At 65.8% G+C, this 57,671-nt stretch carries 53 protein-coding genes (1 of these 53 running past the window's edge); 24 read left to right on the top strand and 29 right to left on the bottom strand.

Annotation, left to right across the window (positions count from 1 at the left end):
- Positions 1-1,417: the beginning of a Pls/PosA family non-ribosomal peptide synthetase gene (locus ABZX86_RS26445; protein WP_355127351.1), read on the bottom strand. The gene continues 2,474 nt to the left of window position 1, outside the view; 1,417 of the gene's 3,891 nt are visible here — the first part of the coding sequence; it begins with the start codon at positions 1,415-1,417; the stop codon falls past the left edge of the window.
- 355 nt (positions 1,418-1,772) lie between these two features.
- On the opposite strand from ABZX86_RS26445, the gene ABZX86_RS26440 reads away from it, so the two are divergent.
- Positions 1,773-2,699: a cyclase family protein gene (locus tag ABZX86_RS26440; protein WP_355127350.1), complete on the top strand. Its 927-nt coding sequence runs from the start codon at positions 1,773-1,775 to the stop codon at positions 2,697-2,699.
- Positions 2,700-2,705: 6 nt separating this feature from the next.
- Here ABZX86_RS26440 and ABZX86_RS26435 read toward each other — a convergent pair whose 3' ends face one another.
- Positions 2,706-3,527: a thioesterase family protein gene (locus ABZX86_RS26435; protein ID WP_355127349.1), complete on the bottom strand. Its 822-nt coding sequence runs from the start codon at positions 3,525-3,527 to the stop codon at positions 2,706-2,708.
- Between the two features lie 95 nt (positions 3,528-3,622).
- Positions 3,623-3,829 carry a hypothetical protein gene (locus ABZX86_RS26430; protein ID WP_355127348.1) on the bottom strand — a complete coding sequence of 69 codons (207 nt, stop codon included), beginning with the start codon at positions 3,827-3,829 and terminating at the stop codon, positions 3,623-3,625.
- 390 nt (positions 3,830-4,219) lie between these two features.
- On the opposite strand from ABZX86_RS26430, the gene ABZX86_RS26425 reads away from it, so the two are divergent.
- From ABZX86_RS26425 to ABZX86_RS26415, 3 genes are all read left to right on the top strand, one after another.
- Positions 4,220-5,113 carry a helix-turn-helix transcriptional regulator gene (locus tag ABZX86_RS26425; protein WP_355127347.1) on the top strand — a complete coding sequence of 298 codons (894 nt, stop codon included), beginning with the start codon at positions 4,220-4,222 and terminating at the stop codon, positions 5,111-5,113.
- Positions 5,110-5,319 carry a DUF397 domain-containing protein gene (locus ABZX86_RS26420; protein WP_355127346.1) on the top strand — a complete coding sequence of 70 codons (210 nt, stop codon included), beginning with the start codon at positions 5,110-5,112 and terminating at the stop codon, positions 5,317-5,319. The genes ABZX86_RS26425 and ABZX86_RS26420 overlap by 4 nt, the downstream gene beginning before the upstream one ends.
- A 316-nt stretch (positions 5,320-5,635) precedes the next feature.
- Complete coding sequence (locus ABZX86_RS26415) at positions 5,636-6,205, top strand: hypothetical protein (protein WP_355127345.1); 570 nt, start codon at positions 5,636-5,638, stop codon at positions 6,203-6,205.
- 717 nt (positions 6,206-6,922) lie between these two features.
- On the opposite strand, the gene ABZX86_RS26410 is transcribed toward ABZX86_RS26415, so the two are convergent.
- The 4 genes from ABZX86_RS26410 to ABZX86_RS26395 form a co-directional block, all read right to left on the bottom strand.
- The gene (locus ABZX86_RS26410) at positions 6,923-7,729 is read right to left on the bottom strand and encodes an SDR family oxidoreductase (protein ID WP_355127344.1); all 807 of its coding nucleotides are present in this window, start codon (positions 7,727-7,729) and stop codon (positions 6,923-6,925) included.
- Between the two features lie 20 nt (positions 7,730-7,749).
- Entirely contained in the window at positions 7,750-8,787 is a 1,038-nt protein-coding gene (locus tag ABZX86_RS26405; RefSeq protein ID WP_355127343.1) for an alpha/beta hydrolase, read from the bottom strand.
- 216 nt (positions 8,788-9,003) lie between these two features.
- Positions 9,004-10,227, bottom strand: a complete 1,224-nt coding sequence (locus ABZX86_RS26400; RefSeq protein WP_355127342.1) for a helix-turn-helix domain-containing protein — start codon at positions 10,225-10,227, stop codon at positions 9,004-9,006.
- Between the two features lie 88 nt (positions 10,228-10,315).
- Complete coding sequence (locus tag ABZX86_RS26395) at positions 10,316-11,650, bottom strand: lipase family protein (RefSeq protein WP_355127341.1); 1,335 nt, start codon at positions 11,648-11,650, stop codon at positions 10,316-10,318.
- Positions 11,651-11,847: 197 nt separating this feature from the next.
- Here ABZX86_RS26395 and ABZX86_RS26390 point away from each other — a divergent pair, with 197 nt between their 5' ends.
- Positions 11,848-12,861 carry an LLM class flavin-dependent oxidoreductase gene (locus tag ABZX86_RS26390; protein ID WP_355127340.1) on the top strand — a complete coding sequence of 338 codons (1,014 nt, stop codon included), beginning with the start codon at positions 11,848-11,850 and terminating at the stop codon, positions 12,859-12,861.
- Here ABZX86_RS26390 and ABZX86_RS26385 read toward each other — a convergent pair.
- Positions 12,858-13,160, bottom strand: coding sequence for a helix-turn-helix domain-containing protein (locus ABZX86_RS26385; RefSeq protein WP_327146254.1), 303 nt, complete (start codon positions 13,158-13,160; stop codon positions 12,858-12,860). The genes ABZX86_RS26390 and ABZX86_RS26385 overlap by 4 nt on opposite strands.
- A 306-nt stretch (positions 13,161-13,466) precedes the next feature.
- On the opposite strand from ABZX86_RS26385, the gene ABZX86_RS26380 reads away from it, so the two are divergent.
- From ABZX86_RS26380 to ABZX86_RS26370, 3 genes are read left to right on the top strand one after another with little or no spacing between them, the layout of a single operon-like run.
- The gene (locus tag ABZX86_RS26380) at positions 13,467-14,468 is read left to right on the top strand and encodes an AfsA-related hotdog domain-containing protein (RefSeq protein WP_355127339.1); all 1,002 of its coding nucleotides are present in this window, start codon (positions 13,467-13,469) and stop codon (positions 14,466-14,468) included.
- Complete coding sequence (locus ABZX86_RS26375; protein WP_355127338.1) at positions 14,465-15,130, top strand: HAD family phosphatase; 666 nt, start codon at positions 14,465-14,467, stop codon at positions 15,128-15,130. The genes ABZX86_RS26380 and ABZX86_RS26375 overlap by 4 nt, the downstream gene beginning before the upstream one ends.
- Positions 15,131-15,154: 24 nt before the next feature.
- Complete coding sequence (locus ABZX86_RS26370) at positions 15,155-16,372, top strand: cytochrome P450 (protein ID WP_355127337.1); 1,218 nt, start codon at positions 15,155-15,157, stop codon at positions 16,370-16,372.
- On the opposite strand, the gene ABZX86_RS26365 is transcribed toward ABZX86_RS26370, so the two are convergent.
- A complete protein-coding gene (locus ABZX86_RS26365) occupies positions 16,352-17,875 on the bottom strand; it encodes an FAD-dependent monooxygenase (protein WP_355127336.1) in 1,524 nt (507 codons plus the stop codon). The genes ABZX86_RS26370 and ABZX86_RS26365 overlap by 21 nt on opposite strands.
- Positions 17,872-19,416: an MFS transporter gene (locus ABZX86_RS26360; protein ID WP_355127335.1), complete on the bottom strand. Its 1,545-nt coding sequence runs from the start codon at positions 19,414-19,416 to the stop codon at positions 17,872-17,874. The genes ABZX86_RS26365 and ABZX86_RS26360 overlap by 4 nt, the downstream gene beginning before the upstream one ends.
- 139 nt (positions 19,417-19,555) lie before the next feature.
- On the opposite strand from ABZX86_RS26360, the gene ABZX86_RS26355 reads away from it, so the two are divergent.
- A complete protein-coding gene (locus ABZX86_RS26355) occupies positions 19,556-20,584 on the top strand; it encodes a GAF domain-containing protein (RefSeq protein WP_355127334.1) in 1,029 nt (342 codons plus the stop codon).
- Positions 20,585-20,595: 11 nt separating this feature from the next.
- Here ABZX86_RS26355 and ABZX86_RS26350 read toward each other — a convergent pair whose 3' ends face one another.
- From ABZX86_RS26350 to ABZX86_RS26340, 3 genes are all read right to left on the bottom strand, one after another.
- Positions 20,596-21,048, bottom strand: coding sequence for a flavodoxin domain-containing protein (locus ABZX86_RS26350; protein ID WP_355127333.1), 453 nt, complete (start codon positions 21,046-21,048; stop codon positions 20,596-20,598).
- A gap of 83 nt (positions 21,049-21,131) precedes the next feature.
- Positions 21,132-21,998 carry an LLM class flavin-dependent oxidoreductase gene (locus ABZX86_RS26345; RefSeq protein WP_355127332.1) on the bottom strand — a complete coding sequence of 289 codons (867 nt, stop codon included), beginning with the start codon at positions 21,996-21,998 and terminating at the stop codon, positions 21,132-21,134.
- Between the two features lie 15 nt (positions 21,999-22,013).
- Positions 22,014-23,033: an aldo/keto reductase gene (locus ABZX86_RS26340; RefSeq protein ID WP_355127331.1), complete on the bottom strand. Its 1,020-nt coding sequence runs from the start codon at positions 23,031-23,033 to the stop codon at positions 22,014-22,016.
- Positions 23,034-23,136: 103 nt separating this feature from the next.
- On the opposite strand from ABZX86_RS26340, the gene ABZX86_RS26335 reads away from it, so the two are divergent.
- Positions 23,137-23,724 carry a TetR/AcrR family transcriptional regulator gene (locus ABZX86_RS26335; RefSeq protein WP_355127330.1) on the top strand — a complete coding sequence of 196 codons (588 nt, stop codon included), beginning with the start codon at positions 23,137-23,139 and terminating at the stop codon, positions 23,722-23,724.
- A 76-nt stretch (positions 23,725-23,800) separates the two neighbouring features.
- On the opposite strand, the gene ABZX86_RS26330 is transcribed toward ABZX86_RS26335, so the two are convergent.
- Positions 23,801-24,004, bottom strand: a complete 204-nt coding sequence (locus tag ABZX86_RS26330) for a cold-shock protein (protein ID WP_355127329.1) — start codon at positions 24,002-24,004, stop codon at positions 23,801-23,803.
- A gap of 180 nt (positions 24,005-24,184) precedes the next feature.
- On the opposite strand from ABZX86_RS26330, the gene ABZX86_RS26325 reads away from it, so the two are divergent.
- From ABZX86_RS26325 to ABZX86_RS26315, 3 genes are read left to right on the top strand one after another with little or no spacing between them, the layout of a single operon-like run.
- The gene (locus tag ABZX86_RS26325) at positions 24,185-24,637 is read left to right on the top strand and encodes a hypothetical protein (RefSeq protein ID WP_355127328.1); all 453 of its coding nucleotides are present in this window, start codon (positions 24,185-24,187) and stop codon (positions 24,635-24,637) included.
- Between the two features lie 35 nt (positions 24,638-24,672).
- On the top strand, positions 24,673-25,698 hold the full coding sequence (locus ABZX86_RS26320) for an ADP-ribosylglycohydrolase family protein (protein ID WP_355127327.1): 1,026 nt from the start codon (positions 24,673-24,675) through the stop codon (positions 25,696-25,698).
- Positions 25,699-25,742: 44 nt separating this feature from the next.
- Positions 25,743-26,087 carry a VOC family protein gene (locus tag ABZX86_RS26315; RefSeq protein WP_355127326.1) on the top strand — a complete coding sequence of 115 codons (345 nt, stop codon included), beginning with the start codon at positions 25,743-25,745 and terminating at the stop codon, positions 26,085-26,087.
- A 162-nt stretch (positions 26,088-26,249) separates the two neighbouring features.
- Here ABZX86_RS26315 and ABZX86_RS26310 read toward each other — a convergent pair whose 3' ends face one another.
- The 6 genes from ABZX86_RS26310 to ABZX86_RS26285 form a co-directional block, all read right to left on the bottom strand.
- Complete coding sequence (locus tag ABZX86_RS26310; RefSeq protein WP_355127325.1) at positions 26,250-28,082, bottom strand: acyl-CoA dehydrogenase family protein; 1,833 nt, start codon at positions 28,080-28,082, stop codon at positions 26,250-26,252.
- Between the two features lie 163 nt (positions 28,083-28,245).
- Positions 28,246-29,628: a cytochrome P450 gene (locus ABZX86_RS26305; protein ID WP_355127324.1), complete on the bottom strand. Its 1,383-nt coding sequence runs from the start codon at positions 29,626-29,628 to the stop codon at positions 28,246-28,248.
- Positions 29,547-30,728: a cytochrome P450 gene (locus tag ABZX86_RS26300; protein WP_355127323.1), complete on the bottom strand. Its 1,182-nt coding sequence runs from the start codon at positions 30,726-30,728 to the stop codon at positions 29,547-29,549. Before ABZX86_RS26300 ends, ABZX86_RS26305 begins: the two co-directional genes overlap by 82 nt.
- A gap of 569 nt (positions 30,729-31,297) precedes the next feature.
- Complete coding sequence (locus ABZX86_RS26295) at positions 31,298-32,491, bottom strand: cytochrome P450 (protein ID WP_355127322.1); 1,194 nt, start codon at positions 32,489-32,491, stop codon at positions 31,298-31,300.
- Positions 32,488-33,774: an FAD-dependent oxidoreductase gene (locus tag ABZX86_RS26290; RefSeq protein ID WP_355127321.1), complete on the bottom strand. Its 1,287-nt coding sequence runs from the start codon at positions 33,772-33,774 to the stop codon at positions 32,488-32,490. The genes ABZX86_RS26295 and ABZX86_RS26290 overlap by 4 nt, the downstream gene beginning before the upstream one ends.
- A 74-nt stretch (positions 33,775-33,848) precedes the next feature.
- Positions 33,849-35,114, bottom strand: a complete 1,266-nt coding sequence (locus ABZX86_RS26285; protein WP_355127320.1) for a cytochrome P450 — start codon at positions 35,112-35,114, stop codon at positions 33,849-33,851.
- Positions 35,115-35,398: 284 nt separating this feature from the next.
- Between ABZX86_RS26285 and ABZX86_RS26280 the strand changes: the two genes are divergently transcribed.
- Genes ABZX86_RS26280 through ABZX86_RS26270 form a run of 3 tightly spaced genes read left to right on the top strand, consistent with a single transcriptional unit; the run spans position 35,399 to position 37,141 of the window.
- Positions 35,399-36,607, top strand: a complete 1,209-nt coding sequence (locus tag ABZX86_RS26280; protein ID WP_355127319.1) for an MFS transporter — start codon at positions 35,399-35,401, stop codon at positions 36,605-36,607.
- A 55-nt stretch (positions 36,608-36,662) separates the two neighbouring features.
- Positions 36,663-36,974 carry a GtrA family protein gene (locus ABZX86_RS26275; protein WP_355127318.1) on the top strand — a complete coding sequence of 104 codons (312 nt, stop codon included), beginning with the start codon at positions 36,663-36,665 and terminating at the stop codon, positions 36,972-36,974.
- The gene (locus ABZX86_RS26270; RefSeq protein ID WP_355127317.1) at positions 36,959-37,141 is read left to right on the top strand and encodes a hypothetical protein; all 183 of its coding nucleotides are present in this window, start codon (positions 36,959-36,961) and stop codon (positions 37,139-37,141) included. The genes ABZX86_RS26275 and ABZX86_RS26270 overlap by 16 nt, the downstream gene beginning before the upstream one ends.
- Here the strand turns inward: ABZX86_RS26270 and ABZX86_RS26265 are convergent, their stop codons facing one another.
- Positions 37,142-38,440, bottom strand: coding sequence for an alpha/beta hydrolase-fold protein (locus tag ABZX86_RS26265; RefSeq protein ID WP_355127692.1), 1,299 nt, complete (start codon positions 38,438-38,440; stop codon positions 37,142-37,144).
- 165 nt (positions 38,441-38,605) lie between these two features.
- On the bottom strand, positions 38,606-40,084 hold the full coding sequence (locus ABZX86_RS26260) for an SDR family oxidoreductase (RefSeq protein ID WP_355127316.1): 1,479 nt from the start codon (positions 40,082-40,084) through the stop codon (positions 38,606-38,608).
- Positions 40,085-40,490: 406 nt separating this feature from the next.
- Between ABZX86_RS26260 and ABZX86_RS26255 the strand changes: the two genes are divergently transcribed.
- A complete protein-coding gene (locus ABZX86_RS26255; protein WP_355127315.1) occupies positions 40,491-40,772 on the top strand; it encodes a hypothetical protein in 282 nt (93 codons plus the stop codon).
- Between the two features lie 59 nt (positions 40,773-40,831).
- Here the strand turns inward: ABZX86_RS26255 and ABZX86_RS26250 are convergent, their stop codons facing one another.
- The gene (locus ABZX86_RS26250) at positions 40,832-42,031 is read right to left on the bottom strand and encodes an amidohydrolase family protein (protein WP_355127314.1); all 1,200 of its coding nucleotides are present in this window, start codon (positions 42,029-42,031) and stop codon (positions 40,832-40,834) included.
- Between the two features lie 734 nt (positions 42,032-42,765).
- On the opposite strand from ABZX86_RS26250, the gene ABZX86_RS26245 reads away from it, so the two are divergent.
- The 3 genes from ABZX86_RS26245 (at position 42,766) to ABZX86_RS26235 (ending at position 46,723) form a co-directional block, all read left to right on the top strand.
- Positions 42,766-44,397, top strand: a complete 1,632-nt coding sequence (locus ABZX86_RS26245; protein ID WP_327146273.1) for an ABC-F family ATP-binding cassette domain-containing protein — start codon at positions 42,766-42,768, stop codon at positions 44,395-44,397.
- Between the two features lie 124 nt (positions 44,398-44,521).
- Positions 44,522-46,285: an AAA family ATPase gene (locus ABZX86_RS26240; protein ID WP_355127313.1), complete on the top strand. Its 1,764-nt coding sequence runs from the start codon at positions 44,522-44,524 to the stop codon at positions 46,283-46,285.
- Positions 46,286-46,468: 183 nt separating this feature from the next.
- The gene (locus tag ABZX86_RS26235; RefSeq protein WP_327146274.1) at positions 46,469-46,723 is read left to right on the top strand and encodes a helix-turn-helix domain-containing protein; all 255 of its coding nucleotides are present in this window, start codon (positions 46,469-46,471) and stop codon (positions 46,721-46,723) included.
- 114 nt (positions 46,724-46,837) lie between these two features.
- On the opposite strand, the gene ABZX86_RS26230 is transcribed toward ABZX86_RS26235, so the two are convergent.
- The 4 genes from ABZX86_RS26230 to ABZX86_RS26215 form a co-directional block, all read right to left on the bottom strand.
- Entirely contained in the window at positions 46,838-47,797 is a 960-nt protein-coding gene (locus tag ABZX86_RS26230) for a hypothetical protein (protein ID WP_327146275.1), read from the bottom strand.
- An 11-nt stretch (positions 47,798-47,808) separates the two neighbouring features.
- The gene (locus tag ABZX86_RS26225; RefSeq protein WP_327146276.1) at positions 47,809-48,171 is read right to left on the bottom strand and encodes a hypothetical protein; all 363 of its coding nucleotides are present in this window, start codon (positions 48,169-48,171) and stop codon (positions 47,809-47,811) included.
- A 269-nt stretch (positions 48,172-48,440) separates the two neighbouring features.
- Positions 48,441-48,857, bottom strand: coding sequence for an acyl-CoA thioesterase (locus ABZX86_RS26220; RefSeq protein ID WP_355127312.1), 417 nt, complete (start codon positions 48,855-48,857; stop codon positions 48,441-48,443).
- A gap of 130 nt (positions 48,858-48,987) precedes the next feature.
- A complete protein-coding gene (locus ABZX86_RS26215; RefSeq protein WP_355127311.1) occupies positions 48,988-49,485 on the bottom strand; it encodes a cupin domain-containing protein in 498 nt (165 codons plus the stop codon).
- Between the two features lie 72 nt (positions 49,486-49,557).
- On the opposite strand from ABZX86_RS26215, the gene ABZX86_RS26210 reads away from it, so the two are divergent.
- Positions 49,558-50,061 (top strand): MarR family transcriptional regulator, encoded by a 504-nt coding sequence (locus ABZX86_RS26210; RefSeq protein ID WP_355127310.1) that lies wholly within the window; start codon positions 49,558-49,560, stop codon positions 50,059-50,061.
- A 5-nt stretch (positions 50,062-50,066) separates the two neighbouring features.
- Here ABZX86_RS26210 and ABZX86_RS26205 read toward each other — a convergent pair whose 3' ends face one another.
- Both ABZX86_RS26205 and ABZX86_RS26200 read right to left on the bottom strand, forming a co-directional pair.
- Entirely contained in the window at positions 50,067-50,633 is a 567-nt protein-coding gene (locus ABZX86_RS26205) for a helix-turn-helix domain-containing protein (protein ID WP_355127309.1), read from the bottom strand.
- A gap of 183 nt (positions 50,634-50,816) precedes the next feature.
- Positions 50,817-53,633: an aconitate hydratase gene (locus ABZX86_RS26200; RefSeq protein WP_355127308.1), complete on the bottom strand. Its 2,817-nt coding sequence runs from the start codon at positions 53,631-53,633 to the stop codon at positions 50,817-50,819.
- A gap of 246 nt (positions 53,634-53,879) precedes the next feature.
- Here ABZX86_RS26200 and ABZX86_RS26195 point away from each other — a divergent pair, with 246 nt between their 5' ends.
- From ABZX86_RS26195 to ABZX86_RS26185, 3 genes are all read left to right on the top strand, one after another.
- The gene (locus ABZX86_RS26195; protein ID WP_355127307.1) at positions 53,880-54,434 is read left to right on the top strand and encodes a DUF6676 family protein; all 555 of its coding nucleotides are present in this window, start codon (positions 53,880-53,882) and stop codon (positions 54,432-54,434) included.
- Between the two features lie 444 nt (positions 54,435-54,878).
- On the top strand, positions 54,879-56,195 hold the full coding sequence (locus ABZX86_RS26190; RefSeq protein WP_355127306.1) for an NlpC/P60 family protein: 1,317 nt from the start codon (positions 54,879-54,881) through the stop codon (positions 56,193-56,195).
- Positions 56,196-56,370: 175 nt separating this feature from the next.
- Positions 56,371-57,671 (top strand): (Fe-S)-binding protein (locus tag ABZX86_RS26185; protein ID WP_355127305.1); only part of this gene is annotated, 1,301 nt, incomplete at its 3' end.

Below are 57,671 nucleotides of genomic sequence, written 5' to 3'. Positions count from 1 at the left end.
GGACCAGCGGGGCCGGGAGTTGTTCGCCGAGTTGGGCTCTGGCGGCCTTGATGTCGTAGTCCGCGCCCGGGCCGGTCAGATAGCCGACCAGGATCTTATTGCCCGCCTTGGTGGTTCGGATCGCGGCGGCCGCGCCCGTCACCCCCGGCAGGTGCTGCAGCGCATTGTCGATCTCGCCGAGTTCGATACGGCGTCCGCCGAGCTTGATCTGATCGTCGGCGCGACCGAGGAAGACCAATCCCTCACTGTCATTGCGGACCAGATCGCCACTGCGATAGGCGCGTTCCCAGCCGACCGACTCCAGCGGCGCGTACTTCTCCGCATCCTTGGCCGGGTCGAGATAGCGGGCCAGGCCGACACCGCCGATGACCAGCTCACCGGATTCGCCCTCGCCCACCGGGTTTCCGGCCGCATCGACCACCGTGAGATCCCAGCCGTCCAGGGGTAGTCCGATGCGCACCGGGAAGGATCCGTCGAGCAGTGCGGCGCAGGCGACCACGGTGGCCTCGGTGGGGCCGTAGGTATTCCAGACCTCGCGGTCCTCGGTGCCGGCCAGGCGTTCGGCGAGTTCCGGCGGGACCGCCTCACCGCCGAAGATGAGCAGTCGCACCGAATCCAGGGCCTCGGCGGGCCAGGTGGCGGCCAGCGTGGGCACCGTGGACACAATGCTGATCTCGCGCCGCACCAGCCACGGGCCCAGATCCGCGCCGGTGCGCACCAGCGCACGCGGTGCGGGCACCAGGCAGGCCCCGTGCCGCCAGGCCAGCCACATTTCCTCGCAGGAGGCGTCGAAGGCGACCGAAAGACCCGCGAGGACACGGTCTCCGGGGCCGATCGGCGCCTGCCGCAGGAACAGCCGGGCCTCGGCATCGACGAAGGCGGCGGCATTGAGATGGGTGACCGCAACACCTTTCGGGGTTCCGGTGGAGCCGGAGGTGAAGATGATCCAGGCGTCGTCGGCCGGGGTGGGCGGCGCAGTCGACGCGGTGGTCGATTCATGTGCCACAGCGGTGGTTTCGATACCGCCGGCGGTGGCCATGGCGGTCACCTTCGCCTCGCCGAAGACCAGCCGGGCGCGTTCGTCGGGATCGTCGGCGTCCACGGGCACATAGGCCGCGCCCGCATGCAGCACCGCCAGAATCGTCAGGTACAGCTCCGCGGTGCCCGACGGCATCCGCACCCCGACGCGGTCACCGGCGCGCACGCCGGCCGCGGCCAGCTTGCCGACGACGATCTCGATCTCCGCCAGTAGCTCGGCGTAGCTGAGCACTGTCTCGCCGTCGTCGATGGCGGGTGCGTCCGGGTGCTCCTGTGCGGTCGCGGCCAGGATATCGACCAGGGTGCGGGTGGGTGGTGCGAGTGCGGCCCGCAGCATCGGACTGACGCCCGTCGCGGTCTCGACCTCGTTCTGCACCATCAAGTCCTGCCCACCTCTCAGAGAACTGCCCGGTCAGCGAACTGTCCGGCGTTTCGATGTCCGTTGTTTCACATAAGGGTTACCAGTGGGCAAACACCCCGGTGACCAACAGTCCACGGTACCCGCGAACTGGTCGTCCGCTGTTCACCGAACCGGTGCGGTCGTGCAGGTCACAGTCCTACGCATTGTCGCAAGACCGGATTGAACTTAGAGTTTGCTCGTCACTTGCTAAGCCCGCGCTGCATCCTTTCGGTCGCAGCAGCGAAATAACTCGAACCTGGGATCCCGCCCCGGTTGCGCGATGAGGGCGCAGCCGGGGCGCGGTCGTGTTCGGCCGGTCTGTAGGTTCGGATGTATGGCGTTTCCAGCGGAATTTCTCGACCTCGCAAAGCGTGTGAACAATTGGGGCCGTTGGGGTTCCGACGATCAGATCGGCACGCTCAATCTTATTACCGATGAGGTGGTGCGCGCGGCGGCGGGGACAGTGCGCAGCGGCCGCCGAGTGGCGCTGGCACTGCCCCTGAGTCAGCAGGGTGTGCAGACCGGGATGATTCCGGGCCGGGTCAACGCGCTGCACAGCATGATCGCGATCAATTGGGAGTTGTTCGGCCCCGGCACCATTGCGACCAGTGATGACGTGGTGACGATGGGTCTGCAGGCCGGAACGCACTGGGATGCACTGACGCATATCTCGCATTCCGGGCGGATCTACAACGGCCGTCCCGCCGACACCATCACCGCGCACAAGGGTGCGGCCTTCAGCGGAATCGACAAGGTGCCGCACATCGTCTCGCGCGGCGTCCTGCTGGACGTGGCCCGAGCGCGCGGGGTGGACGGTCTGGCGAGCGATCACGCGGTCACACCGGAGGATCTGGACGCCGCCGAGGAATTCGGCCGAGTGAAGGTGCGTGCGGGCGATATCGTGCTCGTCCGCACCGGCCAGATGCGGCTGTTCCTGGCCGGGGACCGCCAGGGTTATGCCGTACCGGCGCCCGGCCTGTCCGTGCGCTGCCCCGAATGGTTCCATGCGCGCGATGTCGCGGCCGTAGCCAATGACACGCTCACCTTCGAGATCTTCCCGCCGGAAATCGACAATCTGATGCTGGCCGTGCACGCGCTGCATCTTGTGGAGATGGGCATGCTGCAGGGGCAGAACTGGAATCTGCAGGAGCTGTCGGAAGTCTGCGCGGAGGAGGGGCAGTACGAATTCCTGCTCTCCGCCATGCCCGAGCCGTTTGTCGGCGCGACCGGAACCCCCGTGGCCCCGGTCGCGATCCTCTGAGGGCCGTCAGTCCTTGAAATAGACCATCTGGTGACTCGTTGCCAGCAGTGTGCCGTTATTGGCCCACAGTTCGGCCGACTGGTCGAAGAAGCCGTTGCCGAAGTGCTGTGAGCGGGCGGTGGCGAGCACCGGAAGGTCGGATTGTGCGGTCAGCAGCTCAGTGTCGGCGTGGAAATACACGGTCAGCGAGACGGTGCCGGCGGGCACGACCCGGCCCAGGCGCAGCATGACCCGCGGAAAGAACACATCGCTGAGCGCGGTCAGGCCGGGATAGTCCAGCGGCCGCGCGGGCGTCTCCCGCACCCACAGCGTGGTGGTCGAACTGTGGTTCGGATCCGCGTCCTGAATCGCGATGGCGCCCTCGGCGAATCGCATCTCGTAATTGCGGACCCAGGCGATGAACTCCGGCAGCGCCTCGGGCTCGAGGCTGTCCGCGGGCGGCACCGCCGGTGCGGTGACCTCGGTGGAGGACCACGTCTGGCGGCGGTTGCCGAATACGGCTGTCGCAGTGGTGGTGACGGCACCGTCCTGGCTGAGGGTCAGCGTCCAGTGCTGCGTATTGCGGTTCGTGCGCACCGGAACCGCGGAGATGACGAAGGGCCCGTTGGCAATCGGCCCGGCGTAATTGACGGTGATCGAAAGCGGTTCACCAAGGCAATCCGGATGCTCCTGCGCCGCACGCAGCAGAGTCGCGGCGGTGATCCCGCCGAACGGGCCCACCATATTGGCGTAGTCCGGCGTGGTCTGCCCGCGATAGTTCCCGTCGCCGTCGTAGATCAGTTCGGTCGCGACGTCGAACGGATGCGGCGGGGTAACGGTGCGAGGCATCGATCGAGGCTACCGCGCGCGTGAATCGGGCTTGACGCGGCGGGTCGGCCACCGCGCGGGATCGGTGAGAGCTGGGCGCCGAGGCGAGGAAGTGGTCACCAGATGTTCCAGGCGCCCTTGCGGAGGCTGGAATCACAGGAGCTCTTGAACGGCTGCGCCTCCCGTTCCAGTCGGGGAACCCGGCGATCGAAATAGGCTTTGGCCAAACAACTTTCGGGGCAATCCGCGTGCTCCGATTGCCCGCGCTTCGCAACTTCCAGACTCATGACCGGATAGTCCGGCGGCATATGGCTGATCGGCATTGCTCATCCTCCCTGGAACGAGAAGTCTCGAGTGCTTCGGAAAACCACGCGATGGCACGCCGCCCGCGACAGGCCGACGGCTTCCAATAGCGTTGCCCTGCAAGGGTGGTCACCCCACATGACGCGGCATCGGTGGTCATGGGTCCCCCGATGGCCGGTACTTCCAGGCGTTGCTCCGATCGCCAGGGCACGTCGGTGGCGATCGGCCGGGGCCATGGTTTCTCGTCCACCGGGGGTGTAACTAGTAGACCTCCGATCCTGAGAAACTGGCATTCTCAGATGACCGATTCCGTATGGTTGATGCCAGACTTTCTGCACGGGTGCCGCCAATTGCATACAGCCACTTGACGGCTTCCAGAAACTGCGCCGCTCGATAGTGAGGCTAAAGACATGAGCCTTTCCGGGAGTACGCTCGCCCGCCGTGCTCTAGGGCGGGAACTTCGCCGTCTACGCACGCACAAGGGGATACAGCAGGCCGAAGCAGCAAGGGCCGCAGAGACTTCCCCGCAGTCCATCAGCCGGACCGAGGAAGGGGTGACCACCCGCCTGACCTCGTTCCAGATCAATGCACTGTGCGATCTGTTCGACGCGAGCGACGAAGAGCGGAAGAGGCTGCTGGCCCTCCAGCAGGAAGTCCGATCCGCACGTGAACGGGGTGGCGGCTGGTGGCGCGCCTACGCTGACGCCCAGCTGCCGAGCGGATTCGATCACTTCCTGTCTCTGGAAGAAGCCGCACACCAGTTCACCGCGTGGAAGACAGGCGTGCTTCCTGGCATGTTGCAAACTCCGGACTATCGGCGAGCGCTGGCTTGGGCCGAGATTCCGCAGCTGACACCGGATGCCGTGGAAACGCGGATAGAGCTGGCCACTCGGCGGCAGGTTCGCCTGGAGGATCCCAAGTTCCGCATGACGGCGCTGCTGTCCGAGGCTGTGCTGAGGGAACAGATAGGTGGCCGAGCCGTCATGGGCAGACAACTCGCGCACCTGGCGAAAATATCGGAGCTGCAGAATGTTTCGGTCCGAGTGGTTCCGTTCAGTGCAGCGCGGCACTTGGGGATTCTGGTGGGGCCATTCAGTCTCCTGGAGTTTCCGGTGCTTCCGCAGTCGAAGCTCACAGAGCCGCCGATCGTCTACGTCGAGGAGTATGCGGGGGATCTGTATCTGGAACGAGAGGCTGAAGTTCAGCGATATCGGGCTGCATTGCGGGAGATCGGGCAGGTAGCGTTGGACGAAGTTCAGTCCAGGCAAATGGTCCTGGCAGCAGCGGAGGAGTTCGGCGAGTGAATAGTGACCTGTCCGCCGCCCAGTGGTTCAAGTCAACCCGTAGCGGGTCGGGCAAGGATTGCGTGGAGGCTGCGCACCTGAGTGGGGGCTCCGTCTGGGTGCGAGACTCGAAGCTGGGTGAGTCCAGCCCGGTACTGAAGTTCCGCCCGGCCGAGTGGGATGCCTTCACTGCCGCCCTTCAGGCAGGCAAGTTCGACCAATCGTAGCTTTCTGTCGGCAAGGATCAGGGAGTTCGGGAATCGCTCAGGTTCCTCTGTCGGCCGGTTCGGTAAGCGCGGTCAGAGGTCTCGATCGGCCTGAGCGGTCACAAACCCCTCCTCAGCGGCAAAATTTGCCGCCCCACCGCGATCTTTGACCGCTCAGGCCGATTCTCCAGTCAATCCCATGTAGCCCACAGCTCTGGCCGATTCCTGAGCCCCGGCTCGATCGAATACGCGCGTCGCCCCACCGGTCTGGCAAGATCGTTTTGGAGCCGGAGCGAATATGTCTGTCCGGTGGGGAGATTCGATGGGTGGGAGTTCGATGAAGCGATTTGTTCTTGCGCTGGTCGCTGCGGCGGCTACGGTCGCCGCCGTGACCGGTTGCAGCACAACAACCTCGGGGACGGCCAGCCCTGCGCCCACGAGTGGCACAACCAGTGCGCCCACAACGACCGCTGATCGCGCAGCGGGCCTGGGTCCGGCATCCAAGACCGCCTGTTCGACGTTTTTGGCCGAAAGCCAGTCCGACAAAGAGGATCTGCTGCGTCAGATCGCCAGCGAGAACCCCGGCTGGCACGGCTCGAGCGTTGGCGAACTGGGCGTCACCTGGGCGGAAATGAACTGCAAGGACAAAGGAACCCAGGCAATCGGGGTCGCCTTGGATGTCAACCCCTCGACCGAAGTACATACCACCAACGTCGCCGACATGACCTGCCACGACTTCCTGGCCCAAGACACAGACGACGACACCGGCATCGCGCTCATGCAAGAGCTGTCGAAGGAAAAGCCTGGCATCGGCGCCGTCGGCCCGTTCGGCACACTGGTCGAGGTCCGCATCGAATGCAAAAAGCCCGGCGCGGACAGCAAGCCCTTGTCCGCAGTAGCCAAATAGACATCCAGTAGTCGCCGACACCGCGCGGAATAGGTGTAGTCGCGCCTTCGCGGTCACAACTGCATGTGAATTCGGATCGCGCACTGTCAGCGAAGTGGAGACGGCCGCAACGATCACTGCGCCATTGCCCTCCGGAAGACACTGCGCGCGAAATACGACACGTGCCACCGATGATTCACCAAAACCCATGCACTGGAAGGATATTCGTGAAGCCGTCGGCACGCTGGGCCCTGGTCGGTTTGGGAGCTCTGGTGCTGGTCGCGGTTGCCGTGGCGGTGAGTCTGCTCATCAGCGGGGTCCACGATCTGACGCGCACTGCTACGTGCGGCGGCGCTGTGATGGCTCCGATCGATGGATGCGAGGTGCTGCACGGTCACGTCCGCGGCGATCATGATGTGCACCTGTACTGGCCCGGCGGGCTGATGAAAGGGATGTCTGACAGCAGACCCGGGGACTTGCAGAGCCAAGCGCAGATGCAGAGCCATGCTCGCAGCGATGGGCGCTTCGAGGTGTTCACCGGGTCCGCAATACTCGTCGCCCTCGCTTATGCACCGGTTCGATGGACCATCCGTCGGTGGCGGTGGCCGCATGCAACGGGGAAGCGCGGTCGCTGATCGTGACGCGCTGGGCGGCCAGAGGTTCGAAGCCGACAACGTGGAGTCTTGGCCGGACTGGCCCGGGGGCTTCACTTGTCCGGCGACTGGTTTGAGGTCTCCGCTACAGCGAATCGGCCTTGCTGAGCCAGCCGACGACCGAACGGGTGATCCATGCCGGGCCGAGCCGGACCGCCAGGCCGGTGAGTTTGGTTTGCAGGCCGATGAGGACGTGCGGCCCGCGCAGGCGGTGTTGATGAGTGGCGGTGCGCCACAAGGCTTCTGCGATATCGTCGGGGGTCAGGTGGACGCCGAGGGTGGTTGCGGACTTCGAGCCGCGGGCTACCTCGTCCATCATTCCGGTGGCCACGAACAGGGGGAGTAGGTCGTGGACCGGGATGCCGTATTGCCGCCATTCCAGGTCGAGCGCCTCGGTGAGGTTGCGGACGGCGGCTTTGGTCGCGCCGTAGGTGGCCAGGCCGGGCTGGCCGTAGAAGGCCGAGGCGGAGGCCAGGTTGACGACCTGGCTGCCGGGGGTGCGGCGCAGGTGCGGGAGCGCGGTGTGGCAGCCGTTGAGGACGCCTTTGACATTCACGTCGACCAGGCGGTGCTGGCGTTCCAGTGAGATATCGCCGAAGGCTCCCGAATAGAGGATGCCCGCATTGTTGACCAGCAGGTCCAGGCGTCCGGTCGTGTCGGTGAACTCCTGCAGTGCCTGCTCCCAGCCTGCGGGATCGGTCACGTCGAAGGCCCCGGTGATGGTCCGGCCGCCGATCTCCTCGGCGGTGCGGCGCACCGCGTCGGCGTCAATGTCGTAGAGGCCGACCGTCCAGCCCGCAGCCGCGAAGCGGGCGGCAATCGCGCGCCCGATACCGGCGGCCGCGCCGGTGATGAGGACGGCGGGCTGGGACGTACTGACAGGCTGGGCCATTCGAGCCTCTCGTGGTCGATTCAGGCGGCGCTGCGGCCGGAGGCGGCCGAATCGATCATCGCACGGTGGAACTCGGCCGCATCGCAGGCGGCATCCCGGCCGTCGGCGAGCAGACCTGCCCCGAGGTGAATGAGGGTGTGCGGGGCGCTGGCCCGGATCTGCAGCCGCAGCGATACCTGCGCCTCCTCGCAGCGCCGGGCTACCGCGAGCGCGTCGGCGAGCAGCATTTCGCGGGAGCCGACCTGCAGCAGGATCGGCGGCAGCCCGGTGAAATCGTGATTGACCACCGACCAGCTGGGATCGAGCACCCCATCGATGGCGATCCCGCGCCGCACCACCATGCCGGGGCCCGCCGCCGGCAGCACCGCGTCGGCATTGGCATTGGCATGCGCCATGCGGGCCGTGGAATCGAAATCGGCCCATGGTGAGGTGACCGAAATGGCCGCGGGCAGTGGCAGACCCAGATCGCGCACCGTCAAAGCCAGGCGCAGCGCGAGACCGCCGCCCGCGGAATCTCCCGACATGATGATCTTTTCGGGCGCGAAGCCCTGATCGAGCAGGTAGTGGTACGCGGCGAGCGCATCGTCGAGGCTGTCATTGGGGTGCGCATCGGGCAGTTGCCGGTAGTCGACGGTGAACACCGGCAATTCGCTGATGCTGCCCAGTCGCGCGGTGTGGCGCCGGTAGCTGTTGAGACCACCCGCGATGAACGCGCCGCCGTGGAAGTAGAGGATGGCCGCATCCCGCTCGATCCGCGGATCGGGAATCGGTGCGGTCCAAAGCCATTCGGCCTGAAAATTGTCGAAGAACACTGGATGCCGGTGCACCCCGCGCGGCGCGCCCAGAATGCGGGCGGGCGCCTCCGAGAGCCGGGTGGCCCGGAAGATCAACTCCGCGGGAACCGGCCCGAAATCGGCCACCCAGGCGCCCGCGCGCAGAAATTGCTGCAGGGTGGTGCGCAGCACGGGATGCGCTATGCGGGTGCCGATCCGAGCCGGTGGGCTGGTTTCGACGATCACGGACGTGACGGATACCGAGGTCTGCGGCGACGTTGCCACGGGGTTCTCCTGTCCGCGCCGCGAGGGGCCGAAGCGCTGGAACTGTTCTTCGATATGGTTGATGTGTGGCCGGGGCCATTGATCATCTTGACCTGTCGGGGGCGAATTGTCATGCCCGAGAGGCAAATTCCGTCCGTACCGAGACCTACCTCCTCCTCGGTTCAACCTCGGATGTGGGGTCTTCTCTTCCCGAATCCGGTGGATTGCCGATCGCGGTCATCCAGTACGAGGCCGGTGTTCGCCGTCGTGCTGGAAGGACTTCGATTCCAGCCGGCGAGCCGTACGCGCTGCCATGAGCGTCGAGATGCCGGACGGGTGCAGCGGGTCGTAGCCGGTGAGGTCCGCGATGCGGGTCAGCCGATAGGTGACGGTATTGCGGTGGATGAAAAGTGCTCGGGCGACAGCATTGTGGTTGAACTGATTGTCGATGAAGGCATCGAGGGTCTGGCCCAGCATGGGCTGATCGTCGAGCGGATCGAGCAGGGCCGCCAGCGTGCGCCGGGTGGAACCGGTGGTGGCGATGGCGAATTCGAACATCATGTCCTGCTGGCGGCACACGATCTCCGGAAGTTGCAGACAGCGCGCCACCTCCGCCACGATCTGGGCCTCGGCGTACGCGGCGGGAATCGCCGCATGTGAGGGAGCCGGCGCCACGCCGATCCAGAACTGCGGATGCGGCCGAATATCGCGCAGCGCAAGCGCATCCACGAGCACCTGCTCCGGCTCACCGCCGTCCGTCGGCATGGGGACCAGCGCGGTCCAGCCCCCGCTGTCCCGGTGCAGCAGGGTGCCGGGCAGATGCGCGATGCGGCTGCGCAGGCGGGTCAGGGTGCCCGGGGTCGGTTCGCCGAGCCGGACCACGGCGATGAGAAAGGCCGGGGCGAGCGGTGATTCGGGATCCACCGCCCAGCTGCCGGGTTCGCGGCCGGACAGCAGCGCATCGGCGACCTCGTGCTGGCGTTCGAGGATGTCCCAGCGCGGCTGGCGGGCATCCTCGACCAGTGCGGTCGCTATGCGCGCCATGATCAGGCCCATGTACTCGGTGAGCCGCAGGCCGACCTCGGGGACGACCCCGTATTCGTCGCGATCCATCAGCGGTATCAGCTGCGACCAGAAGAACGCCGCGCCGACCCGGTAGTTGGTCAGCACCTCGGTCAGGCCCATGCCGTCGTGGACCAGCGTCACCGCCCGGTCGATGAGCGGCTGGGTGTCCTCCGCGGACGGTTCGATGTGCTCGATGACGTAGCGGAAGAACAGTTCGAGATTGAGCTTCGCGCTCGGTACGAAATCCGCGTCCCGCATCGAGTGCGGGAGGGTGTCGTAGGGCGCGACCTCACCACTGAACTCCCCGGCCAGCGTCGTGGCGCGGGCGCGCAAGAGTTCCAGTGTGGCGGCCGGTTCCGCGAGCAGGACCGGGTCCGCCACGATGTGGTTGTTCACTGCTGCCTCCCCGGATCTACCTGAACTGTGTGTCCGCACACAGTATGCGCTACACGCTGTCACAGATAGCCCCGGGGGAATTTTGGCGTCAGCTGCCCGGGAATCCCGGCGGGAGCGGCTGGAAATCGGCCTTGAACCGGGGCCCGGGCGGTAACCCGCGCAGCACGGCACTGGTCCACGCGACCGCCGGCGCCCAGCCGACCACGGCATTGGTGAGGTGCTCGGGAATCGGATCGGTGTAGAAACGCAGATCCGCGCCGCGATCCCAATAGGACTGGACCGTCGGCAGCACCGTGGACGGCGGAATCAGCTCGTCCCAATCGCCGTGCCACCACAGCAGCGGAGTATCCGGAATGTGCTTGCCGAGACTGTTGTCCTCGAGGACCTTCAGCACCTCAGGCGAGGAATTGATCGATTTCCCCGGCAGGAAGTACTCGCTGATCGGGCGATACACACCTTCGGCCGCGATGGTGGCGTAGCAGCGGTGCTGCATATCCGCCAGGAGCCCCTGCCCTTCGGGGGTCAAGAACTCCTCGGGCTTGAACACCTCCGGATATTCGCGCGCCAGCGAGGCGAAGCCCAGCCACATGGTGAAATTGCTGGTTCCCGTCACGCCCGGCTCGCGCGCGGAGCCGTAATTCGCGATCGCCACCAGGTCGCCGGGTGTGCCGCCGAAGGCCGTCCCGAGCAGTCGCACATCCGGTGCGTAGGTCTCCCGCAATTCGGCGGCGCGAATGGAACCGCTGCCGCCGCCGGAGAATCCGTAGAGCGCGATACCCGAATCGGCGAATCCCAGGGCCGGATCGTTCTTCATCGCCCGCAGGCTGTCGAGCACCATCTTGCCTTCGTCGAAGGTGTTGAAGGTATTGAACTTTCCGTCGAAGTCCGGGATGTTGATCGCGAAACCCTGTGCCAGCCAACCGGCGACCAGCGTCGATTCCTTCATGGTGCCGACCTGCAGGGTGTGCGAGGGATTGCACGCCGAATCGGTGGAGTCGATGGCCTCCTGGAAGGACACCACCGGCCGCGCGCTGCCCTGCCACGGAATGCCCGGCACGATCACGGTGGTCGCGGTGACGATCGGATTGTCGTGCACATCGTTCGACCGGAACAGCAACTGCTTGGTGTACACGGGGAACGGGATGCCCAGAATGCGGGTCTGGACCTCTCGCGACCGGACGATGTCACCCGGGTTGTAATCGGCGAGGTTCGGCGGATCGTTGTACCAGGCGTCCTGATCCGGCGACGGAATCGGCAGCATGTCGTAAATCTGCGGCTCCGAAGGCAATTGCGGGATCTGATTCTGATCCGACGGGAAATTCGGCGGATAGGCGGGCTGCGCCGACACCGCGCCCGTTCCCACCGTCACCAAACATGCGGACGTGGCCACAACCAGCAGCCGCCGCATCCGAGACCTGTTCACCGAGCCTCCAAAAACTCCATTGTTTCCACACAGCCGAATCACATACTCCGGCCCATGCGACCTAGCTCACACCACTGCGAACTCGCGCGCAATCGGCGGTACGCCGAGCATTGACCACTGCTTTTGTGCATTTGCACGGGTGGTCGCGGGCCTCGCGCGCGCGGAATCAACGCGCGCGGAGCGCGTTGATCAGGTATATGACCTCCGCATCGCAGGCGACCCGCTTCTCGATCCTCGACCGATCGCGCACCCGCCGCGGTCAGTCGCATCCGGAGGCGCTGCGGGAAACCGTCGAATTCGCGCGGCTCGCGGAAAGCTGGGGATACCACCGGTTCTGGGTGTCCGAACATCACAGCGTTCCCGGCGTCGCGGGCTCCGCGCCCACCGTGCTGGCGGCCGCGATTGCCGCCGCCACCGATCACATTCGCATCGGCACCGGCGGGGTCATGCTGCCGAACCACCAACCGCTCGTGGTGGCAGAACAATTCGGCACGCTCGAAGCGCTGTTCCCGGGCCGGATCGATATGGGTCTGGGCCGTTCGGTGGGATTCACCGACGGTGTGCGCCGGGCACTCGGTCATGGCCGCGATGATGCCGACGACTTCGATGCCCAGCTGACCGAACTGCTCGACTACTTCACCCGCGGCCGAAACGGTGTGCACGCCTGGCCCGCCGAAGGGCTGCGCGTTCCGGCGTATCTGCTCGCCACCGGTTCCGGCGCCGAACGCGCCGCCCGGTTCGGCTTGCCGCTGGTCATCGCCGCGGTCTCCGGCGAGGAGGCGATGGTCGAGGCAATCACGAACTACCGCAATGGTTTCCGTGTCACGGAGTGGGGTGCGGCGCCCTATGTGATCGTCTCCGCCTCGGTCGTGATCGCCGATACGGCCGAAGCAGCCCACCGCCTGCTGCTTCCCGAAGCGTGGTCCGCCGCCTACTCGCGCACCCGTGGTGAATTCCCGCCATTGCTGTCACCGGAGGACATCGAGCGCGAACCCATGACCGACCGCCAGCGCCGTCTCTTCGAAGAATCCCTTCGCGGGCATATCCACGGTCCCGAGTCGATTGTCCTGCCCGCCCTGGATCGCCTTATCGCGCACACCGGAGCCGATGAAATCCTCGTGCACACCAGCACCTACGACCGCGAGGCCCGCATGAATTCGCATCGGCGGCTGGCTGAAGCAGTGTCGGCGCGGCCTTCGGTGACGGTTTAGACGATGGAGCTGAGCAGCCCCGGGAAACGTGTTTCGAGATCGCCGCGCCGGAGCGTTGCCATTCGGGAATTGCCGCGGTCGACCTGACGGATCAGGCCGGCTTCGCGCAGCACTTTGAAATGGTGGCTGCGGGTCGATTTCGAGACCGGGAGGCCGAAGGACGTGCAGTGGCGTTCGACGCCGTCGGGTTCGGCGAGCAGATCGCGCACGACTTTCAGCCGCAGCGGATCGGCGAGAGCGGCGAAGACGTCGACGAGTTCGATCTCGTCGACTTCGGGGTGACCTTCGTGATCGGGCACGTAGTCAGTTTACCAGTGGTTCGTCTTTCATCGAACCAGGCCGTGGATGTGACCTGGTCTTCCTCGGGTTGCCGCGGGTCGGATGGTCTGTTTTACTTCAGTCGGACTCCCTCTCTCGGGACAGCACGGCGACCCTGATCGCTGTGCCCATCGTCCGGTGCAGGATTGCTCCTTCTCGGAGACTCCTTATGCCCGGCGCAGCGATGCGGCACAGCCCCCCCACCGCCGTCATTGCATCCATCACCGCGTCCGGCATGACGAATTCTCCTGCACCCGTTCGGTCCAGCGACGTTTTAGGAGATACGTGTGACCACATTTGTGGAACCCAGACTGTCCTATCGCAGTTCGATACCCCGCGAAGACGTACATCGCGCCGCCATCTGTGAAGTATTCCTCACCGATATCGTGTGCGATCGCTATCCGAAATTCCGTCTGGGAGCGCAGCTTCCGCGGGTGCACAGCTATTACAGCGATCACGATTGCGTGGAACAGCGGTACGACCCGCTGCTACTGCTCGAAACCTTCCGGCAGGCCTCGATTCTCATCGCGCACCGGTATGTCCAGGCGCCGCCGGACTCCGCGTTCATCTTCAATATCGGTGAACTCCGCATTGTTTCGCTGGACGCGCTGGCCATCGGACCGCGCCCTGCGGACGGCGTCCTCGATGCCGAGATCGTCGAGGAGAAGACCCGCGACGGCGTCATTGTCGGCATCACGCTGAAAATGACGCTCTCCCTGGACAATCGGCCCGCGGCGGAGATGGACATGGTGATCCAGTGGATGCCGCGAGCGGCCTGGGCGCGTTTGCGCACCAAAGGCCGGGCGGCGCTGGCGCTCGAACCGGTGCGGGCCTACGGTCTCGACACTCGCATCGATCCCCGGGAAGTCGCGCGGCGCCTGACCGGCAATGTGCTCATCGCGGGTTTCGAGGTGCACGACAATGCGATCTCGACGCGGATTCTCGTCGACGAGGACCATCCCGCACTGTTCGACCACCCTCTCGACCATGTGCCCGGTGTGCTGGTTTTCGAAGCGGTCCGCCAATCCGCGCTCGTCGCCGCGCACGAACTGTTCGGGCTCTCGCCGCATCGACTACTGCTGGTCGAGTGCTCCGTCCAGTTCGTCAGCATCGGCGAGCTCGAACTGCCGGTGGATTGCGAGGTGACGACGGAGATCACCGAATGCGGTAATCAGCTCGCCTTCGCCGCATCGCTGCATCAGGAGGGGCGGGTGATCGCCGCCGCCACCATTCTGCTGCAGCGGGTCGGCACGTCACCGCGGGTGCGCGCGATTCGGATCCCGGCATGAACGCGATTGCGCCGCGGGCGATCTGGTTCGACTTCGGGGGAGTGCTGTCGCCGCCGCTGTCCGAGCTCTTCGACGCGTACGAGCTGAAGACCGGGATCACGCCACGTGCGCTGCGGGCCGCGATGGACGCGGTGGGCGCCGATCTCGGGGCGCATCCACTCGCACCGATCGAACTCGCCTCGATCACCGAGTACGAGTGGGGATCTCGCCTGCGCACCCATCTCGCGGCCGCGAATCCCGCCTTGGATCTGTCGCGCGCCGAGCTAGAAATGTTCGGCGGCCAATGGTTCTCGGATATTCGCTGCAATTCCCTCATGGCCTCGACGGTCCGGTCGATGCGCGCCCAGGGTCACCTGGTGGGCGTGCTGTCCAACAATGTCGTGGAGTGGGAACCGCATTGGCATCGGATGATCGAGCCGGCGGGGGAGCTCGACGCCCTGATCGACTCGTGCTTCGTCGGCGTGCGCAAGCCGGATCCGCGGATCTTCCGCATTGCCGAGGAAGCGCTCGGCGTCGCGCCGTCCGAATGCCTGCTCATCGACGACCTCGCCGAGAACTGCGCGGCCGCCGAGGAATCGGGCTGGCAGGCCATCAGATTCACCTCCAACGAACAGACCCTGCGTGAGCTGTCGTACCGCACCGGAACCTACAGCGTCGTTTGACGACCGTCTCGAAGGAGCATGCTCATGACCCTCGCCGAGCTGCCGATCTTCGCATCGGCTCCCGTTCTACTGACCGACATTCCGAATCTCGACCCACCGCCCGCGTACACGCCCCTCGCTGCATCGAGTAGGGGGTCGCTGCCGCAGATTGTGCTGCCCAGCGGTCACACCGCTGTGCATCTGACCCGCTATCGGGATGTGCTGGCGGTGCTGGCCGACCCGACGTTCAGTCGCAGTGTCACCAATACCGATGACGGTGCGAGTTTTCTGCCCACCACCATGCCGCCGGAACTTCCGCTCAATCTGGATGTGCCCGACCATGCCCGCATGAAGGGGTATGTCACTTCCGATTACAGTGCGCGCGGTGTGGCTGCGCTCGAATCGGCCGCCACCCGAATACTGGATGACGCACTGTCGAATCTGCGGCGCTCGGAGCAGCCCGATCTCTTCGGCACCGTGCTGAACCGGATCCCGGTCGAGGTCAATATGGCGTTCCTCGGGTTGCCGATCAGCGATATCGACTACTTCCGGCCGTCATCGCGGGTGGTGCAGATGGCGCCCGAATCCGATGTTCCCGGGCTGCTGGAACATTTCTGGCTGGTGTACGACTACCTCACTGATCTGGTCACCGGTAAACGCGAAGTGCTCGAGGGTGGCCTGGTGGACCGCTTTATCGCCGGGCGCGACAGTGTGGAACCGCGACTGTCCGATGCCGAGCTGGTCGGACTGCTCATGGGCTCGTTGCTGGGCGCGGATCACAATGTGTTGTCGGTGCTCGCCAAGGCGGTCTACGTGCTGCTTTCGGCGCCGCCGCTGTGGGAGTGGGCGGTGCAGAACCCGGACCGCACACCGGAATTGGTCGAGGAACTGCTGCGGGTGCTGCCGTTGGGTACCATCTCGACCTTCCCCCGGGTGGCGACTCGTGATCTGCCCGTGGGCGACGGCGTCATCTATGAGGGGGACGTCGTCTACGCCGATGCCTTTGCCGCCAACCGTGATCCGAGCGAATACCCGGAACCGCACCGCATCGACCCGGAGCGAAAAGGGCCGCGGCACTTGCAGTTCGGCTACGGCATGCACCACTGCATGGGCGCTTCGCTCGCGCGGATGGAGCTCACCGTGGTCATTCGCAGGCTGACCGCCGAGTATCCGGGGCTGCGGCTGGCGGCGGATCCCGAATCGCTGCCCTGGGATTCGGGAGTCCTGCTCCGCCGGCCGACGCTACTGCCGGTGCGCTGGTAACGAGACAGGAGCGGCGGACAATGGCGTCCGCGGTTCCTGTGCCGCACCGAATGTTTCGGTCAGGCTGTCTCGCAGGTCGGCGCTGAGTTCGGCCGACGACCAGGCGACGAAACCGTCCGGGCGCAGCAGCACATCGTAATTCAGCGTGGGATACAGCACCGGGACGATGTCCACTCGGTCGTGCCACGGGCCCAGCTCGGCGCGTCGTTCTTCCGCGCGACTCACCGCGACCAGCAGGATCGCCTGTGTGCGCTCCGCCAGCAGTTCGATGACCGAGGTGACGCCCATGGTCGTCGTGAGCTGCCGGTTGGTCAGGAACGAACCCGCGGCGGATGTCTCGATCGGCATCGGCACGCCGTCCACCTGTGCGCTGATCTCATTGCCGAGAGCGCGGCTGCGCGCGGAATCGCCGAAGACATCGATGATTTCGGCCCGCAGGGCATCGGCCTCCGGACCGGACCGCATGCGGTCGGCCTGATCGGCGACATTCGCGATCACCCGCTCGGCGGCGGGGCGGCGCTCTGCCGAGAACGCGTCGAGCAGCCTCGCCGGTGCGCCGAACCGGGTGATCAGGCCGAGTCGCCAGCCGAGCTGGACGGCATCGGCGATGCCGAGATTCAGGCCCTGCCCGCCGAGCGGGAAGTGCACATGCGCGGCGTCGCCGATCACCAGCACCCGTCCGTGCCGGTAGCTGTCGACCAGGCGGGAGAAGTCGCTGAATCGGGACAGGTGGGTGACACCGTGCATCGGAACTGGTTGGCCGACAATATGTTCCACACTCTGCTGCAGTTCCGCCGGAGTCAGTGGGCGCCGGTGGTCGCGTTCGGGACCGGACATGTCGAACGTGATCACCCGGCTGTGGCCCAGCGACCGGTTGATCACCGTCCAGCCGCGCGGTGTGCGCACCCAGCCGTCCACCACCTGCGCCGGGTTGCCCAAACGTGCGAGGCCGAGCAGCGCGGCCGCGGTCGGCGGTACCTCGGTGACCGGAAAGCCCGCACTGCGCCGCACTGTGCTGCGCGCACCGTCGGCGCCGACCACCCAGTCGGCCGAGACCGACTCGTCGACTCCCGCCCGCCGGTAATGGACGTCTACTCCGTCACCGGAGTCGACCACGCCGGTCACGGTGGCCGGTCGCACCACCTCCACACCGAGGCGCGGAAGCAGTGCGCTCCAGGAACTTTCGAGCTGACTCTGGCCGATACCGGCGATCGCGGGGCCCTCGCCGCCTGGAACGGCGATCTCCAGCCCGGGCTGTCCCGCGTAGTGGAACACCGTCGACTGCGGCCCGAGGCCCGCGTTCGGCGCGTTGAAATAGCCGCGCCGAGTGAGCAATTGGATGCTCCGCGCGTGGACCGTGCCCGCCTTGGGTACCAGTGTTGTCGTCGGCGCGGCCTCGATCACCAGGACTCGAACACCCCAGCGGCCGAGCTCGGCCGCGAGCAGCGAACCGACCGGGCCCGAACCGACGACCACGACCTCATAGTGCGCGCTGGATGTCATGCCTTACGGCCGCCGCGCAGCAGGAGCGCAATGGCGCCCGACAGTGCGAGAACCACGACCGTCATGGTCACCAGCGTGGTGTGGAAGGCGCCGTTGTACGCATCCACCACCACCGAATGCACCTGGGCGCGAGCGGCTCCCGCGGAATCGAGGGCCTTGCCGAGATCGCCGGAGGCGGTCTTGGTGACCACGGCGTCGGGATCGGTGACCCCCGCGATGCCCGACAGGCCGTCCCGCGCTCGGCTCGCAGCGAGGCCCGACAGGATTGCCGCATACACCGCGACCGCGATCGCCTCGCTGCCGAGGCGCAGCGTATTCACCACGCCCGCAGCCATTCCCGCCTGTTCCTCCGGCACGAGAGCCAAGGCCTGCCCATCTACCAGACCGGCGGACAGGCCCATGCCGCATCCGGCGAGCAGCAGCGGCAGTGCCAGTACGGCGACCAGGGTGTGCGGTCCGGCAAGCAGCAGGCCGAGATCACCCAGGACCAGCGCGGCGAGGCTGAGCCAGATCACCACCAGTGGATTCACGCCCGCACTGACCGCCCGCCCGGCCGCCAGCGGTCCGACAACCACGGGGATTGTCAGCAGGACGATGGTCGCGCCCGCCTTCGCCGAGGAGTCACCGGCGACGAACTGCAGATACGTCGGAAAGTAGGTCAGCAGTGTCACGAAGCCGAACGAAGCCGCCACCGGCACCAGGCACAGGGCGAGAAAGCGTCGATGAACGAGCAGCGGCAGATCCAATAGCGGTGTGGCGAGCCGTGATTCGACAACCGTGAACGCGCCGAGCAGTAGCACCGCGAGCACGAACGCGATGATCACGCCGGGCGAGCCCCAACCCCAGGGCTGGCCCTGCACGATGCCGATCATCGCGGCGAGCAGTCCGAGCACCAGCAGGACACTGCCGGCGATATCGAAACGTCCGTCGACCTTGACCGCCGGAGCGCGCAGGCCGACCGCGGGTGACAGCACCAGCACGACCACCAGAACGGCGGCCTGGATAGCGAAGATCACTCGCCAGCCCGCCGAATCGGCAAGTGCGCCAGAGATTGTCGGCCCGAGTGCGACACCGATGCCCGCCGTGGTGCCGAAGAGTGCGAATGCGCGGTGGCGGGCAGGCCCGTCGAACGAGGAGGACAGGATGGCCGCTCCGCACGAAAAGATCGCCGCACCACCGAGTCCGGCGATGCCTCGGGCGATATCGAGCGTGCCGATTCCGGGTGCGAGCGCGCTCGCCGCGCTGCCGACCGCGAAGGTCGCCGCGCCCAGGGCGAAGAGCCTGCCGCGCCCGAAGCGGTCGGCGAGTGATCCCCAGACCAGCGTGAAGCAGGCGAAGGCCAGGTTGAACGCGTTCACCACCCATTGCAGGCCCGCGGTGCCGCCGCCGATATCCGCCGAGATGGCCGGCAGTGCCACCGCGGTGCCGGAGATCGACATCGGTACGACGAACACCGCCAGCAGGACGGTCCCCAGGACCAGCGATTTCGGCGGTGGTGCTTTCGCCCCGGTGTCGGTGTTCGTGGATAGATCAGTGCTCATGTGCGTCCTCCCGCGTAACGAGCGCCAGACATGCGACCAGAAGGTTCGGCTGTGATCGAACCTAGAGTCGCATGCCCGGAGGTTCGAGACAAGTCGAACCTTTGGCGGCGCACTATTTCGTTCATCACATTTCCAAGGAATGCCCCGCCCGCATCCGGGTGCGACGATGCGTACGACGTCGTCGAAGGGGGCCGTGTTGGAAGTACGGGACAGTCGTAACTGGTTACTGATCGAGACGCTTTCCGAGGTGCCGACCGTGATTGCCGAGGGCGATCGCCAGCGGCAATTGCGCCCGCTCGGAAACGTGCTGCGCGGCAAGATCTTCGAATCGGTCAGCGAGGTTGTCGCCCAGGTGCGCAGCTCTCGTGAACCGCTCGTCCGGGACCTGTCCAGCACCGAGGCCGACGCCTGCCCGCTCATCGCGCATCCGCTCATCGCGCCCTGCGGTGAGGTGTTCGGTGTGCACGTCCACCTGGGCGAACCCGATATCGCGGCGCCGCACCCGCCGCGCGCCGCGGCCTGGACATGGCGGACGAATTCCATTGGCGCGCCGATGCGCACGCCTTTCACCAGTGACTTCCGGGATCTTTACGGCATTCTCGACGATCGGCCCGAGGATGCCGAATTCGGTCTGGCAGATCTGTATCGACGCATCCCGCGCATGTCCGACGTCGCCGTCGTCATGAACGGCGTCGATTCCGCCGTGGCCGGGGACGTCCGGTCCGGTCACCTGATCGCGCGTCATGACAGCGGCCGCCGGCGGCTGATCCGATACGTCCGCCGCAGCGTCTCGGGCCCGGACGGTGTGGTGCTGCGCGGAATCGATCACGATGTCACCGCGCCCGGTCAGGAACCGCTGCTGGAGATCGAAACCGCCGACGCCGATATCGCGCATCGGATCGCGCGCAGTTCCGGCTCCTATACGGCCCTGGTCGAAGTGCGTTCGGGCTGGGTGATCCGCTGGATCTCCGAACCCATCCCCGGCCTCACCCCCGAAGCCAGAGGTGGTGCGGCGCCGCTGCTTCCGAATGCCCCGACGCCGTCCGGCGAGGCGACCACCGTCATGGTGGGAAGTCCGCTGCGCAGATACTGCGTGCAGGCGCTCGAATGGATCCGTTTCGGCTCCTCGCAGGCGGCGCTGATGACCTTCACCGCGCTCGGCGATTGATTCGCCGCGGCTCAACCGGTCATGAGCGCCGGAATCGGCAGTGTCCCAGCCCATTCGCGCGCCATATCCTTCGGCCGCACCTCGGTCGAGGAGTCGTGGCGGGCATGCTCGCCGACCTGGATCGCGCCACGGGCGATGAGCTTCTCGGCGGCGATCTCCCCGCCCCGGTTGTAGGTGTCACCGTAGATGGTGTCGCCCAGCCCGAAAACGGCGAACCGCAGTCCGGCCAGATCCGGTTGTGCGGCATCCAGCAGAGCGAAGAAAGGCTCTGCGCCCGTAGGCAATTCACCATCGCCGTAGGTGGAGCAGACCACAATGTGAAAGTCGTCCGCGTCGAGGTCGCCGGGATCGAAGTCGAACATATCGAAAACCGATACGTCATAGGCGGACAGTTCGTCGGCGAGCGCCTCCGCCACCATTTCGGCGGTACCCAGTTCAGATCCGAACAGAACGACGACGCGCACGCCCAACTCCCTTCGATATATGTAAGCCTATCCTAACTTACGGTCATCGATTCTGGGTCTGCACCATCGCGGGGACTACGAACTCAGGTCGAGGGGATGATGAGTTCGTCGGCGACCCACCGCGCGACCTCGGCGGGGTAGGGCGTCGACAGTCCGAGGACGATGTGCCGGAAGCCCGCGTCGATCGCTGTGGCGATCGCCGCCCTGGTCGTGCCGGGCTCGTCATAGGAGACCGGCAGGTGGATGGACCGGGTGATCGACGCGGAATCGCGGCCGATCTCGGTGCAGTAGCGGTCGAGCAGCGCGCTGCGCTCGATGACATCGTCGATATCGCCGCCGGGGATATTCCAGACATCGGCGTGTTCGGCGACCACGCGGAGGACCGCGGTCGAGCGGCCGCCGATGACTATCGGCGGGTGCGGTCGCTGCACGGGTTTGGGGTTGCCGAAGGCGCCGGTGAGATGGATATGGGCGCCCTCGAAATCGAAGGGTTCGGTCTCGGTCCACAACCGCCGGATGACCGTGCACGCTTCGGCCAGGCTTTCCACGGCATGTTTGGCATTGTGATACGGCAGGCCGTGGGCGTCGTACTCGCGCCTGGCGAGTGGATGGCTGGGCCGGGAACCCGCACCGATGCCGAAGTCGAGCCGCCCGCCGGAGACGATATCGACGGTGGTGGCGATCTTGGCCAGTAGTGCGGGCGGCCGGAAGCGATTGCTGGTCACCAGCAGTCCGATGCGCAGGCGCTCGGTCTGTGCGGCGAGCGCGGACAGCAGTGTCCAGCCTTCGAAGATCGGCCCGTCCGGGTCGCCGCCGATCGGCATGAGGTGATCGAAGAGCCACGCGTGCTCGATCTCCGGGATGGCGTCCGCCTCGCGCCAGACCCGCAGGATGTCCTGGTAGTCGACTTGCATCGGGGCGGTGATGATTCCGAAACTGGTGTGGGACATGGGGGTTGATCCTCGTCAGCGGCGGCGCAGGGCCGGATCGAGCAGGGCGGGTGGGGTGTCGGACTTCTCGTCGGCGGCGAGATCGACGCCGGGGGCGACAATGGCATCGATCGCGTCGAGCACGTCGGCGGACAGCACGGTGTCCGCGGCGGCGAGCTGAGAATGCAGGTGGTCCATGGTGCGTGGGCCGATGATCGCGCTGGTCACGGCCGGATGCGCGGTGACGAATCCGAGTGCGAGCTGAATCATGCTCAGCCCGGCCCCCTCGGCGACAACGGCCAGCTTTTCGACGGCCTCGAGCTTGGCTCGATTGGCCGGTACGGCGGTGTCGAAGCGCTGCGGCATGAATGCCGAACGGCTGGTGGTGATTTCGCGGCCTTCGCGAATCGCGCCCGACAGCCACCCCGAGGCCAGCGGGCTCCAGACCAGCACGCCGAGTCCGTACTCCTGCGTCACCGGCAGGACGTGAGTTTCGATGCCGCGCTGCAGAATCGAATAGCCGGGCTGCTCGGTGACATAGCGGCTCAGATGATGCTCGCGGGCGGCCCACTGCGCCTGCACAATGCGGTACGCGGGAAAGGTCGAGGAGCCGAAGTAGCGAATCTTGCCCGCGCGCTGCAGATCCGTCAGCGCCGAGAGGGTTTCCTCATCGCTGGTGGCCGGGTCCCATCGGTGGATCTGGTAGAGATCGACATGGTCGACGCCCAGGCGCCGCAGGCTGTCGTCCAGCTCGGTGATCAGCCAGCGCCGCGAACTGCCCCGATGATTGCGTTCCTCGCTCATCGGCAGGTAGGCCTTGGTCGCCAGCACCAGATCGTCGCGGCGCCCGGCGATGGCCTTGCCGACCATCTCCTCGGACTCGCCCCGGCTGTACGCGTCGGCGGTATCGATGAAGTTGATCCCCGCCTCGAGAGCGCCGTCGACAATGGCCGTTGCCTCGTCCTGGGTGGTGCGCCCGATGCTGCCGAAGTTCATCGCGCCGAGCGCGAGGGTGCTGACCTGCACACCGGTGCGGCCCAAGGTGCGGTACTGCATGACGTCCTCCTGTGGCAAACTGGTCAAACGGAACGCTGTTCCGATAACCAACATACGGAACGTTGTTCCGTTTGCCAAGGGAAACGACGGAGGTGGCGGCACAGTGGCCGAAATCGACAGCGGATCAGGGTCGGCAGTACCGCGGAAGCGGGCCGACGCCCGGCGCAATGCGGAGACGCTGCTGGATGCGGCGGCCGCGGCGTTTGTCGCCTCCGGCGTCGATGTGCCCGTCCGCGATATCGCCGCCCGGGCCGGCGTCGGCGTCGGCACGATCTACCGCCACTTTCCGACCCGCGCCGATCTGATCGTCGCCGTCTACCGGCACCAGGTCGAGGCCTGCGCCGAGGCCGGTCCGGTTCTCTTGGCGGACAATGCTTCTCCGCATGCTGCGCTGGCGGCGTGGATCAACCTGTTCGTCGACTTCCTGGTGACCAAGCACGGCCTCGCCGGTGCCCTGCAGTCCGGCGATGCCGCCTTCGCGACCCTGCACGCGTATTTCCTCGACCGCCTCGTCCCGGTCTGCGCCCAATTGCTCGGCGCCGCAGGTGAAGCGGGGGAGATCCGGCGCGATATCGAAGCCGTCGAACTTATGCGCGGTGTCGGAAACCTCTGCATCGGCGCGGAGAACAACGCCCATTACAACGCCCGTCGCATGGTCGGACTTCTCATCGCGGGACTGCACGCTCAGTGAGCCGAGCGGGAAATGTGTGGCAACGCAAAAGCTCCGCACCGAAAACGGTGCGGAGCTTCTATCAAGTCGCGCTGAATCAGATGGCGCGGACGTCCTGGGCCTGCGGGCCCTTCTGGCCCTGCTCTACCGAGAACTCGACACGCTGACCCTCGTCGAGGGATTTGAAACCCGAGCCGCTGACGGCCGAGTAATGCACGAAGACGTCGGGGCCGCCTCCGTCTTGGGCGATGAAGCCGAAGCCTTTTTCACCGTTGAACCACTTCACACTGCCTTGAGCCATGCTGTTTACAACTTCTTCTCTGTAGTGAGCCGAGCAAATTTCTTGGTAATGCGCCCGTTCTCAACAGGCAACTATGCCACGTTTGCCGCCGCCGCGCTGAGACTGTGGGCCAACCGACAGTGCCGCCCGGTCTGCCCGCAGTCTGGATTCGCGATCTGAAACACGGAATATACTGGGCCCGTGTACATTCCGTGTTCGGTCTTCCGGCGCAGCCCTTTGGAACGCGCCGACGAACGCCTGGCCTGGGATCGTGCCGACCAATGGTTTTTCGCCGCCGGGGCCTGTCACATCTTGGCGTTCGCGTTTCTCGAGGAGAATCCGCACGGCTTCGCGGCGATGGGACTGTGGCCTCACGGCATAGCCGACCCTGGCCATGTGTACATCTCCGACGGCACCTGGGCTTTCGATCATTGCGGGTGGACGCTCGAAAGTGAGCTGATAGCGGTCTCGCGGGCAGCCGAACCCGCGATGGACTATCAATCGCAGCCGCTCGGCATGGAAATCGATGAGCTGTGCGCCCGGCACTGGTACCCCACGCGCGCAGAATTCGCGTTCGACCCCTGGTCGCGTGCGCACTCCTACATCAAGCAGTTCGCGTATCCGTGGCGATCCGAGCCCGGGACAACGCCATAGAAGATATCCACCCGGGCCAACTACGATCGGATGCGATGCATGTCGACTTGATGTTGGATTCGCTGGATGGACTGTCCGTCGGAGACGCGGTGGGTGCTGAGTTCCCCGTGGTGGGGCGCCCGGTCGCAGATCTTCACAGTGGTGATCTGCCGCCCGGGCGGTGGGAGTGGACCGATGACACCGAAATGGCGTGCACGGTGGTCGGTGAACTTCGCGAACACGGTGCGATAGACCAGGATCGGCTGGCCGCGGCCTTCGCCGCACGGTTCGACAAGCGCCGGGACTACGGCTTCATGACAGTGGACACGCTGGGCCGGATCCAGCGCGGCGTGCCCTGGCGGAAGGTGTCCGCGGCCGTGTTCGACGGCCAGGGTTCGTGCGGCAATGGTGCGGCGATGCGGGTCGCGCCCTTGGGCGCCTTCTATGCCGGCGATCCGGAAAAGGTTGTCGCCGAGGCGATCCGGTCGGCGCAGGTGACGCACCTGCATCGTGAAGGGGTGATCGGCGCCGTCGCGGTGGCGCTGGCGGCCGCCGGAGCCGCACAGGCCCGCCTCACCGGAATGCGGCCCGCACCACAGGAATTCATCACCACTGTGCTGGATCGACTCGACACCGGTGACACGACGCAGGTGATCGGGCGCGCCCGAGCGCTGCTCGGCGCCTCCGCCGAACAGGCCGCCGCCGAACTCGGTATCGGAGTCCGGGTCACCGCGCAGGACACGGTGCCGTTCGCGATCTGGGTCGCGGCAACGCATTTCGACGACTACCGCGCCGCGATCGCCACCTGTGTCGCGTCCGGCGGCGATACCGACACCACGAGTGCCATCGTCGGCGGAATCGTCGCCGCCCACACCGGCGGTGTGCCGCACACCTGGCTCACCGCACGCGAGCCATTGCCCAGCTGGCTCAACCAGGTTCGCCCGAACCGCGCAAGGCCGGAACGCCCGGCCGCCTCCGTCGCTGGTTGTCCGGCGGGGCATAGCGCCGCTGCTTTTGCCGCCGACGGCTCGACGGTCGATCGATCAGGAATCGAGAAGCCGCGGGCAGGGCCGCAGCCATAACGTTGGCAGCGACAAAGTTCGGAACTGTGCGAAGGAGTTTTCTGATGGCAAAGACACTGGACGCTATCCTGTACCCGGTGAGCGATATCGCGGCGGCGAAGGCTCAGTTCACGGCATTGCTCGGAGTCGAGCCCGCCATGGACCAGCCGTACTACGTGCACTTCGAGACGCCGGAGGGGCTGGCCGTGGGGTTGGTGCCGAACGGGCAGCAGCGGGGGATGACCGGGGCCACACCGTTCTGGACCGTCGATGACATCAACGGTCAGGTCAAGGCGCTGGTCGCGGCCGGCGGGACTGTCGCGGAGGACGTTCATGACGTCGGCGGCGGCAAGCTGGTTGCCATCGTCAATGATGCCCAGGGCAATGTCATCGGGCTCGCCGGAGCTTGATCGGCCGCGGTCGCGCGGTTCGCAACCCCGTTGCGAACCGCACCACTGTCACGGCCGGCAGGTGCCCGTCTGCTGCGGCGAGCCCGCAGTCCTGACGAGGTCAACGATGAACGGCTGCACTGTCATCGCTGGACTCGGCAGCGCCTGTCATATCCGCTGGAATTATTGGATCGGGTCGTCTGCGGCGAAGGTGGTGTCGTCCCAGTCGGCGTAGTTCAGCCAGGCCTGGATGTAGTCCGGGGAGAATATCGGGCCGGGTAGCTCTGGAATGTCGAAGGCGGTGACCATTGCCGGCAGGTGGGCGCTCAGCACCGTCTGGTGATGGTGTAGTTCGCCGGATACCTTGACTGCGAGGTCCGGTGTCATGCGCAGGTGCTCGGTGTACCACGCGCCGCGGTCGTAGATGTGTTGCAGCGAGTATGCCGCCGCCGCGGAAGCGGCCATTTCGCCGGCTGCGGGATCTTCGGTGCCGAGTGCGGCGATGAGCAGGGCGGTGGCTGCGAGGCGTTCGGCGGTTGCGGTGGCCAACTCGATGGCTCTCCAGTCCGCGCCCGGCCCGATGCCGGTCGATTCGTTTGTGCTGCTGCGCAGTTCAAGCGCCAGTGTGGTTTCCCGGTCGGCGAGCATCTCGATATACCAGGGCATCTGGGCCGGTGTGCCGGGTAGTCGCAGCGCGGGGAGGTTGATGATGGACTTACCTGCGGTGATCTGCATGATCTGGTTTTCGCCCTCGGCGGTGATGATGGCTTCGAGGTTGCCGATCCAGTCCACGAGGTAGTTGATGCGGAGTGCACCTTGGGCGGCGGCGCGTTGGCGGCACATCGTCAGCACCTGGCGAGCGGTGTTGGACAGCAACGGTTTTGCGAGCATCGACCAGATCGCCTGCTCGGGGTCCACGGTGGTGGATTCGGCGCGCATGTCACGGATCCGCCTGCCCAGCACGCTGGTGGCGTAGACGGCGGCAAGGGCGGACACCATGCCCAGCTGTACCGCACTCCGATCTGCCATCAGCGTTCCCGAGCCGGGACGGCGCTGGCGCGTGTAGTTGGCCAGCCCGGCCAGGGCGGCGCGGGCACTGGCGACGGCGGCATTGGCCAGATCGAGCCGGCCGTTGCCCAGCATGGTGATCGCGGTGTGAAATCGTCTGCGCGGCGGCAGTTCACACTCGAGCAGGCCCTCAGGGCTGAGGCGGGCCCAGTCGCCCCCCAGCAAGGCCTCGCGGGGGACCCACACGCGGCGGAATCTGATCATGGCGTGGTCCATCGGCGCGGACGCCTTGTCGGGCAATGCGACGACGTCGACACCGTCGGCGAGTCCGGTCGATGTGCGTAGTTTCAGCAGAAAGGGAAGTACGCCTTCGTCTTTGCCGTCGAGGAGGAGACGCGCAGTGACGACCACAGTCTTCGGGGCGCTGGCCTCGGCGACGTTCGGCATGAACTTGGTGGCCGCCGCCGAGGGGGTGGTGAGCCAGAATCCGCCTGTCTCGGCGTCCCATGTCGCGGTGGTCTGCTGGTCGGCGCCGTTGGTGCCGCCGAGTTCGGTCAGCATGAGCACGCCGAGTGCGGCGCCGGAGTCCAATTCGGCCAGGCATTCCCGCTGGTAGGGTGAGTCGTTGCCGAGGCCGAGGATCGCGCCGATGACGAGGTCGAAATGGCCTGTGAGGACCAGCAATAGCCGCGGTGCCGCGATCTGGGCCCAATCGCAGAGCGCACCTCGCAATTGGGTGTCGGCGGCGATCTCACGGGCGGGCCGGCCCAGTCCGGCGATCACCGCCCGCAACAGCTCGGGGGCGTCCTGGGTTTGCTGGGAATAGGTCGCCCCGGATCGTGGGGTGTCGGCGAGCTCGACGATGACATCGCGCACGGATCTGTGTAGTTCCCCGTACTCGCCGAAGATCACCTCCCGCAGGGCCCTCATGGTCGCAGCGCTGTCGGTGGGGCGGAACGGCGGTTCGTCGGCGGAGAATCCGTGGAGGAGAACGTCTGTAGTTGTCATTGCACTCACCCTGCTGTCGAGAACCCCGCACGCGGTCGCGCTATCGGTGGTCGCCCGACCGGCGTGCGGAGTGTGTACTGCCCTGGGCGGAGGGTCGGTCCGACCCGCTGCCCAGGTCGTTCATCTGAATCGAATGTCGGGGGTCATCTCATATGCGTTGTCCTTACCCATGATTCGGCGAAAACGGGGGAGGAGGTGTGATGCGCAGCGGGTTCGACGGCGGGAAGGTGACCGGCAGCGCTGTCAGTGCGCGGTGGAACGGGCCCGGCCGCCACTGCAGTTGCTCTGCGGGGACGGCCAATCGCAGCTCCGGGAGGATGTCCAGTAGTTGATCGATGGCTTCCTGCGCGATCAGCTGCGACGCTGTGCGTGCTTGCATGGGACAGGCGTGCGGTCCGGCGCCCCAGGCCAGATTCCAGCCGTTGCCGGCGAAGTGTCCGGTATTGATCTCCGGGCCGGTGTTGCATGCCGCCGTGCTGGTGATCACCGGCTGGTCGGCGGGCAGCCAGACGTTGTCGACCACAATGGGCTGGCGGGGGTAGACGATGCAGTAGTTCGCCAGCGGCGGGTCGGTAGCGAGAATTTCGTCGAGTGCGGATCCGGTCGGTGGGGCGAAACCGAGGTTTTCACCGTTCCACCGAGCGTCGGTCAGCATGAGCAGCAGGGTGCCGGCAATGAGGTTCTGTGGAATCTCGATGCCCGCGGAATAGCAGGTGACCAGCTGGTGGACCATTTCCGTATCGGTCAGCCCGACAGGATGCTGCACCAACCGCGTGGCGATGTCGTCGGCAGGCTGGGAGCGTTTGAGCACCGTGAGTTCACGCAGCGCCTTGTCGAGCATCATGTTGACGGTGTCGGTGTCGACGCCCTCGAACAGTGCGGCGCTGGCCTGGGCGACCTGCTGGCCGATATGCGGCGGGCAGCCGATCAGCTCGTTGAGCACCACGAAGACCAACGGCAGTATGTACTGGCCGATCAGGTCGGCAGACCCTGTCTCGCAGAAGGAATTGACGAGCGGGAGCGCGGCTCGCTCCACCGTGCTGCGGAGGGTATAGAGATTGACCCCGGCCAAAGCGTCGTTCGTCGCGGTGCGGTAGCGGGTGTGCTCAGCGCCGTTGCTGCGCAACGCGTTCGGCCGCCACTCGATCATCGGCATGATCGGCAGATCAGCAGGTACGGTCGCTTGCCAGCGGCGTGGATCGGCGGAAAAGCGGTGCGTGTCACCGAGGATCCGGACCGCGGTGTGATAGCCGATGACCAGGGTGGCCGGCACCCCCGCCCATATTTCGACCGGCACCAATGATCTGTAGCCCTCGCGCATCGCCCGGTAGAACCGGTGTGGGTCGGCCGCGAACTCTTGGGTGTAGATAGGAATTCGGGGCCCGACGGCTTCTATCGGCACCGGTGGGGTGGAGTGGGGCCGAGATTGCGTTTGCGCGGGTGGATGCACGGGGGTCGGTCTCCTTAGACGACGGGAAGTGGTGGAGCGGAAGCGAATGTGACCGGCAACGCCGTCAGCGCACGATGGAACGGATCCGGGCGCCACCGCAGCTGTGTCGCCGGAACCGACAGTGCGATGTCCGGAAGCGCGTCGAGCAATTGCTCGAGCGCGACCTCCACGATGACCGTGGCCGCTGCCTGGCCGGGGCACACGTGGGGCCCTCCACCCCAGGCCAGATGCGAACGGTTACCTTTGCGGTCACCGGCCACCGCGGGGTCGGTGTTGCACGCCGCCAAACTGACGATCACCGGTCGATGTTCCGGCAGCCAGACCTCGCCGACGATCTGCGGCTGCCGCGGATAGCTGATACACGCGTTCGCTACCGGTGGATCGGTGAACAGCACTTCATCGATCGCATCCCGGACCAGCAATCCGCCGCCCAGCAGGTCGCCGCCGAATCCGTCATCGGTCAGCATCGACAGCAGGGTGTTCGCGATCAAGTTCCAGGTGGGTTCCGCGCCCCGCAGGTACAGCATGACCAGCTGGTGCGCCATCTCCTCTTCCGACAGTTCGGCGGCACGCTGCAGCAGTCGTGACGCCACATCCGCGGCCGGAGTTATCCGCTTGCCCGCCAGCACTTTCCGCATCGCGACGACGAGCATCTCCTCGGCCCGGTCGGATGCGGAGATGTCGACCGCACCGCGCCGCAACATCATTGCCGCGTACGTTTCGTCCCCTGCTTCCGGCGAGAGGCCCAGCACAGCGTCGAATGCTTCGATCGTGAGTGGCAGGGCGTAATCGCTGAGCAGATCGGCGGCCCCCGCCTTGCAGATTTCGTTGATCAGCGAGACCGCGGTCCGTTCGACGGTGTGACGCAACGCGTATAGGTCGATGTGGTCGAGACTCGCTGTGATGGCGTTCCGGTACCGCGAGTGTTCCTCGCCCGCGGACCGTATCGCGTTGGGTCGCCACTGCATCATCGGCAATGCCGGACAACCGGCCGGGGTGGTGGACTGCCACAGCCTCGGATCCGCGGGGAAGTGCGCCGGATTACCGAAGATGTGGCGCGCCGCGTGGTACCCGGTCACCAGGGTCGCGGGCACGCCGGAGGCCACCTCGACAGGCGCCAATTCACCATGAATACGGCGCATTTCCGCATATGCGCTGTGCGGATCATCGGTGAACTTCGGCGAATACAGCCTCACCGGCAAACATCCTCGGCATCAGTCGAGAAGAGCGGGCTGGTAACCGGCGCCGGGCATAGTGACATGGTCAAAGCAGGGCTCCTGTCAGCAAATGCGAAAGAAGAGCATTCCAAATAGGCGAGAGGTTCGCGTGCTCGAATGCGACCGCAGGCTATGACCGATTACAGATCGGCGACCCGCTGGTCGGAGCGCAGGTTGGTGTCGGTCATCGTATGTATCTGCCGAGGTGATGCGAGAGATAGGGAACCTTGCGAACTATGCGTCCAGAGAGCTCGGGTCATGTTCCACTCCCTTGTTCGCTCGGCTTGTGTTCGGCGTGACTCTCGCTAACCCGCACCCGCAGTTACATCAAAAGGGTTCGGCCACAGCAAGTCTCGGGTTAGCCACATGATCATACCCACTCACGGCAATACCCGCTGCCTGAACGAGAGGGACAGCAACGTCTCCGCAGACCGCCGGGTATGCGATCTTGCCCAGCGGCGATGGGTCGGCGAGATCGTACTGTGGTTGCCAGGCAGAGGAATTCGCTGATCTCGCGGCCGGTTGCCGTAGTTGCGAGGGAGATTTGTTCAGCGGGGAATGCGGACCGGTAGTGATTGCGGGCCGCGCATCGATACGGATTCGCGGTATGGGGGAGTCGGGTTGAGGAGGGTGAAATCCGGTGTGCGGCGCATGAGTTCGGTGAACAGGACCTCGGCTTGGAGCCTGGCCAGGGGAGCGCCGATGCAGAAGTGGGGGCTGTGGCTGAAGGCCAGGTGGCGTGATGTCTGTCGGCCAGGCGTGAATCGTGTGATGTCGAGTGAGTCGGGATCGGTGAATGCGGCCGGGTCGCGGTGCGCCGAACCGGCGAGAAGTATGAATCCTGTTCCCCGGGGCAGGGTTCGGCCGTCGAGTTCGATGTCCTGCATGGCGACGCGGGTCGGGAATGGGACGGGGGTGTCGAGGCGGAGGAACTCTTCCACGGCGAACCGGCTCGAATCCGGGTCGGCGCGCAGGATTTCGCGCTGCTGCGGGTTGCGCGCCAGGGCGAGCAGACCGGTGGCGATCAGGTTCATCGTGGTTTCGTGACCGGCGATGAGCAGGAGCACGGCGACGTCGACGAGTTCCTTTATCTCCAAGGGTGTTTCCGTCGCGAGAGTGGAGAGCAGGTCCGTGCCGGGGTCGGCACGCCGGCGCGCGATGAGATCGGTGAAGTACTCGGCGAAGGCCAGCACGGCGGTGGCCCGGGCCTGTTTGTCGTTGTCGGACAACAGCGCATCCGGATCCAAGCCGCGGCTGATCGCCGATGCCCAGATCCCGAATGTCGCGTGGTCGGACCGGGGGATCCCGAGAATGGTGCAGATCGTGGTCAGCGGCAGCAGGTAGGCGATGTCCGCGACGAAGTCGATCTCGCCCGCGGCCACCGCGGCGTCGAGCAGTGTGATCGCCGTCTGCGTGATCTGATCCCGCAACCGGGCGATCGCGCGGGAAGTGAAGGCCGGAGCCACCATTGCGCGTAATCGAGTGTGATCGGGCGGGTCCATCAGCAGAAACGAACCGGGAAGGTTCCGTGGATCGACACCGGGGCGGAACGGATTGATCCCGGAGAAGTAGCCGTGCCCGAAGGCCGGATCGGCGAAGATCGCACTGCAATCGGCATAGTGCGGGACCAGATAGATCCCGGGCCGGTACTCGTGCAGCCGGCCCGCCTCCCGCAGTATGCGGTAGGACGGTGACGGATCGGCCCGGAACTCGGGGGCGAACGGGTCGGATACGACGGTCATCGGGCACTCCGTTCCTGGGAGCTCGTACGCAGTACCCGCAGAACGATCGCGGGAGCGAGCAGTGAACTCGGCGGGGCGGTCAGGTTCGAGGCGCGCATGAAGGCGCGGGCCACCTCGGCGTCGTGGTGGGCGGCCATCGGGATTCTCGAGGTGTAGAGGCTCAGGATCCTGCTGCGCAGCGAGCGCGGTCCTGCGACGCCGGGGAACCGCAGGTCCGCCTGCGTGGACATCTGCCACGCGATATCGATGGGCACGGCGGCACGCTGATAGAACTGTGCCGGAACGGGATCGGGCAGGCAGGACCGCAGAGCGAGCGCCTGCTGTGCGGCCACCGTCATACCCTGCGCGTACAGCGGATTGAAACTGCTCATCGCGTCGCCCAGCACGAGAAACCCGCGGGGCGCCGCGGAAATCCGGTCGTAGCGGCGGCGCAGCGAGCCGCGAAAGCGGTGCGGCACAGGGGCGTCCAGTGGTTCGGCCGACCGCACGATCTCGTACAGATCGGGCACCGGCAGCGTCGCGGCGAACTGCTCGAACTCCATCGGATCGGTCGGCGGGTGGTCACCGAGCATTCCGCTCAGCGTCACATGCCAGCGGTCGCCCTCCAACGTGATCGCGGACCCGCCGTGGAATCCCGGCGTGGTCGAAACCACTGCGGCCAGATCACCATTCAGGTGATCGGGCTTGCGGCGGAACATGCGCGACGTGTAGCCGAGATCGACGTCGATGCGTTCCTCTGCGGGGCGCTGATAACCGAGGGCGGCGAGCCAATCCGCGGCCCGCGAACCGCGCCCGGTGGCGTCCACCACCAGATCGGCCGGAACTTCCGTACCGTCGGACAGGCGGACGCCGGTGATCGTCCGGCCGCCGAGCAGTCCCGCCGCCGTCCGCCGCTGCCACAGCTGCACACCGGGCATGGCAAGCACCCGGGTGAGGATCGCGTCCTCGAGCATCGGACGGCTGGCGAGTAGAGCCGTCAGCCCGGTATCGGTCGGGTGCACGCGCAATCCCGCTATGTACCAGCGAGATCCGCGCAGTACGTCGGTGGTCGGCGCACCCGCGGCGGCGAGCTCCGCGGTGAGCCCGGGGAACAGCTCCTCCATGATCTGCCGGCCGCGATCCATCAGGCCGTGCACATGCCGGGCCTGTGGCACGCCCCGGCGCGGCATCGCACCCTCGAGCCTGTCCCGTTCGATGATGAGCACGCGGTCGAAGGCCTCCGCGAGCACCCGGGCGGAGAACAGCCCGGCGATGCCCGCACCGAGTACCACAGCCTGACGCATGGATCGCACCTTTCCGATAGTCTGCCGTCGTCAGTTCCCGTGCCGCTGTGCGGCTTTCACTTCGGTCACCACGGTCATGGGCGACCTTCGCGGAACCGGACCTGGAGCTCCGCGATCCCGCGAATGAGCACATTGGGCCGGTAGGGCGGATTGTCGTCGAGCAGTTCCATCGACCCGACCCGCGCGAGAATGGCCTCGAGCAGCACTTCCATTTCGAGAGTCGCCAGCGGTGCGCCCAGGCAGTAGTGGTGGCCGAGGCTGAAGGCCAGATGCTTGGTCACCGGTGCGTGCCCGTCGAACCGGGTGATATCGAACGTGTCCGGATCGGCGAACGCCCGGGGATCGCGATTCGCGCACGCCAGCAGGGTGACCACGCCGTCGCCAGGTTCGAAGACCTGGCCGCCGAGGGTGGTGCGCACCTTCGCGGAGCGGGAATTGAGGTGTGCGGGACCGTCATAGCGCAGCAGTTCGTCGATGGCCGGGCGGAGCAGTTCGGGCCGGGACCGCAGCAGCGCCAGCTGCTCGGGATGGCGCAGGAAGGCGAGCAGGCCGTTGCCGACCAGGTTCACCGTGGTCTCGTGGCCGGCGACGATCAGGAAGATGATGGTGCCGAGCATCTCCTCCTCGGTGAGCCGGTCACCCTGCTCCTCGACGGTTGCCAGTCCGCTGATCAGATCCTCGCCGGGATCGGCGCGGCGTTCGGCGATGAGCGCGCGCAGGTACGCCAGGAACTTCGGAGTCGCCTCGGCGCGAGCGTCTTTGGCCTCCTGCGGCAGCAGGTGATCGGGATCCAGACCCCAGGACAGGATCTGCGACCACTCCTGGATGCGGTCGTGATCGACGGCCGGGACGCCGAGGATCTCACAGATCACGGTCAGCGGCAGCGGGTAGGCGATACCGGTGATCGCGTCGAATTCGTCTGCGGCCAAGGCGGTATCGAGCAATTCGTCGACGATCTCCTCGATCCGCGGCCGGATCGCCATGATCCGGCGCGGGGTGAACGCCTTCGAGACCAGGCCGCGCAGCCGGGTGTGGTCCGGCGGCTCCATCCACATGAACACAGGCGGGAAGACTTCCTCCTGGCCGGAGTGCAGGTGCTGGACCTCCTGGTCGTGGCCCCACTCGGAACTGGTGAGCACCGTGGCGATCTCGTCGTGGCGGGTGAGCAGGCTCAGCCCCAGCGGTGACCGGTGCACCGGACCCAGGTCCTGTAGTTGCCGATAGAAGGGGAACGGATTGTGCCGATTCGCCGGGTTGAATATCTGCAGCATCAATTGCAATTCCACCGACAGTTCACCCGGTGCTGGAGTGTGCTGCGTCGGCGTGCTGGCCAGGCTCATGGCTGAGTTCCTTCACAGGAGGGAGCTGATCGCTGTGTGAGCTATCTAGTCCGAGCAAGCATGCGGGCATTTTCCGGATTCGCCCGGTGGTGATTCGTTGTTTGATTCGGTCGATGGATAAACCGGCAGCGTCTCGAATTCTCCAGGTGGCCGCTGCAGCTGAGGAGCCCCAGGCGCCGCCGGATCGGCGATTGCGGAAAGCGCCTGAGCGATAGGAGATTCCGAGGGCGGCGCTGCCCGGCGCAACAGAGTTGAAGACTGGGGGCCATGGTGGCTGGGGCGCAATGGGAATGACGACAGAGCAGGGCACAAGGTCCGGGCAGCATTACTTGTCGCTGGTCGACCTGCTGATTCTGGCCGTCGGGACATTCACGCTGGGGGTGGACGGTTATGTCATGTCCGGCCTACTGCCGGAGGTGTCGGCCGATCTTCACGTATCGGTCAGCACGGCCGGTCAGCTGACCTCGCTGTTCGCCATCGTGTATGCGGTCGGCTCGCCGATTATCGCCGCGCTCACGGGCAATTGGGACCGCCGGGTGCTGCTCGCGGGCGGGATGGCGGTGTTCATTTCCGGCATGATTCTGCAAGCCACCGGATCGAATTTTCCGACGGTGGCCGGGGGTCGTGTGGTGGCCGCGCTGGGTGCGGCGGCGTATCAGTCGAACGCGTTCAGCACGGCCGGACTGCTCAGCGATGATGCGCATCGCGCACGGTCGCTGGCCGTTGTCGCGGGTGGTGGGTCGCTGGCACTGGTGGCGGGGCTGCCGTTCGGGATCCTGGTCGGCCAAGCCTGGGGCTGGCGCAGTGCGATGTGGATTCTGGTGGTGCCGGCCGTGATCTCCTGCGTCTCGGTGGCGTTCCTTCCCGCCGCGCATGCGCCGAGTCTCGGATTGCGCGGCCGGCTGCGGGTGCTCACCGATACCCGTGTGCGCGGCATTCTGGTCGGTACGGCAACGGTGATGGTTCCCGCCTTCCTCATCGTGAGTTTTCTGCCGACCGTCCTGCATATCTCCGGCACGCTCGTGGTCGTAGCGATGTTCGGTTTCGGATGCGGGCAGGTGCTCGGCACCGCGGCCGTTCCACGATTGATCCGGTGGCGAGGTTCGCCCTTCGTACTCGTTCTCGGTGGCTGCGTTGTCACCGTTTTCGCGGTGATATTGACCCTGACGCGCACATTCGAAGTCGGTGCGGTGGTCACGATGTTCGGGCTCGGCGCCGGCGCCGGTATCTCGCTCGTGCCCCAGCAACACCGGTTGTTCGCCCTCGTCCCCGCCTTCGCCCCGATTGCCATGGGCCTGAACGGATCTGCGATCTACTTTGCCGCGGCGGTCGGCGCCGCGCTCGGTGGTGGCGTCCTGGCGGTCGGCGGGGCATCGGCCCTCGCCCCGACCGCGGCCCTGCTCGGGGTGATCGCCATAACGGCGGGGACGGTCCTGCGCCCCGAGAACCACAGCAAGCGGAAAGCCGAGGCGGCCGCATCCCACAGGGTGTAGACGAAGTTGGCCGCGTGCTCATCTGCGCGCCACCTGGTGATGGCAGCGTGGTCGGGTGCGAATAGCGACAGACTCCGGGCCCGCCCGCTCGCGGTCGATTCGTTCGTTTCACCGGTTGTGCGAACGCGTCGTCGAGTGGCTGCCGTTCGGGCTCGATCGTGCCGTGGCCCCGACATTCGTGGGGTATGTGCTGGTCAGCGGGTGTACCTTCACCGCCGACCTGCTCATCCTCACCGCCCTGCACGGCGGCCTGGGTGTGCCGCTGCCGATCGCGGTCACCGCCGCCTATGTTGCGGCATTCGCCCTGAGCTACCTGCTCAATCGGACCCTGAACTTCGCCTCGCACGCTGCGTGGGTCCGCAGATAGCCATCTACATCGGGGTGGTGACGGTGAACTATCTGGTCTTCATACTCGGCGTGACCAGCGGTCTGGCCGGACTCGGTCTCGAATACCACCTGGCGCGGATCCTCGGCGGGCTCGGTGAGGCGCTCTTCATGTACACCTCGATGCGCTGGCTCGTTTTCCGGCGCTGACTAGGGCACCAGACCGAGACGCGTAGCCAGCCAAGACAATTCGCGGTGCAGCGCCGCGGACCATACGTGCCAATCGTGACCGCCGGGGAGTTCGGTGTAGTGCGTGTCCATTCCGGCGGAACGGGTGGCCTGCAGCAGAGTGCGCGCGCCGCTGAGGCCGTCGCGGTCGCGGTCCCCGACAACGAAAGCGCCTGCGCTGCCGGGGTATCGGGAGGTCTGGAGCAGGCGGGTGGGATTGACCTGCTGGTAGTCGTGTTCATTCCCCGCGAAGGCCGCGACGATGGTCTCGTACCTACTGCCGAGTCGCGGTTCGGGGTCGGCGGAGAATGCCAGGAAGGTGGGATACACGGTGGGGTAGTTGGTGGCGAGCTGCACCGCACAGGTACCGCCGTAGGACAGCCCGCCGATGGCCCAGGCGCTGGCGTGCTCGTCGACGGTGAGGTGGGCCCTGATCCACGCCGGGACGTCCGCGGTGAGGTAGGTGGCGGCGTTGGCGAGCCGGGAGTCCAGGCAGAGCGGGTTCGCGAACGGGCCACCGGTCCCGTCGGCGACAACGGTGATCGGGGCGAGGCCGCCGTGCGTGGCAGCGAACGAGTCCATGGTGTGAACGAGACCGCCTGCGGTGAGCCAGTCCTGCGGTGCACCGGGTTGACCGGCGAGCAGGACCAGCACCGGCAGCCGAGGTCGTGGCGTGGCGAAATAGGCTGGCGGAAGGTAGATCTCGGCATCGCGGGCCGTGAATCCGGAACGCGTGGCAGGGATGCGCACGGAGGTGAGACGGCCCTGAACCGGCAGGACCGAGGTCGGTGTCCACGACGCGGACACCGGATGGTTGTCGGGGGCAAGCGCTTCGGTGGCCGCCAGGGCAGGGAACGGGATCTTGGTGGAGGTCTCCTGGCCGAGAGCATCGGCCAGTGTCGGATAGGCCCCGAAGTAGAGATTGATTTCGTTGGTATCGGCGGCCACGACGATCATGGCGGCCACCATGATTCGGATCAGATAGGGCACGCTGCGCCGGCCGATTGCCAGGTTCGCGATGAGGGCGAGCGCGAACACCGCCAGCGCGACCGCGGCGAAAATCGGCGGCTCGAGGGAGTCGGGAAACAGGCGCCACACATTCCGCACCAGGTGCGCCCCGAGTTCGGTCGCGGCGACGGCGGCAATCGCGCACACGAGGATCGCGGGCGCGGGCCGATACCCCTTGTGCCTGCCTGTGTGCAGGAGCAGCCAAGCCAGCGCGGCCACCCCGCACCACCGCAGCACGGTGGGAAACGCCCCGGACAGCAGGGCAGCGTGCATCAGAATCACGGCTCACCGTGGACCGCGATCCGGAAGGCAAGACAGCCGGAAGTCGTGCTCGACGACAACATCCGGTGAAATGTCACCGCATGGTCGGACTCCGCATCGGAAGGACGGGCCGACCTCACCGGCGTGGGGTTGGTGCCGAACGGGGGCCGCTGTTTCTCACGAGTGGCTTCGGCGGCCAGCAATATTCGCCTCGGCGGTGCCGGTGATGTTGCGGATCATGCCGCCGAATACCACTCCGTGAAATGGTGCGATTGCTTTCCAGTACGCGTGTCCGGTCAGGCCGTGGGGTTCGAAGATCGCGCGTTGCCGATACAGTGTGCCGCCATCGGGTTGAGGTATTGCTGATAGTTCGAGCCAGGCATCGCCGGGGACTCGCATTTCGGCGCGCAGCCGCAGGAGTCGTGGGCGGTCGAGGTATTCCACGCGCCACCAGTCGAGGGCTTCGCCGGTGTGGAGTCGGTATGGGTCGCGCCGCCCTCGGCGCAGTCCTGCGCCGCCGGCGAGTTTGTCGATCCAGCCGCGGATCGACCAGGCCAGGGGGAAGGAGTACCAGCCGTGTTCGCCGCCGATGGATTCGATGACCTTCCACACGGTGTCGGGGTCAGCGGTGGTGTGGCGTTCGCGCAGATCCTGATAGAGGGAGCCGCCGGACCATTCCGGGTCGCTGGGTAGCGGGTCCGAGGGTGCCCCCGGGGTGTCGGCGTCGGACCAGCGGGTCGAGACGTCGGAACTTCGGATTCGGGTCAGCGCGAGCTGTACTGCGTGTTCGAAGCCGATCAAGCCGTCCGGTGGGTCGGGAATGTGCTCGGCGATGTCGTGTTCGTGGCAGATCACCTCGTGAATCAGTGATTCCACCAGCGGTACGGCGATGGCGCGCGGAACCGGGGTCACCAGGTTCACCCACTGTGCCGATAACCATGGCGTCAGGATCGGTACCGGCACGACGGCGCGGCGCGGCAGTTCGGCGATCGCGGCGTATCTGCGCAACATGTCGAGGTAGGTCAGCACATCGGGCCCGCCGATATCGAAGGGCCGATTCACCTCCGGCGGCAGTGTGGTGGCCCGGGTGAGGTAGTAGAGCACGTCGCGAATGGCGATCGGCTGGATACGGTTGTGCACCCAGCGCGGGGTGATCATCGCGGGCAGTCGTTCGGACAGGTAGCGCAGCATTTCGAAACTGGCGGAACCGGATCCGATGATCACCGCCGCCCGGAACTCGGCCGTGGGAACACCGGAGGCGAGCAGGATTTCGCCCACTTCCGCCCGTGAGGACAGGTGCGCTGACAGCTTCTCGCTGTCGGGCTTGATACCACCGAGGTAGACGATCCGGGACAGCTGCGCCGCGGCGGCGGCCTGCGCGACTGTTGTTGCCGCGCGCCGATCGAGGTCGACGAAGTCGCGCCGGGTCAGGGAATGGACGAGGTAGTAGAGGACATCGCTGTCTGCCAGTGCGGTAGCGACCGCATCGGGGTCGGTGACATCACCGGTGATGATGTCGACGCTGTCACGCCACGGCACCTCCGCGAGCTTGCCGGGGTTGCGGGCCAGCACCCGCACGGTGTGGCCCATGTCCACCAATTCCGGCACGAGCCGGCCGCCGATGTATCCGGTTGCGCCGAACACGACACACCGCATATACAGCCTCCATGACTTCGGCCGGCGAACTGTGCCTCGGCGACCGCCGGGCCGGCGAGTCCGGCGGTCGCGGAACAACCTCCGAATCGATCGGTCACGCCCGACGGCCGGGCGCACAGGATCCACCGTACAGCTACCAACTGGCTAATGTAACGGTGCTGGTCCTACGTGCCGGGACATGGGATGCGGACCACTAGCGTTTGCAAACAATAGCCGCAATCAACAAGGTGAATCGAAACCGAAAGGAAATACCGACAGGTCGATATGGCCTATCGGAAATGCCTCTGCTGCAGGCAATTTGCCGGAAGTTCCGGAGTCATACAGATCGCCCAATCGCGGTGTTTTCTCCTATGCGCCCGCGTACACTTCATCGCGAAAATCCGCTTTATATCAGGGAGAACGATTCATGGCCACGCTCGATTGGACGACGACATTGACTACAGGCGCAGGTGGAATTCTGACCGTCGAAGCCGGTGTCATAGCGGGTGAGGTTACGTTGCAGACATTCTGGTCCGATTCCGATAACAAGGCATTGGTGACAGTGCGGGACAATCAGATACGCGAGTGGTACACCATGTCGGGCAGCCCGGTCGATGCGAAGTCCGAAGAAGTCGGCAAGGCAGTTCACGAGGCTGCCGTCCATGCCGCGCGGCAGGGCGGCGCCGCCGCGGTCGCGCCTACTGGTTAGCGGGCGACGATCGAGCCGCCCGCATCGCCCAATCGCGGACGCTTGCTGGGCGCTCCTGGTCAGACGCGGTGTCCGATCTCGTTGTCGCGCAGGGCCCGAGAGCGGTACAGGTGTCCTGCGGTCATGACCATGATCGGTGTGGCGAGGGAATGCAGGTGCTGGGTCGGGTTGCCGTGGACGGCGAGAATATCGGCGGACAGCCCGGTGGAGAGTGTGCCGGTGAGATGGCTGATTCCGAGTGCGTCGGCGGCGCGACGGGTGGCGAGTTCGATGATGCTCGCCGGGGTGAGGCCGAGATCGATGTAGGCGCTCAGTGCGTGCCCGAATCGGTCGTGCGGAGTGAGCGTGATTCCGGAGTCGGTTCCGGGTAGCAGATGCACGCCCGCGGCGAGCATGTCACGCAGGTGCTCGCGCCGGTGTCGCCATGGCAGCCGGCCGGAGGCGGCGCGAGAATGATGATTGATAATGGGGCACACCGGGATTCGGCGTGCCGCGATTTCCCGGATCAGCCCCGGATCGACGTCGAACCCGCCGGGAGCCATCCAAGTGCAGTACTCGATACTGTGGACGCCCGCCTCGACGGCCTGGCGAATTCCGGTGGTGCCGTGTGCCTGCGCGGCGACCGGCAGCCCGTGCCGGTGTGCGATGGTGACAATCGCGGCCAGCATTGTGTCGCTGAACTGCGGCTTATAGGGTGAGCGGCGGCCGCCGCCGTTCAAGCCTCCGGTGACCACCGTCGTGATCCATGCGGCGCCGCGGCGCGCGTTTTCCGCGATGACCTGTTCGACGTCGGCGATGGTGGTCACAGCACCGCCCAGGCTGTCGGCGTGTCCGCCCGGCACTGTGAGAGGGATCGTGGCGGGCAGCACCCGAGGCCCGGGCTGCACCGGCAGTGTGTCGGCGTCGATGTATCGGGGCGCGCCCATATCTCGGACCGTGGTGACTCCCGAACTCGTCAATGCGGTTGCCGCAGTGCGAATCTTGTCGGACACGGCGCCGCGGGCGAGGTCGTCGCGCGCGTCCGGCGGCTGGGAGGTGCAGTCGAACGCCAGATGAACGTGGGCGTCGATGAGCCCCGGTAGCAGTGTGGCGTTCGTGAGCGCCAATCGGTTGGCGGCTCGGCCGCTCCACTGCGGCGGGAGATCACGGGTGGGGCCCACCCAGGCGATCGAGGTGCCGTCGACCACGACACTGCCGGGTGTGTGGGCGGTGCCGTGGCCGGTGAGCACCCGCGCGGCGTCGATGATTCGCAGGGTCACCGCTGCCGCCCCATACCGTGGTGCATCGGATCGTCGACTGTGCGGCGATTCCAGGCCGCCTGGTTGGTGCGCATCGGCGCGTCTCCTTGTGTGGGTAGGAAAGAGCTTCGACGGGACTCCGGACGCAGCGACCTGCCGGTCGGCTGTGGCAATTGCGGCGCTGGCCCTCGATGAGTTTCGTGCTGCTGCCCGGTCCGGTTGGGTCATCCGGCTGATCACGCTGCCCGGGCCGGGCGCACCCGCTGGCAGGCCCGCACAACGTAAAGCCGTAGCAACGCTGACCGCACTGGGCGAGCACAGGCTGGCGCGGAGACTCTGTATGACCGTGCACGGCCGAGCGGGTACTGGTTCGCGTACGCACGGGTACGTCGATGGCGTGGGTGACGTTCGGCAACCTTCGGGATACGGTTGCCACGCACGTCGCGGGCAGGATAGGGGACGCTCGTCGTGCTAGTGCGCAGTTGGGTCATTCGGAGGGCGCTGGGGCGGCGACGGGGAGCTATATCGACCCGAACAGGTACATCCATCCGGTCGTCGACAATGCCGACGCGCTGGAGGACCTGAAGCCGTCCAAAGTTGGAGCAAAGTTGGACCAGAGCCTGCGGTGACGCATCGTACCGGCCCCTGACCTTTTGGTATGCCGTTCATGAGATAAAATCGGGTTTTCTTGTGTGTCGTGACGGCCCACAATCGAGCAGTTATCCGCCAGCACATCACCGCACGAGGAGACACTTGTGATCACCGCGACCGACCTGGAGGTCCGGGCCGGAGTCCGCACCCTGCTGACAGTGCCCGGCTCGGCACTGCGGGTGCAGGCCGGTGACCGGATCGGACTGGTCGGCCGCAACGGCGCCGGGAAGACGACCACGCTGCGCATTCTGGCGGGCGAGGGCGAGCCGTACGCCGGCAAGATCATTCGTTCCGGCGAGGTCGGCTACCTGCCGCAGGACCCCCGTGAGGGTGATCTCGATGTGCTCGGCCGGGACCGGGTGCTCTCGGCCCGCGGCCTGGACAAGATCCTGCGCGATATGGAAAAGCAGCAGGTGCTCATGGCCGAAGTGGTCGATGAGGCCGAGCGGGACAAGGCGATCCGCAAATACGGTCAGCTCGAGGACCGCTTCTCCTCGCTCGGCGGTTATGTCGCCGAGAGCGAAGCGGCACGCATCTGCAGCAACCTCGGCCTGCCCGACCGGGTGATGCAACAGCCGCTGCGGACGCTCTCGGGTGGTCAGCGCCGTCGTATCGAATTGGCGCGCATCCTGTTCGCCGCCTCGGACGGCAGCGGCGGCAAATCCAACACCACCCTGCTGCTGGACGAGCCCACCAACCACCTCGACGCCGATTCCATCACCTGGCTGCGCGGCTTCCTGCAGGGCCACGACGGCGGCCTCATCGTCATCTCCCACGATGTGGATCTGCTGGCCGATGTGGTCAACAAGGTCTGGTTCCTCGACGCCGTGCGCGCCGAGGCCGATATGTACAACATGAGCTGGAAGAAGTACCTCGACGCCCGCGCCACCGATGAGCAGCGCCGCCGCCGCGAGCGCGCGAACGCGGAGAAGAAGGCGTCCGCGCTCAAGCAGCAGGCCGCCAAGCTCGGCGCCAAGGCCACCAAAGCCGCTGCGGCACACCAGATGATCAAGCGCGCCGAGCGCATGCTGAACGAGGCCGATGAGGTGCGCGTGGCCGACAAGGTGGCGCGCATCAAGTTCCCGACTCCTGCCACCTGTGGCAAGACGCCGCTGATGGCCGAGAACCTGACCAAGATGTACGGCTCGCTGGAGATCTTCGCGGGCGTCGATCTGGCCATCGACAAGGGCAGCCGCGTGGTGGTGCTGGGCCTCAACGGCGCCGGTAAGACCACGCTGTTGCGCATGCTGGCCGGCGTCGAACAGCCCACCGCCGGTGAGCTGGTGCCCGGATACGGTTTGCAGGTCGGCTATTTCGCGCAGGAGCACGACACCCTCGACGATCACGCGAGCGTCTGGGAGAACATCCGGCACGCGGCCCCCGATGCGGGAGAACAGGATCTGCGCGGCCTGCTGGGCGCGTTCATGTTCACCGGTCCGCAGCTGGATCAGCTCGCCGGCACGCTGTCCGGCGGTGAGAAGACCCGTCTCGCACTGGCCGGTCTGGTCTCCTCCGCCGCGAATGTCCTTCTGCTGGACGAGCCTACGAACAACCTCGATCCGATCTCCCGCGAGCAGGTCCTCGACGCGCTGCGCAGTTACGCCGGTGCGGTTGTGCTGGTCACGCACGATTCGGGCGCTGCCGAGGCGCTGAATCCGGAGCGCGTCATCATGCTCCCGGACGGCACCGAGGACCACTGGTCCCAGGACTATCTGGAACTCATTCAGCTGGCGTGATCGCCGTCGGCTCCGCCTCGTGTCCGGCGGTGCCGGTCGGCGCCATCATCGAGTCGGCACCCTTCAGCCCGAAATCATCGGCTGCGAAGCGATTCTGAATATCCGCATGTAGAATCGTTTTTCGGTGTCCGGAGGGGTGAAGGAGGCGGCACCGCAGATGCCGGTCGACTGGGCCGCTGCCAAGCGGTGCGAGAGTTTGTGGCTGCAGGGTGTGTCCTCACTGCGGCGGGGCGATCTCGACGCTGCGGCCCAGGCATTTCAGGCCGCCACAGTTCAGGATCCGACAGCCGCGGACGCGTGGTTGGGGCTGCACGCGACCGGACACGGCGGCGACCGGTCCGTCGAGGCGATGGCACGCCAGGTGGCCAGCTTCGGTGAGCTTCGCACGAGGCTGCACACCCCACTCGAGTCGCGGTTCATGATCGGCGAGTACGCCGATTTCCGGTTGGAGTCGCCACACGATCTCTGGCTGGCGGGTATGGCTTCGATGCTGGCCGGCGGGCAGGTGGAGCAGGCCTGGGCCGCGCTGGCACAGGCTCGGCTCGATAGGGAGGAAACTCGCTTCCTGGTCGGGCGATGTGCACTGCTGAGGAAGGATTGGTCGACAGTTCTCGTTGTCGCCGAACCTATTCGCGACCGCTTCCTGCGTGAGGAATCACAGCTGTGGGTGGCGGTTGCGCTGATCAATCGGAAGGTCTTCGGCGAGGCACTGGAGGTGCTCCGGCCGTTGCCGGTGCTGCTCGGTGCGCATCGGAAGTTCCTGGGGGAACTAGCCTTTCTGCGGGGTCTCGCACGCGATGGGCTCGGCGATTCGAGCGGGGCGCTCGCGCTGTTCGAGAAGGCATACCGCTACTTTCCCGAGCATTCGATCATTGCCGCACGAGTGAACATCGAAGTGCCATCGGAGAATACCGAGCTCGCGCAGCCGGAACCCGAGGTCGTACGGCCGGAGCCCGACGCCGTGGCCCGTACCCCGTTCCCGAGTGTGTCCACCCGTCGCGCACCCGGAGCGCAGCGCGATTTCGATGATGCGATGGAGCAACTGGACAATCTGATCGGGCTGCAACCGGTGAAGGACCAGGTCCGAATGCTGTCGGCACAACTGCGTATGGCGGCGTTGCGGCGAAGCCGGGGGCTTTCGACAGCCCCGATGCTGCAGCACTTCGTGTTCACGGGACCGCCCGGAACCGGTAAGACGACGGTTGCCCGCATTGTCGGGAAGCTCCTTCACGGCTTGGGGCTGCTGGCCGAGGGGCATGTGGTGGAAGCTCAGCGGGTCGATCTCGTCGGCCGGCACCTCGGCGAGACCGCGATCAAGACGACCCAGGTGATCGACTCGGCTCTTGATGGCGTGCTGTTCATCGACGAGGCCTACTCGCTGCAGAATTCGGGCTATGTCGACGGCAAGGACGCATACGGGCAGGAGGCGTTACAGGTGCTGCTCAAGCGGGCCGAAGACGATCGCGACCGCCTGGTTGTCGTGCTGGCGGGATATCCCGATGAGATCGCCGAACTGCTGTCGTCCAACCCAGGGCTGGCGTCGAGATTCAGTACGCGCGTGGAGTTTCCGTCCTACTCGGCCGCTGATCTCGTCGCCATCACCCACACCTTCCTGGCGGCGCAGATGGATACGCTGGACTCGCCCGCCGAATCGGCCCTGCGAGCGTGCTGTCAGGATGCGGTCGGCCAGGATCTCATCGACTCGCTCGGTAATGGCCGCTTCGCGCGGGAACTGTCCCGCAAGGCCGCCGCCGTGCGCGATCTGCGACTTGCGGACAAGTACGGCGACACCGGCGAGCCGACGGCAGCGGAGATGGTGACCGTCGGTGCCGACGATGTGACCTCGGCATACCTGGAGCTGCTACGGGCGGTATCGAGTACGCCGTAGCGAACCGGCAGGTCTCGGTAACTTGAACTGGCAGTGGAAAACTGGCAGCGGAAGTGGGGGTTTGTGTCGCCTTCTCACGGTCCGGGTGTCACAGTTCGTGATACCGATCACACGATTTCGTTGATCACCGCCCTCCGAGTCTCTAACCTTGAATGAGGCGCCCACGGCGACTCGGAGGAAGTCATGAGTGACAGGCCCGCACAGGGTAAAGCCGTATTGGGAAAAGGCACACGCGTGACGGGAAAGTCGCGAGATCGCCTGCAATCCCAGCTCAAGAAGCAGTACGAGAGCGGTGCGAGTATCCGCTCACTGGCCCGGGAGACCGGGCGATCGTACGGCTTCATCCACAACGTGCTGGTGGAGTCGCATGTGCAACTCCGCAGCCGTGGTGGTGCCAACCGCCGCAAGGCAGCAAAGGTCAAAGCAAGTAGTAGCTGATAGCGACATCGGCAAGCGGTCGAGGGGCGAAAACCGTTCGACCGCTTGCGATATCGCGCGCTGATCCGGGGCGGCGTTCAGCCGTGCACGATACCGAAGCTCAGGTATCCACGCTCAGGTGTTGACGGTGCCGTCGCCGAGGACCAGCAGATTCGCCAGACTCTCGAAGATCGGCAGCCCGGTCTTGATTTCGAGATACGCGAACTGGCCCTGGGGGTTCACCTCCAGGAACCAGAACTCGCCGTCGAGGCCGACCCGCAGGTCGAGCACGCCGAAAGCCAGTCCCAGCGCGCCCATCAGGGTGGTCAGCGACTTGCTCACCGAGGCGGGCAGCCGATCCGCGGTGAAGTCCACCGACGTGTCCAGACGCGAATCGACCCGTCCCACACCGGATTGCGAGTCGATGCGCACCACCCACTCCATACCGTCCACCCACACGATGCGCAGATCGCATTCGGCGTGGATGTAGTCCTGGAAGATGGTGGGGGAGTTGCGGATCGTCTCCAGCCGCGCGAGATCGGCTGCGGTGACTATGCGTGTCTCGGTGAAGGCCCCGCGGCCGGTGCCGGCGCGCTTGTAGACCACCGGACCGGGCCGCGAATCGATGAACGAGCGCGCTTCGTCCACATCATTGGTGATGAGTGTTTCCGGCACCGCGAAACCGGCGCGATAGGCCGTCTCCAATTGCACGAGTTTACGATTCGCGGTGCGATCGGCGCCCGGATCATTGACCCACAGGGCGGGGATGGACCACAGCAGACCTTGGAGGAACCCGTCGCATTCGGCCTGGCGATAGTCGTCGTCCTCGCCGCGGGCGCTGCCCGGAACCAGGCACGGCTGCGGCCGTCGCCACCAGACCGAGGAGGCGTCGTCGAGCCCCAGAATATGGGAGAGGCTGCGCGAGGTGCCGTCGCGGCTGACGCGGAAAGTGCCGTTCTCACGCGGGAAGTCGCGCATATCGAGCCGAATCGGACTGAGCCCGTGATGTTTCCGCAGTGTGGCGGCGAGTGCATCGCCGTGAAGGTCGTCGGCTTCGGTGACAATGAGTACCGAACCCGTTGTACGGGCGGCCATATCGGGGCCTATCAGTCGAGACTGTCGCAGGCCACGCCGTCGTCACTGCCATTGAGCGACCGGGTCTGGCAGCAAGTCATGGTGGCGCCGCCGACACCCGGCCCGGCGGTGAGTTCCAGGCCGCGGGCCCAGGCCTCGGTGAGCTCGCGGAGCTCGTCGTCACCGCGGGTGGGGGAGTAGGCGAGCGGGAGGGTCGGCGGGCGTTCGGTGAGTTCGATGCGCCGGCGCTGGGTGAAATCGGCTGTGGCGCCGTTGCGTACCCGCACCAGTACCGGGCGTCCCTCGCAAATTCCCTGTGCTGCCGCAACTTCCCAGTCGGTCAGATCGAGAACGTCGGTCCGCCGGAAGGTCCACATGCCGTCTGTGACGCGCACGCTGATGTGCCTATCGGTGGATGCTACGAGATAGCCAGATAGCGGTGGCGCGGTGGCGTCTATAGGGGGAGACGCGAGGTGATGGAGGGCGCCGGTCATGCTTAACTCCGATCTGCTCGGGATTTGCTGCGGGGCCGAGCTCGATCTGAATCATATCCCGCAAGGCCGCTCGTTCGGTTCGCAACGAAAGATTTCCGCCACCCTGGCAAACCTTGCCGGGGCGACGGAAACCGCTCGGCCTGAGAGTTTTTCGCTACGCGCCGCGCGAACTAGAGCCCGAGCAGTTCGGGCGTTTCGGAGATCTCACGCAATCGCTCGGCCGGATCCGAAACGAGCTTGCGGGCTTTCAGATCCAGAATGCCGCCGACCGCATTCACCTCGGCGGACAGTGTCCCGTCCAGCTTCCGGATCTCCTGGTGCATCCGATAGGTCTTACCCCCGCCCCATACGAATTCGCAGCTCACCGTGACTATGTCACTGATGTGCAGCTCGCGCAGGTACTTGATGGTGTTCTCCAGCACCACCGGTCCGATGCCCGACCCCATCAGCTTGTCCTCCTGTACCCCGCACGATCGCAGCAGCTCCCACCGCGCATGCTCCGCGTACTGCAGATAGACGGCCTGGTTCAGGTGGCCGTTGACATCGAGCTCATAGCCGCGAACGGTGACAGGAACGGAGAAAACCATAAAACCTACAACCAGAGCATTTTCCGGAGGATTCCGGAAATTCAGTGGTCTGCGGCACATTCCGGCGATTGCCGGGCTACCCGCGGATAGCACCGGCGTGGACGCATAGCCGCAGGTTGGCGCGTAATGCTCAGCGGCGGTTGGCGTTGCGCTCGGCCCACCAGTCCGGGCGATCGATGAAGTGGTTGTCGAACTCCTCCTGGGAATCGAGGAGGTCCTGGTAGGTCGATTCGCCCTTGGCGATGCGATCGAGCAGCCGGAAGTATTCGAAGCGCTCGACGCCCGGCATGAGGGCGATCAGGATGCGCGCCGAGCTGTCGGGGCTGGCGCCGAAGGCGTGCGGCATGAGCTTGGGCACGATGACCGACCCGCCGGCGCCGACGGTGACGAAGCGATCCCCGGCCAGTAGCTGCAGTTCGCCGTCCGCCACGTAGAAGAGCTCATCGGATTTGGTGTGGAAGTGCGGGGTGGCCCCGTCGGCGCCCCGGGACATGGTGACCTCGAGGGTGCTGGCCGATCCACCGGCGTCATTGGAGTCGATGAGTAGTCGTACGTGGGTGCTTTCGGTGCCGAGGGTTTCGGCGTCGTGCGGCAGGCGGATGGCGGCCTCGCGGGTGGTGGCGTTCATGGCGGTCTCCCAAGTAGTTCGATGAGTTATAGTTCGCTATCGAACTATATAGGAGCGAATAGAATGTTGTCCATGGGTGCGAAGAAGGTTGACGCGGTGGATCTCATCGAGACGCAGTGGCATCGGGAGCGGCCGGATCTGGATCTGGAGGCCATGGCCATCATCGGCCGCCTGGGCCGGCTCTCACTGGTGGCCGGGCGGCAGATCGAATCGGTGTTCGCCGCGCACGGATTGCAGCGCGGGGAGTTCGATGTGGTTGCGGCACTGCGGCGTTCGGGGGAGCCCTATGAGCTCAATCCCTCCGTGCTCGCCGATACGCTCATGCTCTCGCGAGCCGGCATGACCGGCCGCCTGGACCGGCTGGAACAGGCCGGACTGGTGCGGCGCATCGCCGATGCGGGCGACCGGCGCGCGGTGCGGGTGGCCCTGACCGACCGCGGCCTGCAACTCATCGATCTGGTCATCACCGAACACGTCGAGAACGAAACCCGCATCCTCTCAGTGCTTTCCGCGAAGGACCGCATGGACTTGGACCGGATCACCCGGCTACTGCTCGCGGACCTCGAACAGGAGTAGCGCGCTCAATTCTTGCGGCGCACTGAGGCTTCCACGAGATCGAGTACCGCGGAGAGATTGTCGTTGGCGTGGCCGGAGGCGATGCGGGCGATGAGGCCGTCGAGGATCAGGTCCAGGTAGCCGAGCAATACGGTGGTGGGGACGTCGTCACGCAGGGCGCCTTCGGCCTTGCGGCGTTCCAGGCGGGCCACGGTGGCGGCGGTGAGCTCCTCGGAGCGTTCCTCCCAGTTGGCGCGGAATTCGGGATCGTTGCGCAGGCGGCGGGCGATCTCCAAACGTGTTCCGAGCCAATCGAAGTCCTCGGGGCGCGCGAGCATATCGCGCATGACCTGGACCAGACCCTGGGTGGCGGCCACTTCGGCCATGCGGGCCGCGTCCTCGTGCGCGAGCGCCAGGAACAGCGCGTCCTTGTCACGGAAGTGGTGGAAGATGGCGCCCCGCGACAGACCCGTGGTTTCTTCCAGGCGACGCACGGTGGCGCCCTCGTAGCCGTATTCGGCGAAGCAGCTGCGTGCTCCGTCGAGAATCTGGCTGCGACGAGCGGCGAGGTGGTCGTCACTGACCTTGGGCATGGACTCCTCCGAAACGGGGTGTGCGGGACGTCCCCACCGATCATGGACCGGTGCGGACGTCCCGCACTAGCGACGAGCGAAGCGATCCGGCTGGACCGCGTTACCGGCGACGGCGCGAAACCGTTGCCTGCCACCATAACTCGGCCGGGAAACAGCCCTTCCCGGCCGAGCCTTCGAGCAGTTCTAGCCGCGAATCATATTGCGCAGCACGTACTGCAGGATGCCACCGTTGCGGTAGTAGTCGGCCTCACCGGGGGTGTCGATGCGGACGACCGCGTCGAATTCCACCTTCGTGCCGTCGGTCTTGGTGGCGGTCACCTTCATGGTCTTCGGAGTCACACCCTCGTTCAGCTTGGTGATTCCGGCGATGTCGAAGGTTTCGGTGCCGTCCAGCTTCAGCGACGCGGCGGACTCGCCGGCCGGGAACTGCAGCGGGACAACGCCCATACCGATGAGGTTGGAGCGGTGGATGCGCTCGAACGACTCGGTGATGACGGCTTTGACGCCCAGCAGGCTGGTGCCCTTGGCGGCCCAGTCACGCGAGGAACCCGAGCCGTACTCCTTGCCGCCCAGCACGACCAGCGGGATGCCCGCGGCCTGGTAGTTCTGCGAGGCGTCGTAGATGAACGCCTGCGGAGCGCCTTCCTGGGTGAAGTCGCGGGTGTAACCACCCGAGACGTCGTCCAGGAGCTGGTTGCGCAGCCGGATGTTCGCGAAGGTGCCGCGAATCATGACCTCGTGGTTACCGCGACGCGAGCCGTAGGAGTTGTAGTCCTTGCGCTCGACGCCGTGGCCCTCGAGGTACTGCGCGGCCGGGGTGCCCGGCTTGATATTGCCGGCCGGGGAGATGTGGTCGGTGGTGACCGAATCGCCCAGGTAGGCAAGGACACGCGCGCCCTTGATATCGGTGACGGGAGCCGGGGTCGACGGCATACCGTCGAAGTAGGGAGGCTTCCGGACGTAGGTGGACTTGGGATCCCACTCGAAGGTCTTGCCCTCCGGGGTCTCCAGTCCGCGCCAGCGCTCGTCGCCCTTGAAGACATCGGCGTAGGACTTGATGAACATGTCCTGGTTGATCGAGCTGGCGATGGTCGCCTCGATCTCCTTCGAGGACGGCCAGATGTCCTTCAGGAACACGTCGTTGCCGGCGGTGTCCTGACCCAGGGGGTCGGTCTCGAAGTCGAAGTCCATGGTGCCCGCGAGCGCGTACGCGATGACCAGCGGCGGGGAGGCCAGGTAGTTCATCTTCACGTCGGGGGAGATACGGCCTTCGAAGTTACGGTTGCCCGAGAGCACCGCGGTGACCGACAGGTCGTTCTCGTTGATGGCCTTGGACACCGCGTCCGGCAGCGGGCCGGTGTTGCCGATGCAGGTGGCACAGCCGTAACCGACCAGGAAGAAGCCCAGCTTCTCCAGGTACGGCCACAGGCCCGCCTTCTCGTAGTAGTCGTTCACGACCTGCGAACCCGGGGCCATGGAGGTCTTCACCCACGGCTTGGAGGTCAGGCCCTTGTCGACGGCGTTGCGCGCGAGCAGCGCGGCGCCGAGCATGACCGACGGGTTGGAGGTGTTGGTGCAGGAGGTGATCGAGGCGACCACGACCGCGCCGTGATCGAGCACGAAGTCGCCGTACTCCTCCGAGGAAACCTTGACCGGCTTGCTCGGGCGGCCGACGGCGCCGTTCGCGGCCGAGGGGATCAGCACCGAATCATCGTCGGCGAAGGACAGCACCGCGGGATCGGAAGCCGGGAAGGACTCCTCGATGGCCTCGTCCAGGTGCGTGTGCGGGGTGACGGCGGCGGGGCCGGACTCCGCATCGTTGGTGTAGTTGTGGATGTCCTTGCGGAACGCGGTCTTGCTGTCCGACAGCAGGATTCGGTCCTGCGGGCGCTTCGGGCCGGCAATGGACGGGACCACGTCGCCGAGGTCCAGCGTCAGGTACTCCGAGTACGCGGACTCGTTCTCGGCGTCGTGCCACATGCCCTGTTCCTTGGCGTACGCCTCGACGAGCGCGAGCTGCTCCTCGGTGCGGCCGGTCAGGCGCAGGTACTCGACGGTGACCTCATCGATCGGGAAGATCGCTGCGGTGGAACCGAATTCGGGGCTCATATTGCCCAGGGTCGCGCGGTTCGCCAGCGGCACCTCCGCGACGCCCTTGCCGTAGAACTCGACGAACTTGCCGACCACACCGTGCTTGCGCAGCATGTCGGTGACGGTGAGCACCACGTCGGTGGCGGTGACGCCCGGCTTGATCTCACCGGTCAGCTTGAAGCCGACAACGCGCGGGATCAGCATGGAGACGGGCTGGCCCAGCATGGCCGCCTCGGCCTCGATGCCGCCGACGCCCCAGCCCAGCACGCCCAGGCCGTTGACCATGGTGGTGTGCGAGTCGGTGCCGACGCAGGTGTCGGGGTAGGCCTGGCCGTTGCGGACCATGACGGTGCGAGCCAGGTGCTCGATGTTCACCTGGTGCACGATGCCGGTGCCCGGGGGGACGACCTTGAAGTCGTCGAACGCGCCCTGGCCCCAGCGCAGGAACTGGTAGCGCTCACGGTTGCGCGAGTACTCGATATCGACATTGCGCTCGAGCGCGTCGGCCCGGCCGAAGACGTCGATGATGACCGAGTGGTCGATGACCATCTCGGCGGGGGCGAGCGGGTTCACCTTGTCCGGATCGCCGCCGAGGGTGGCGACGGCCTCGCGCATGGTGGCCAGGTCGACGATGCAGGGCACGCCGGTGAAGTCCTGCATGATCACGCGGGCCGGGGTGAACTGGATTTCGGTGTCGGGCTGGGCATTGGGATCCCAGGCCGCGATCGCGCGGATGTGGTCGGCGGTGATGTTCGCGCCGTCCTCGGTGCGGAGGAGGTTCTCCGCGAGAACCTTGAGGGCGTAGGGCAGCTTTTCGGTGCCGGGCACGGCCGAGAGACGGAAGATCTCGTAGGAGTTCTTGCCGACCTCTAGGGTGCTCTTGGCGCCGAAGGAATCGATACTCGTCACTGTCAGCTCCACTCGTCTGTGAATGGGAGGGCCACCGGCGGGGCTGTGCCGATGGCTCGTCGAGGCGCTGGCCTCGTCCGTGCTTCACCCTAACAGTACGCTTGTCCTGTGAGCGCATCGGGGCGTGCCCGAGCGGCCCGGGGAGGTTCTCGCGGTGGCTGCGCGAGCTTCACACGGCGGGACCGCTGCCAGCTTACGGCGTGCCGTGGTGAGGTGATGCGACAAGTAGTCGCGTACTGTGCGTCCGTGACCGTCTCGCACACCTCGGTTTTCGCGCCTATGAAGGCGGAACTGCCGCCGAACACCGACTTGAACGCCATTCTGGTGGACTTGGACGACAATCATGTCGCCGCACCCCAGGGGCGTAGTCAAGACGGCTTGGCCGCCATTGCCGCTGCGGCGCGCGATCAGGGCATCGACCTGAACATCGTTGTGGTGCAGGGCAATCCGGGCATGGAGGCGAACCTGCGCGATCTCGCCACCGAGGTCGGAAAGACCGAGCACGGCACCGTGGTGGTGTTCAGCGACGACTGGGTCGGCACCTACAGCGATACCTTCACCCGCGCCCGCCTGGAGTGGGCCGAGGACAAGTCCAAGTATCGCGGCTCGGACCACACTCAGGATGCGGCCCAGACCTTCGTGAACCGGCTCGAACAGCCCGAGACCGTGTCGTGGACCCTGATCACGCTGATCGCGGTGCTCGCGCTCGCCGCGGTGATCGGCGGGCTGTACGCCGTGAAGGTGCGCCGCGCCGCGGTCGAGTCGGCCGGCTCCGGCCGTCCGCGCACGCCCGTCTCCTGAATCTTTCGCTCATTTCCCGGACCGCAGTCCTCGGCATGCCCGAGCTGCGGTCCGGTCTCGTTCGCTGAGTCTTCGCTGACATCCGGAAGGTTTTCCGGAGGGTCGGCTGCGGCGTCGTGTGGTATCGCCCGAGCAAACAGGCAAATGGCTGGCTACGTCTGAATTGTCTGCGAGTCATTCCCGCGTGGCTGATTCATCCTGTGTCGGAAGTGTCGTACGGTTTCGAAACGACGCTGTTGGGGATGAAGTGTCAGAAGGGCCTCGAGTTTCCGGTGATCCGGATGGTTCGCATGGGGCTTGTGAGTCGCTCCCCGGGGCCAGAACGGGATCCAGGGAGGTGCGATGCGAATACCGGCGAAACGTGCAGGGCGACCGATTCGGATCGCTACCGAGTTGCTGGTAGCGATCACAGTGGTGACTCTGGGGATAGCCACCGGACACGCTGTGCCCCCACCACCCCCCAATCCCAGCGATAGCGATATCGCCCAGGCCGGTGCGGATGTCGACGCCACCGTGGGCCAGGTCGGTGTGCTCATCAATCAGGTGGCGACCGCCGAACAGCAGTTGCAACTGCTCGACGATGCCGTTGCCGCACGCCGCGAAGCCGTCAACAAGGCCCTGGTGGATCTGCAGGTCGCCCGCGATGCCGCCGATACCGCGGCGCACGCCGTGACCAACTGCCAGCGCGACCTCACCGATGCCGGTGTGCAGGTGGGCGACGCGCACAACGAGTTCGACAAATTCGTCTCCCAGGTCTACATGCGACCCGGATCCACCTCGCTCATCAGCTATATGGCCGCCCCGACTCCGGAGGTCGCGCTCGCCCGCGCCCAGGTGCTCACCATCGCGTCCAAGAGTCAGCAGCAGGTGGTGGACGGTCTGCGCCGTGCGCAGGTCGATCAGGCCAACAAGACCTCCGCCGCGAAGCAGGCGCAGCAGGCCGCCGATGCCGCCGCGGCCGACGCCGATGCGAAGAAGGTCGAGGCGCAGGGCGCCGTCGCGGCCGCGAAGACCGAGTTCGACCAGCAGGCCGCGCGCCGCAATGATCTGCAGCAGCAACGTGATTCCGCGCAGCAGCGGCTCGATACGGCCCGCTCACAGGTGGCCGGACTGCAGAGTCAGCGCGATACCTACCTGGCCTGGGATCAGCAGCGCCGCACCGAGGAAGCGCAAGCCCGCGCCGCCGCCGTCGCGGCAGCGGCCCGCGTCGCGGCCGATCGTGCGTCCAATGATCGTGCCGCGGAAACGGGTTCGGGCCGCCGCCCGCACACCCAGCTGAACAGTTCCCCGGCGCCGCCCCGCAGCAGTCAGCCGCCGACCCGTCCCAGCGGAAGCCGCTCGGATCTGGTCGAGATCGTGGTCGACCGCGCCATGTCCCAGCTCGGGGTCGAATACGCCTGGGGCGGTGGTGATGAGGACGGTGCGACCCTCGGCATTCGCGACGGCGGCGTGGCCGACTCCTACGGTGACTACAACAAAACAGGTTTCGACTGCTCGGGCCTGATGATCTACGCCTTCGCCGGCATCGGCGTCTCGCTCCCGCACTACAGCGGCTACCAGTACTCCATGGGTTCCCGTGTGCCCGTGGCGGATCGGGAGCGCGGCGACATGTTGTTCTGGGGTTCCGGCGGTTCCGAACACGTCGCCCTCTACGTCGGCAACGGCAAAATGGTCGAGGCGCCGGAGTCGGGCGAGGTCGTCCGCGTCGCCGCCGTTCGCGAAGGCGGCATCATGCCGTACGCCATCCGCATCATCTCCTGAACTCCCCATCGCCACAACGGAACTGGTCCACACCCGCATCGGCGAGGTGACGGTGAACCGGGCTTTCCCCCGTGTCGATTCAATGATAACTTGACATCAGACACGTAAGTTACTGGGCGGTAACATAACTCCTGCTGCCGCCCCGGAGCGTTCTCGGGACCGGGGGGTCAGCACTATGAGCACAGCGACGATCGCACTGGGGGTCATCGGCGCCCTCGTCACGCTGCTCAGTTGGGGGTCATTTTTCGGCGGGCTGAGCAGGATGATTCGCCTCTTCCGCGCGGGTCAGCCCGACCGGTCGCGGATGCGCCCGTTCCTGCCCCGAGTGAAAACCGTTGCCGTCGAGGTTGTCGCGCATACGCGGATGAACAGGTTCCGGACCGTGGGCTGGGCGCACTGGCTGGTGATGGTCGGATTTCTGCTCGGCATGATCTTCTACTTCGAGTCCTACGGGCAGACCTTCGATCCGGCATTCCACTGGCCGATCATCGGCGATACCTTCGGCTACCGCCTGCTGGAAGAATTTCTCAGCGCCGGCACCATTATCGGGATCGTGGCGCTGATTACCGTCCGCCAGTTGAATCATCCGCGCCGGCCCGAGCGCCTCTCGCGATTCGGCGGATCGAATTTCGCCGCCGCCTATGCCATCGAAATGATCGTGCTGACACACGGTTTCGGTGATGTCCTGGTCAAGGCGGGCAAGATCGCGACCTACGGCGGTGGGCACGTATCGACCGATCCGCTCACCATGCAGGTCGCCCGGTTGCTTCCGGTCAGTCCGCTGCTGATCTCGATCTTCGCGTTCGTCAAAATGCTTGCGGGAGCGGCGTTCCTGTATCTCATCGGCCGCAAACTCACCTGGGGTGTGGCCTGGCACCGGATTGCCGCGTTCGTCAATATCTACTTCAAGCGTGAGGACGACGGGGGAGTCGCGCTCGGGGCGGCCAAACCCATGATGTCCGGTGGCGCGGTCCTGGAGATGGAGACCGCCGATCCCGATGTCGATGTGTTCGGGGTCGGCAAGGTCGAGGACTTCAGCTGGAAAGCGCTGCTGGACTTCACCACCTGCACCGAATGCGGTCGCTGCCAGAGTCAATGCCCGGCATGGAATACCGGAAAGCCGTTGTCTCCCAAGCTGCTCATCATGTCGCTGCGTGACCACACGTATGCCAAGGCGCCCTACCTGCTCGCCGGGGGAGCCGAGGGCAAGCCGAATGAGGTTGCGCTGTCGAAGATTTCGGCGGAGGCGCGGGCGGAGGCGGAGCGGCCGCTGGTCGGTGGTGCGGAGGTCAACGGCATCATCGATCCCGAGGTGTTGTGGTCGTGCACCAGCTGTGGTGCGTGTGTGGAGCAGTGCCCGGTCGATATCGAGCATGTGGATCACATCATCGATATGCGCCGCTACCAGGTGCTGATCGAGTCGGACTTCCCGTCCGAACTCGCGGGCCTGTTCAAAAACCTGGAGAACAAGGGCAA

The organism is Nocardia sp. NPDC006630 (assembly GCF_040611495.1).
Classification (GTDB): domain Bacteria; phylum Actinomycetota; class Actinomycetes; order Mycobacteriales; family Mycobacteriaceae; genus Nocardia.
Note: the sequence above shows the minus strand (reverse complement) of the source record. Positions and strands in the feature narration are given on the sequence as shown.

Coding starts and splice junctions, on each gene's coding strand:
- ABZX86_RS26440 (WP_355127350.1), top strand. CDS start 1,773: ATGGCGTTTCCAGCGGAATTTCTCGACCTCGCAAAGCGTGTGAACAAT.
- ABZX86_RS26430 (WP_355127348.1), bottom strand. CDS start 3,829: ATGCCGATCAGCCATATGCCGCCGGACTATCCGGTCATGAGTCTGGAA.
- ABZX86_RS26255 (WP_355127315.1), top strand. CDS start 40,491: ATGGCCACGCTCGATTGGACGACGACATTGACTACAGGCGCAGGTGGA.
- ABZX86_RS26355 (WP_355127334.1), top strand. CDS start 19,556: ATGCCCCGCCCGCATCCGGGTGCGACGATGCGTACGACGTCGTCGAAG.
- ABZX86_RS26435 (WP_355127349.1), bottom strand. CDS start 3,527: ATGCCTCGCACCGTTACCCCGCCGCATCCGTTCGACGTCGCGACCGAA.
- ABZX86_RS26320 (WP_355127327.1), top strand. CDS start 24,673: ATGCATGTCGACTTGATGTTGGATTCGCTGGATGGACTGTCCGTCGGA.
- ABZX86_RS26365 (WP_355127336.1), bottom strand. CDS start 17,875: ATGACATCCAGCGCGCACTATGAGGTCGTGGTCGTCGGTTCGGGCCCG.
- ABZX86_RS26230 (WP_327146275.1), bottom strand. CDS start 47,797: ATGGCCGCCCGTACAACGGGTTCGGTACTCATTGTCACCGAAGCCGAC.
- ABZX86_RS26205 (WP_355127309.1), bottom strand. CDS start 50,633: ATGCCCAAGGTCAGTGACGACCACCTCGCCGCTCGTCGCAGCCAGATT.
- ABZX86_RS26310 (WP_355127325.1), bottom strand. CDS start 28,082: ATGACAACTACAGACGTTCTCCTCCACGGATTCTCCGCCGACGAACCG.
- ABZX86_RS26210 (WP_355127310.1), top strand. CDS start 49,558: ATGGGTGCGAAGAAGGTTGACGCGGTGGATCTCATCGAGACGCAGTGG.
- ABZX86_RS26315 (WP_355127326.1), top strand. CDS start 25,743: ATGGCAAAGACACTGGACGCTATCCTGTACCCGGTGAGCGATATCGCG.
- ABZX86_RS26235 (WP_327146274.1), top strand. CDS start 46,469: ATGAGTGACAGGCCCGCACAGGGTAAAGCCGTATTGGGAAAAGGCACA.
- ABZX86_RS26425 (WP_355127347.1), top strand. CDS start 4,220: ATGAGCCTTTCCGGGAGTACGCTCGCCCGCCGTGCTCTAGGGCGGGAA.
- ABZX86_RS26290 (WP_355127321.1), bottom strand. CDS start 33,774: ATGCGTCAGGCTGTGGTACTCGGTGCGGGCATCGCCGGGCTGTTCTCC.
- ABZX86_RS26295 (WP_355127322.1), bottom strand. CDS start 32,491: ATGACCGTCGTATCCGACCCGTTCGCCCCCGAGTTCCGGGCCGATCCG.
- ABZX86_RS26340 (WP_355127331.1), bottom strand. CDS start 23,033: ATGCAGTACCGCACCTTGGGCCGCACCGGTGTGCAGGTCAGCACCCTC.
- ABZX86_RS26370 (WP_355127337.1), top strand. CDS start 15,155: ATGACCCTCGCCGAGCTGCCGATCTTCGCATCGGCTCCCGTTCTACTG.
- ABZX86_RS26285 (WP_355127320.1), bottom strand. CDS start 35,114: ATGAGCCTGGCCAGCACGCCGACGCAGCACACTCCAGCACCGGGTGAA.
- ABZX86_RS26415 (WP_355127345.1), top strand. CDS start 5,636: ATGAAGCGATTTGTTCTTGCGCTGGTCGCTGCGGCGGCTACGGTCGCC.
- ABZX86_RS26265 (WP_355127692.1), bottom strand. CDS start 38,440: ATGCACGCTGCCCTGCTGTCCGGGGCGTTTCCCACCGTGCTGCGGTGG.
- ABZX86_RS26260 (WP_355127316.1), bottom strand. CDS start 40,084: ATGCGGTGTGTCGTGTTCGGCGCAACCGGATACATCGGCGGCCGGCTC.
- ABZX86_RS26330 (WP_355127329.1), bottom strand. CDS start 24,004: ATGGCTCAAGGCAGTGTGAAGTGGTTCAACGGTGAAAAAGGCTTCGGC.
- ABZX86_RS26220 (WP_355127312.1), bottom strand. CDS start 48,857: ATGGTTTTCTCCGTTCCTGTCACCGTTCGCGGCTATGAGCTCGATGTC.
- ABZX86_RS26280 (WP_355127319.1), top strand. CDS start 35,399: ATGGGAATGACGACAGAGCAGGGCACAAGGTCCGGGCAGCATTACTTG.
- ABZX86_RS26215 (WP_355127311.1), bottom strand. CDS start 49,485: ATGAACGCCACCACCCGCGAGGCCGCCATCCGCCTGCCGCACGACGCC.
- ABZX86_RS26410 (WP_355127344.1), bottom strand. CDS start 7,729: ATGGCCCAGCCTGTCAGTACGTCCCAGCCCGCCGTCCTCATCACCGGC.
- ABZX86_RS26390 (WP_355127340.1), top strand. CDS start 11,848: ATGACCTCCGCATCGCAGGCGACCCGCTTCTCGATCCTCGACCGATCG.
- ABZX86_RS26345 (WP_355127332.1), bottom strand. CDS start 21,998: ATGTCCCACACCAGTTTCGGAATCATCACCGCCCCGATGCAAGTCGAC.
- ABZX86_RS26375 (WP_355127338.1), top strand. CDS start 14,465: ATGAACGCGATTGCGCCGCGGGCGATCTGGTTCGACTTCGGGGGAGTG.
- ABZX86_RS26360 (WP_355127335.1), bottom strand. CDS start 19,416: ATGAGCACTGATCTATCCACGAACACCGACACCGGGGCGAAAGCACCA.